The following is a 57,671-nucleotide window of genomic DNA, read 5'->3' as shown; positions in this document are numbered from 1 at the left end:
ATATAAACATTCCAAAACTGTATACTATCAGAGTTAGTGTACTAAACTCCAGATTTAATAAATTTTCATATTCGGAGATAACAGAAACCGTAGGATTGAAAATTACTAAGGTGATAGCTGCTGCTAGGATTCCATGACAAAACCTTGCAATAATAAATGGATAAAATTTGATATCTGTATTGGACAGCATACTCAATGCCTGTGCATGGATGGATAAACCTGACCAGCCTAAGATAAGACTTATACCAGCAACCTTTAGATTTAATGGAGAAGCTGATTCTGCAATTAATTTTGAACCAATAGTCATTTCAACAAAACCACTAGTTATACCCTTTGCTAATTGTAGGTCTAACATCAAGGGTTTGAAAATAAATGTTAAAGAAGTGGATAGTATTCCAATTACATTAAATAATGTAAGTAACTCAATTACAACAGAAAAAAGAATAATGAATCCACCTATTTGTGTAAGGTTGTTTATAGAATTTCTTATTGCATCACCTAGCATTTTACCCAAGGGTTTATTAGTTTTGGTGTGGCTAGCAAATAAGGTCTTTACGGCCTTTTTAAATCCCACGTTTTGTGAATTATAGTGCATTCCGTGATTTCTAGGTACCCAAAATCTTAAGCATAATCCAATACATATATTCGCTAGATAATGAGAAAGAGCAATTATAATACCAAGCTCTGGGCTTTTAAACATGCCAACAGCAACAGCTCCAAACATGAATAAAGGGCTTGCATTGTTTGTGAAACATATTAGTCTTTCAGCTTCATTTTTGGATATTATGTTTTTTCTTCTTAAGTCTGCTGTTACAATGGAACTAATTGGTGCACCGGAGGTAAATCCCACAGCAAGAACAAATGCACCAGATCCAGGCAGTCTAAACACAGGACGCATTACAGGTTCTAGTAGTACTCCTATAAACTGGACAATTCCAATTGAAACAAGAACTTCAGACATAATAAAAAAAGGTAAAAGAGCCGGGAAGACAATAGTCCACCAGGCATTTAAACCCCGTAAAGAAGCTTCGAAGGCCTGTTTAGGAAAAATCATTAAAGAAAGAAATATGATGAGGATCATTATTAATTTCAATAAATATCCTAAGATGTTCTTAGTTTGTTTTTGCATTAATTTTCTCCAATTGAAATATTAATTACTAAATATATATACTTAATAGTATCTTATATTAGACCAATTAAGGTGGGATGGCTTATGCAAAGACCTACTGTGGGCTTGGCACTTGGGGCAGGTGCTGCCAAGGGGATGGCGCACCTGGGGGTACTAATGGTTTTGGAAGAAGAAAAGATACCAGTTCATGTGATAGCAGGTACTAGTATAGGTAGCGTTTTTGGTGCTCTTTATGCCGATAATGCTGATTTAAATCTTGTTGCTAAAATGGCATGTACCATGCGGCATCAGCAGTTTGTAGATATAGTGTTGCCAAAGATGGGTTTGATAAAAGGTGAAAAGATTGAAGAATTGTTTAAAGTAATAACAAAAAACAAGAACTTTAATGAATTAGCCAAGCCATTTTTTGCAATTGCTGCAGATATAGAAACAGGTGAGGAAGTAGTGATAAATACTGGTAAGGTTGCTGATGCTTTAAGAGCTAGTGTATCGATTCCAGGAATTTTTAAACCAAAAAGAATTGCTAATAGGTTATTAGTAGATGGTGCTGTTAAAAATCATGTACCAATAAATATATTGAGGTTGCAAGGAGCCGACTATATAATAGCTGTGGATGTTAGATTTGGTGGCAGAATAGGGGGTAAGCATAATGTTCAGACTATTTTTGATGTTATTCTAATGTCATTAGAAATAACTCACTTTGAACATGTACAAAGATTGTGTCATGAATGTAATGCATTAATACAACCAGATCTTTCCCATATCAGCCCAACAAGGTTTGATAGAGCCGAGGAGTGTATAGAATTAGGTATAGGTGAAGCGAGAAGAATAATCCCGGCTATAAAAAAAGATTTACAAGCCTTAGGAGTGATATGAACGATATTTTTCAAAGACTTAATGTTAAAGGGGATAATTATCAAAATGAAAGTACTAATTGTAAACTCAGGAAGTTCATCAATCAAGTATCAAATGTTTGACATGGAAAATGAAAGTGTATTAGCGAAGGGACTAGTTGAAAGAATTGGTTTAGAAGGGGCTTTAATAACTTACCAAGCAGCAGGTCAAGACAAATATATTTTAGAAACTGAAATTCCTAACCATGAAATAGGAATAAAATTTGTAGTTGAGTCTTTAACAGATGCTCAGCATGGAGTTATCAGGAGTATGGATGAAATTAATGCAGTAGGACATCGTGCTGTTCATGGAGGAGTAATTGCCGAATCGGTTTTAATTGATGATAGGATCAAAGAAGAATTTGAAAAGCTATTTAGTCTTGCACCATTGCATAATCCTCCCGGGCTTATGGGAATGAATGCTTGCGAGAAGCTAATGCCTAATATACCTCAGGTAGCTGTATTTGATACCGCATTCCATCAGACAATGTCACCATCAGCATATACCTATGCTTTACCTAAGGGAATTTGTGAGAAGCATAAAATTCGTAGGTATGGGTTTCATGGTACCTCTCACAAATTTGTGGCCAGGCGTGCAGCAGAAATTACAGGTTTAGATTTGAATAATTCCAAAATTGTGACCTGTCACCTAGGTAACGGTGCATCAATTACTGCGGTCAAAAATGGCAAATCTGTGGATACAAGCATGGGATTAACTCCCCTAGAAGGACTAGTGATGGGAACACGCTGTGGTAATATTGACCCAGCAATAGTACCCTTCTTGATGGAAAAGGAAAACTTGAATATTGACCAAATCAATCAACTTATGAACAAAAAAAGCGGTGTATTTGGTGTTTCTGGGGTAAGTAGTGATTTTAGGGATCTCGAAGCAGCGATAGAAGAAGGAAACACAGATGCACAATTAGCTATTGATGTATATATTCATTGTGCAAAAAAAATTATTGGTGCCTATGCAGCAGTTTTAAATGGTGTTGATATTTTAGTATTTACAGCAGGATTAGGTGAAAATTCAGGAGCAATCAGGGAAAAAATATGTGAAAACATGGATTACCTTGGCATTAATATTGATTTAGAAATAAATAAGATTCGTGGAGAGGAAAAAGTAGTTTCTACTATTGATTCATCAACTAAGGTTGTTGTTGTACCAACCAATGAAGAGCTTATGATTGCTAGAGAAACTAAAGAGGTTCTTGAGTCAATTTCTTGACATATACTCCTCTGGTCCTGTATAATCTCCATTAGAGTCGTGTAAAGGATGGTTTGCTGTGTATATTGATGTTGAGAAACTTAAGATGGAAAAATTATCAACTCGACATTATGACTTTTCGTTAAATTTGCCAGAACTAATGGTGGGTCAAGAAGAAAAAGTCAGTTTTGAAGGCCCGATAAAAGTGGCCGCAACGGTAATGTTTGCTAATAAAGATATTCTAGTTGAGGGAGAAATTACTGCCAAAGCACAAATTACATGTCATTGTTGTTTAGAGCCATTTATATTTGATATAGAAGCTCCTTTTAAAGAAAGATTTGTATCTAGTGTTGAATATAACTTGCTCTCAGAAGATGAACAGCAAGGTGAGGATATGAATTGGTACAAGAATGGCAAAATTGATTTACAACCTTTTATAGAACAGGCAGTAATCTTAGCTATACCTATGAGGGCAGTATGTAAAGATAGTTGTCTAGGGTTGTGTCCGAAATGTGGTTGTAACCTTAACTTGAATAAGTGTGAGTGTAAAGAAGAAATAATTGACCCCAGATTGGCAGTTTTACAGCAACTACTTAAAAACTAATTAGAGCAAGGGAGGCTTATAGATGGGAGTACCAAAAAGAAGACATTCTAAAGCAAGAGTACGTTCTAGACGTTCACAATGGAGAAAAATCAGTTCATTACCTTTAGTAGAATGTCCACAGTGTCATCAACTGAAGGTACCACACAGAATTTGTGCTGAATGTGGTTTTTACAAAAAGGAAGTAGCCGGTGCAGAAAAAGAATAGTTTAAATAGGCAGAAAAGAGTTGTTAACATGTGTGTTGACAATTCTTTTTTACATTATTTAGAAGGATAAGCTTTTATTAATGCTTGCCAATTTAGTAAAAAATAACTATAATATATTTAATACTAGGTACTAATAACTACTAATAATTAGAGGTGCTAATATGGCTAAGGGTTCAAAAAAAGAAAGACAAGAGCAGTTAGTAAGGTTTTTAAAAGAAAACCCATTTACTACTGATGAAGATCTAGCCGAATACTTTTCTGTTAGTATACAGACAATACGTTTGGACAGAATCTCCTTAGGCATACCAGAGCTTAGAGAAAGGGTTAAAAGTGTAGCACAAGAAAAATATGCAAAGTTAAAATCTCTTTCAAAAACTGAGCTTGTAGGAGAACTTATAGACATTGTTCTAGATAAGGAAGCTTATTCATTGTTAAAGATAGAGGAGGAACATGTTTTAGAAAGAACTGGCATCGCCCGTGGGCACCACCTTTTTGCGCAGGCTAATTCATTGGCTATTGCAGTTGTAAATGCCAAGGTGGTATTGACAGGTAGTGCCAGGGTACGCTATAAAAGACCTGTAGGTATTGGTGAAAAAATTGTATGTAAAGCCGTTGTAAAGGTTAAAAGGGCCAATACATATTTAGTCTCTGTATACTCCAAAGTTGAAGGTGAAATGGTTTTTAAGGGACAGTTCATTGTTCAATCACAGGCTACATAATTTGGGGACATTCCCTTTCAAGAGGCAAGAAGCAGGAAGCAAGAGGCAATGAAAAAATCCTGCATATATCCTGCTTCTTGAACGTTGTGTTGCTGTACATTAAAGGAGGAATTTTAGATGGTAAGGATAGCCCTGGATACCATGGGAGGAGATTATGCCCCAAGTGAGATTATCAAAGGTGCCATTGAAGCAGTTAAAATGGGTTATTCTGAGGTAATCTTGGTGGGCATTGAGTTACAAATAAAGGAGGAGCTAGCTAAGTATCCTGTGATAGAAGGTATAAGTGTTCATCATGCTTCAGAGGTAATAGGCATGGATGAAGCACCTGCTAGTGCAACTAGAAAAAAAAGGGATAGTTCCATTATGGTAGCTGCTAAGCTAGTTAAAGAGAAAGTTGCTCATGGCATGGTATCAGCTGGTAGTACTGGGGCGCAAATGGCAGCTAGTGTTATGAACATTGGAAGAATTAAAGGAATTAATAGACCTGCCATAGTTACCTTAATGCCAACCTTGAGCGGTCCAAAAGTTTTATTAGATGTGGGTTCAAATGTTGATTCCAAACCTGAAAATTTGCTTCAATTTGCTCATATGGGAAGTTTGTATGCAGAAAAATTGTTAGGGTATAAAAAACCAAAAGTTGGGTTAATTAATATTGGGGCAGAAAAAACTAAGGGGAACCAGCTTACAATAGCTGCATATGAACTTCTAGAAGAAAGCAATCTGAATTTTGTTGGTAATATAGAACCAAGAGATATTCCCCAAGGACCAGTAGATGTTATGGTATGTGATGGTTTTGTGGGAAATTGTCTTTTAAAGTTTGCAGAGGGTTTAGCTGGAGGATTTAGTGTTTTATTAAAAAGAGAATTAACAAAGAACTTTGTAAGAAAAATAGGGGCTTTAGCACTACTACCTGGACTTAAAAATATAAAAAAACAATTTGATTATGCGGAATATGGTGGCGCACCTTTATTAGGCATTAATGGTGTGAGTATAATATGTCATGGAAGTTCAAAATCGGTAGCAATATCCAATGCTATTAAAGTAGCAGCACAGAGTTATGATAGCAAACTAGTGGAGGCTATTCAACGAATAAATGACATCTAAAGGTGGGATAAAAGATAAAAATGGAAAATAAATACCGTGCAAAAATCGTAGGTGTAGGTATGTATTTACCTGAAAAGATAGTAACTAATAAATGTCTAGAGACAACTGTAGATACAAATGATGAGTGGATTAAGTCTAGAACCGGAATTGAGGAAAGACGTGTAGTGGAAGATGATTTAGCATGTTCCGACTTAGGAGCAAAAGCTGCTTTAAAGGCTATGGAACGGGCAAAAGTGACCCCGGAGGATATTGATTTGATAATTGTCGCCACACTAACTGGCGATATGGTTTGGCCATCTACAGCTTGCTTGATACAAGAAAAAATAGGTGCATATAAAGCTGCAGCATATGATCTATCAGCAGGTTGTACAGGGTTTATTTATGGACTAACAACGGCAACCCAGTTTATAGAAACAGGATATTATAAGAATGTGCTAGTAATCGGGGCCGAAGTTATGTCAAAAATAGTAAACTGGGATGACAGAAATACCTGCATTTTATTTGGTGATGGAGCAGGAGCAGTTGTTTTACAACCATCCCAGGATTCATCAGGAATACTAGCAAATTATCTGGGGAGTGACGGAAGGGGAGCTCATTTGCTCAAACAACCTGCTGGAGGGTCAAGTCTTCCTCCATCGTATCAGACTATAGATGATAAAATGCATACTATACACATGAATGGAAATGAAGTGTTTAAGTTTGCTGTGCGTGTAATGGGAGAAGCTTCTTTAAAAGTTCTTGAGATGGCAGGTGTAAAAAAAGAGGAAGTGGATTTGTTCATACCCCATCAGGCAAACATACGCATAGTCGAGGCAGCTACTAAAAGGTTGAATTTGTCACCGGAAAGGGTTGTTGTAAATCTTAATAAATATGGAAATATGTCAAGTGCATCCATTCCCGTTGCATTAAATGAAGCATATGAGAATAATAGAATATGTGCTGGACAAAAAGTATTATTGGTTGGTTTCGGAGCAGGTTTAACCTGGGGAGCTACTTTAATTCAATGGTAACTTCACAATTCTACAAATCGATTAGGAGGTGTTTTTTATCAAAACACGAATTACTGAAATTCTTGGTATAAAATATCCAATTATCCAAGGTGGTATGGCTTGGATAGCTACAGGAGAATTAGCAGGTGCTGTTTCTAAAGCAGGTGGATTGGGAATAATAGGCGCAGGAAATGCTCCGCCAGAAATAGTTGAAAAAGAAATAGCCAAAGTTCGAGAAATTACAAATAAGCCTTTTGGGGTTAATGTTTATTATTTATCTCCATATGTAGAGGAAATTATTAATCTGGTAATTGATAAAAAGATATCTATAATAACTACAGGGGCAGGAAATCCAGGCAAACATTTATCTGCACTACAAGAAGCACAGGTAAAGGTTTTTCCTGTAGTGGCATCTGTTGCCCTAGCAAGAAGATTAGAGAGATTAGGCGTAGATGGACTAATAGCAGAAGGCATGGAATGTGGTGGTCACATAGGAGAAACCACGACAATGGCTCTTACACCGCAAATAGTTGATGCAGTAAATATTCCTGTAGTAGCAGCAGGTGGAATCGCAGATGGAAGAGGTATGCTAGCAGCAATGGCATTAGGAGCAGAAGGTGTACAAATTGGCACTCGTTTTATCTGCACTACTGAATGTATAGCTCACGATGCTTATAAAAAAGAAATAATTAAAGCGAAAGATAGGGATACAGTAGTTACAGGAGTACATGGTCATCATGTTAGATGTTTAAAAAATAAATTAACCAAAGAGTTTATCAAAAGGGTTGAGTCAGGAGTCTCATTAGAGGAGCTTGGAGAATTAGGAGCCGGTAAGTTGAAAATTGCTGCCATTGATGGAGATATGGATATGGGTTCTATTATGGCAGGTCAGGTTTGTGCAATGATAAATACTATAACATCTGTAGAAAACGTAATTAATGAAATAATGGAAGGTTTTAAGAATAATTTAAAAAAGTTGCAAAATTTAGGCTAAAGTGGAGGTTGATATGCAAAAACTGGCATTTTTGTTTCCAGGCCAAGGGTCTCAATATGTTGGGATGGCAAAAGATTTTAAAGAGAATTATCCCGAGGCAAGGGAATTATTGCAAAAAGCTGATGACATATTGGGTTATAAGTTAAGTGAGATAATATTAGAAGGGCCAGAGGAAACTCTTAGATCTACAGTAAATACTCAACCTGCTATTCTTACGGTAAGCACAATATGTTGGGAACTAATCAAGAAGGAAGGAATTATTCCTGATTATGCAGCAGGTCATAGCTTAGGCGAATATTCTGCTTTAGTAGCTGCTAAATGTATTGATTTTCCTGATGCCCTTAAATTGGTATCTAAAAGAGGAAAATTTATGGAAGAAGCTATACCTGCGGGTATAGGGGCAATGGCTGCAATCCTAGGTCTAGCAAATGAAAAGGTTGAAGATATATGCTCACGTATTGACGGAGTTGTGGAGACTGTCAACTATAATTGTCCAGGACAATTAGTTATTGCAGGTGAAAAAGACAAAGTTGAAGCTGCCTCACAGCTGGCAGTCGCAGAGGGAGCTAAAAGGGCAATTTTATTAAATGTAAGTGGACCTTTCCATTCAAGTTTAATGGAACCTGCAGCGGAAAAATTTGCTCATGAATTAGGAAAAGTAGACTTTAAAAGCCCAAACTTTCCAATAGTTGCAAATTTAAATGCTGAGCTTGTGGAATGTCCGGATAAAATTAAAAACAGTTTAAATGGACAGATTTACAATCCGGTGTTATGGGATATGTCAATAAGAAAACTAATAGAATTAGGCGTTGATACATTTGTTGAGGTAGGACCGTCAAAAGTGCTAAGCAGCCTAATGAAAAAAATAGATAAAAATGTAAAGGTTTATAATGTGGAAAATGTAGAAAGCCTAAACAATACCATAAAAGAATTAAAGGGGGATAAATAATGTTAACTGGAGAAATTGCCTTGGTTACAGGTGGGTCTAGGGGTATAGGAAAGGCTATTTCAATCGCTTTAGCAAAGGCAAATGCTACAGTTGTGGTAAACTCAATAGATGAAGAGGAAGCAATTGGTGTAGCTAATGAAATAAAGTCTTTAGGTACAAATGCAATGGCTATTGAAGCTGATATTTCAAATGCTACTGAAGTAGAAAATATGCTTAAACTAATCCAAGATAATCTTGGAAAAGTAACTATACTTATTAATAACGCTGGTATAACTAAAGATGGATTGTTGATGAGAATGAAAGAAGCTGACTGGGATGCAGTTCTAAATATCAATCTCAAAGGTACATTTAATTGTACTAAGGCCTGCATCAAAGACATGATTAAACAAAAAAAAGGTAATATAGTTAACATTAGTTCTGTGGTAGGAATATCAGGAAATGCTGGTCAGGCAAACTATTCAGCCTCAAAAGCAGGAGTGATAGGTTTTAGTAAAAGTATTGCCAAAGAAGTAGGAAATAGAGGTATAAGGGTAAATGCAGTTGCTCCTGGCTTTATTGATACAGTAATGACCGAGAAATTATCACAGGAAGTGGTTACTAAAATAAAGGACCAGATTCCTTTGGGAACTTTAGGTAAAGCTGAAGATGTAGCAGATTTGGTATTATTTTTAGTTTCTCCATCAGCTAAATATATTACTGGTGAAGTAATTAAGGTAGATGGAGGATTAAACTTGTAATTCAAAGATAAGCAATTTTTTATAGAGAGGAGGTGAAAAGATGTCATCTGTAATTGATAAAATCAAAAAAATTGTTGTTGAACAGTTGGATGTTGAAGAAGCAAATATTTCTCTTGAGACTTCTTTTGAAGATTTAGATGCGGATTCTCTTGACATTGTTGAACTTATTATGGCTCTTGAGGAAGAATTCGGTATCGAAATTCCTGATGAAGATGGTGAAAAGTTAACTACAGTAGGTGCTGCAGTTGAGTATATTAATAACAAAGCAAGTTAATTATCATTGTTAATAAAGTCCCGTAGGGATACTACGGGACTTTCACCAAATCAGATGACCATATACTTAATGGTTTAAAGGGGGTATAGCCCATGACTTTTCCGGCACTTACTATAGGCAATTTTACAGTTTCTTTACCTATTATTCAGGGTGGTATGGCTATAAGGATATCAACTGCTTCATTAGCTGCAGCAGTAGCTAGAGAAGGAGGAATAGGAGTTATAGCTGGTACTGGAATGAGCAGCCAGGAATTAAGGGATGAAATTAGAAAGGCCAAAGAACTAGCTGGGGATGAAGGTAAAATTGGAGTTAATGTTTTATTTGCTGCTTCTAATTTTGCCATATTAATAAAAGAAGCTATGGCAGCAGGCATTGACCTTATTATATATGGAGCAGGTTTTTCAAAGGATATTTTTAAATTGGGAAAGGAATATAATTGTCCGATAGTACCAATAGTATCAAGTGCTAGATTGGCAAAGACTGCAGAGAAACTTGGCGCTGCAGCTATTATTGTAGAAGGATGCGAAGCTGGAGGACACCTTGGAACTGATAGACCTCTAAAAGAATTAATACCTGAAATCAGGAAAGTAACTACCATTCCCATAATAGGAGCAGGGGGCATATCTTCAGGCGAGGATATGTACAATGTGATGAAATTGGGTGCTAATGGTGTTCAAATAGCTACTAAATTTGCAGCAAGCGAAGAATCTAATGCTTCACAAGAATTTAAAAACGTATATATGTCTTCTGTGGAAGGCGATTCGGTCTTAATAAATAGTCCCGTTGGATTACCAGGAAGAGCTGTAAAAACTTCCTTTTCAGAAGCAATTATAAATGGAGATAGGGTTGAAATGGGAAAGTGTACTAGTTGTCTAAAAAGATGCAATAAAGTATTTTGCATTAAAAGTGCTTTGGAAAATGCTCAGATGGGCGTTATTGATAAAGGTTTAGTATTCGCGGGCATTGATGTACACAAAATAACTGAAATATTACCAGTGAAAGAGATAATGAGCAGATTTATAAAAGAATTTGAAGAAACTAGCAAAAGACTTGGGGGGTTGTGGAATGACTAAAAGAGTAGTGATTACAGGGATGGGTGTTTTGAGTCCTGTTGGTGTCGGATTAGAAGAATTTTGGAATTCTTTAACTGAGGGTAAATCTGGAATAGGCCCAGTAACTCATTTTGACGCCTCAAATATTGCCACTTCTATTGCTGGTGAAGTGAAAGATTTTGAGCCACAAAAATACATTGATAGAAAAGAAGCAAGAAGAATGGACAGGTATACTCAATTTGCTGTAGCTGCAACAACAATGGCTATGAAGGATGCTGGTTTATCAAAGGAAAATATCGATTGTGAAAGATTTGGAGTTATTATTGGAACAGGAATAGGTGGCACTAATACTTTTGAAGAACAACATCGTGTTCTTGGTGACAAAGGACCAGGAAGGGTTAGTCCATTTTTTGTACCCATGATGATTGCCAATATGGCAGCAGGACACATTTCAATAGCTGTAGGTGCGAAAGGGGTAAACTATACTGTAATAACAGCATGTGCTTCTGGAACAAATTCAGTTGGTGAAGCATTTAAAGTCTTGCAGAGAGGCTCTGCAGATGTAATGATAACAGGGGGTACAGAAGCAGCTATCACTCCCATGGCCATGGCTGGCTTTGCTTCCATGAAAGCAATGTCAACAAGAAATGATCAACCAGAAAAAGCAAGCCGACCCTTTGATGCTGATAGAGATGGTTTTGTAATGGGAGAAGGCTCAGGTATTTTAATTTTAGAAACCTTGGAGCATGCGCAAAAAAGAGGAGCTAAAATCTATGCTGAAGTGGTTGGCTATGGATGTTCTGCCGATGCGTTTCATATAACTGCACCGGCCCCAGGAGGAGAGGGTGGAGCAAGGGCAATGAAACTAGCCATAGAAGATGCTAATATTAGACCAGAAGAAATTGATTATATCAATGCCCATGGTACATCTACAGATTTAAATGATAAGTATGAGACATTGGCTATAAAAGCTGTGTTTGGAGAGTACGCATATAAAGTAGCAGTTAGCTCAACAAAATCAATGACTGGACATTTATTAGGAGCATCTGGTTCGGTTGAAATAATAGCATGTGCATTAACAATCAATAATGGAATTATTCCTCCAACTATTAATTTGGAAAGCCCTAGTCCTGAATGTGACTTAGATTATGTACCAAATGAGGCACGTAAACAAAATGTTAATGTAGCCCTATCTAATTCTCTCGGTTTTGGTGGCCATAATGCTACGATAATTATTAAAAAATTTGTAGAATAGAGAAGGAAAATGGAGAAAAAAAGGATAAAAGAATTAGAGAACTTTGCAAGTAAAAATAGAATTATTTTTAAAGATGATAGTTTGCTGGATGTTGCTTTTACCCATCCTACCTATGTGTTTGAAAATAAAGGTAGGAGTTTTGAAAGTAATCAAAGACTAGAATTCTTAGGAGATGCTGTTCTTGGAATGGTAGTGGCACAATATCTTTATGAAACATTTGAACAGGAACCTGAAGGTACTTTAACAAAGATGAGAGCAGCAGTTGTATGTGAGGCAACCCTTGCTAGAATTGCCAGGAAATTAAAAGTAGGACAATTTCTAAGTCTTGGAAAAGGTGAGGAATTGACAGGTGGTAGGGATAGAAATTCTAGTCTTGCTGATGCTCTTGAAGCATTAATTGGTGCACTATATTTAGATCAAGGTATTGAAAAGGTTAAAGAATTTCTGCGAGATAATTTGTTAAATGAATTGGACAAATATGAATTAGGAAACTATGGTGATTACAAAACTATGGTTCAGGAATTAGCTCAGAAGGTATTTGGAGAAAATGTTTTCTATCATATTATTTCTGAAAGCGGTCCTGATCATCATAAACAATTTCAAGCAGGTATTTCTTTAAAGAGTGAATTATTAGCAGTAGGTACTGGTAATAGCAAGAAAGAAGCAGAACAAGCAGCAGCCAAAAAAGCATTTTACCAGTTAAAAGAAGAGAATAATAAATAAAATGAAAGTATAGTGGTGAGTAAATTGAAACACTATATCATTCCAATTTTTGTACCCCATATGGGCTGTCCATTTCAGTGTGTTTTTTGTGATCAGAGAAAAATAAGCTCTGAAAAAAATACTGCTGTAGTTAAAATTATTGAGAGCTACTTGAAAACCATTGAGGTAAAGCAGGTTCAGAAAAGAGTGGAAGTAGCTTTTTATGGGGGTAGTTTTACTGCTGTTGAAAAAGAGAGGCAGATCGAACTATTAGCGTTAGTGCAGCCATATTTGATGTCAGGTCGTGTTGATAATGTACGAATATCAACAAGGCCTGACTTTATTAGTGTACAAATACTAGATTATTTGAAAAAATATGGAGTAAGTGTAATTGAATTAGGTGTTCAGTCACTAGATGATAGGGTACTTAAACTATCAGGCAGAGGCCATGATTCTAGTTGCGTATATAAATCAGCCAGTTTAATAAAGGAGGCTAATATTAGACTTGGAATCCAGCTAATGCCCGGTCTGCCTGGAGATACCTTGGATAGTATACTAGCAACAATGGAAAAAACTATTGAGATTAGTCCAGATTTTGTTAGGATTTATCCTACTGTTGTTATAGAGAACACTCCTCTTCATGAACAGTTAAAAAAGAAAAAATATTTTCCTATGATTCTATCAGATGCTGTCCAAGTTTGTGCTAAAATGTATAGAGAATTCATTAATAACCGAATACAAGTTATTAGAATGGGTTTACAGGCAACAGATTTACTTGATAAACAATATGTTATTGAAGGACCATATCATCCATCCTTTGGAGAATTGGTGTTGAATCAAGTGGCATATGAATTAATGGTTGAACAAATTAACATTGTAAAGGATTCAGCTGATTACTTGAAATGCATAGTGCCACCCAAGCAATTATCAATATATCTAGGTCAAAAGAGAATTAATGTGAAAAAAATAAATTCTATTTTACCTATCAACTTTGAGATAATTGGATGTCAAGAAATACCGTTCAATCAATTTAGAGTAGCTACACAAAGTAGATTGATAACATGTTTTCAAAAGTATTTATCATAGCTGGCTTAGTATTGTGGGGGGAGAAATTTGTATCTTCAACGAGTAGAATTGCATGGTTTTAAGTCATTTGTAAATAAAGTTTCCATAAAACTTGATAGAGGAATTACAGTTATTGTAGGTCCGAATGGGAGCGGTAAAAGTAATGTTGTGGACGCATTAAGATGGGTGCTTGGTGAAACAAGCGTCAAATCACTACGTGGTAGCAGGCTTGAGGATATAATATTTTCCGGGACAAAAAATAAAAGACCCATGGGGATGGCCGAGGTTACAATAGTTCTGGATAACTCTTCTGGGATATACCCAATGGAATATAACGAAATAACTGTAACACGAAAGGTTTTCCGAGATGGCGAAAGTCAATTCTTAATAAACAAAAACTCATGTCGTTTAAAAGATGTACAGGCTCTTTTTATGGATACTGGACTTGGAAAAAATGCATTTGCAATTATTGGGCAGGGAAAGGTTGATGACATAATTAACTCGAGCCCAGAAGAACGAAGGCCTCTTTTAGAAGAGGTGGCAGGTATCACCAAATATAAATACAGAAAAAAAGAAGCTGAACAGAAGGTTGCCGTAACAGAACAAAGTTTACTAAGGATTGATGACATTGTTTATGAAATTGAGGAACAATTACCATCATTAAAAACTGAATCAGATAAAGCCAAGGAGTATTTAAGTAAAATTAAATTGCTGGAAAATATAGAGTTTCAATTTTTTAATTTTGAAAGAGAAAAGTTACAAAGAAGACTGAGTACCTTAACAGCACAATATTATCAAAATAACAAGCAGGTTATTACTTATAGCAGGTTCTTAAATGAATTGGATAAATACATATTTGATGAAAAGTTTATTCTTGATAAATGTAAAGATAAAATTTCAACCTTTGCTAATCTCATAGGTGAAATGAATTCTGAATTGGAAAGATACTTAGGTGAAGAAAAGGTTTTAAAAGAACAAGTGAAGGGATTAATGAGAGAAATTGAGGTTTTAAAGGCAGATAAAGGCGTCCATAGTTCCGAAGTTAATAATTGGACATCGAAAGTGAAAGTATTATATGAAGACATCAAAAATGTGGATAGTAAGCTTAAAAAGCTAGAAGAAAAAGTGAGTGTTATTAGTAATGAAATAAGCGATTATGAAAATAATTTAGGGCATAATGAAGGGCAAATCACAGAAGCTAATAACCTTCTAGTGGATTATCAATCTATGTTAGTGCAGTATAAAAATGATATTGCTAAATTTGAAACAAAGATTTCTTTCCTCCAAAAACAAAGTGAGAAGATTGAAGGACAATTAGAGGATAAGGTGACTAAACTTAAAGGATTAAGCCACGAACAACAAAAAACCGTAATTGAATTAAAAGATTCACAAACCGAGCATGACAAATCATTAGAAGCTGTACAAGCCAATAAAAAGAAAGCCGATGAAATTCAAATTGAAAAGGCAAAAGTTAATATGGAGATAGATTCTGCACAAAAAGATTTGTATAGAACAAACTCCAGACTTAATTTTTTAAAGGACTTAGAAGAGGATATGGAAGGCTATTTCCCTGGGGTTAAGGCTATATTACTTGCAAAGAAAAACAACCCAGGTAATTGGGATGGCATAGTAGGAAGTGTGGCAGAGCTGATAGTTGTACCGCCTGAACTTGTTGTTCCAATAGAAACGGCAATAGGATCCCAACTGCAGAATCTTATATCCATTTCACAAAAGGAAGCTGAGCAAGCTATAAGTTTTTTGAAAGCAAATAAATCAGGTAAGGTGACTTTTCTACCCTTAAATACGATTCAGACGAAAACCTTTAGTATTCCACAGAAGCATAGGAATTCTCCAGGACTAATAGGTTTAGGGTCTGACTTAATTAAATGTGACAATAGATATAGTGCTGTTATTAAATATCTCTTAGGCCGTGTATTAATTGTAGAAAACCTAAACATAGGACTAGATTTTGCTAAGGAATTCAATTACTCAGTAAAAATAGTATCTTTAGATGGTCAAGTAATTATGCCTGGAGGTTCTATTACTGGAGGCTTTATTAAAACTTCTACAAACAACTTATTATCCAGAAAGAATGAAATTGCAAGCCTTATAAAAACAATAGCGCCACTAGAAAACTCTTTAAAGATTAAGCAAGATGAATCCAATAGATTAAGAGGTTTAGAAGAAAAGCTTGCGCTTAAAGCCAAAGATCTTATAGAAATATCAACTGACTTAAAAAATGTATTATTACAAAAGAACAATACTCTTAGTAGTATTAAAGAAAAAATAGAAATAACTAAGGACGAAATTAGTATTTTTAAAAGTGAAATTAATGTAATTAAATCTAGCAAAATAGATAATGATGAAATGATAAAAAAAGCTGAAAAAAAAGTTTTAGATATTGAAAAGCAAATCTCAGATGTAACCCTTGAAGTAACAAATAAAAAACAAATAAGTAGAAGTATACGAGATCAGATTAATAAACTTGTAAATTTACAACATCAAGAACAAATTGAGAAGAGTGTTTGGGATCAAAAGCGCAACCAGTTGGAAGAAAAGGTAGAGGATTTTACTGCTAGAATATCCAACTATAAAGAAAAGATAGATATTAATCAAAAGAAACTACTTACTAACACAGAACAAATACAAACCATAGAAAATTCTATTAAGCATTACAATGTAAAGATTACTAAGATTCTTTTAGAAAAAGAAAAAGTAGATAATATGAAGAATCAGCTTATAGAAAGCAAAGAGTTTATCTTAAACACTTTTAACAAACATGAAAAACTACATTCAAAAATTAATAATATCTATCAAGAATTAACCAAGAAACAGCATCAATTAGAGTTAGAAAGGACAAGAATAGAAACAAATTTAGAAACAATTGCTTCTAAGATTGATGAAAAATTCGGAGAGGATTTTGTTTCTGTTGAAGTTGAGATAAAACAATTCAAACCTGAAATTGAAAGGCTCAAGGAAGAATTATCCGCTCTGGGGCAGGTTAATACGGGCGCAATTGAGCATTATGAAAAACTGAGTGAAAGAACATTATTTCTTCAAGACCAGAAAGCAGATCTTTTAAGGGCCAAACAATCCTTGGAAAAAGTAATTAAAGAAATAGATAGCATAATCGAGGAAAGGTTCAGTCAAACCTTTGCGAAGGTAAGTCATGAGTTTTCATCTATTTTTAAATACTTGTTTGGCGGAGGAAGTGCCAGTATATACGTTACAAACGAAGAAGATTTGTTAAATACTGGGGTTGATATTGAAGCGCAACCACCAGGGAAAAAGCTACAAAACATAAGTTTATTATCTGGGGGCGAAAAAGCTTTAACAGCAATTGCCTTACTTTTTGCTTTTTTAAAAATTAAACCAAGTCCATTTTGTGTATTAGATGAAATAGAATCTTCACTAGATGAAGCTAATGAACAAAGGTTTTCAAAGTTTTTACGTGAATTATCAAACAGTACACAATTTTTAGTAGTTTCCCACAGGCAAAACACAATGCTGGTAGCGGATAATTTGTATGGAATAACTACGGAAGAACCTGGTGTTTCCAAAGTAGTTTCAGTAAAACTATCTGATAACCTGGCAGTTGTTTAACATTTTAAAGAATATACATTGGTTTCCGAGGAAAACTAAATTAAACCAAGAATAGACTAAAAATGTTACTTCGGGAGTGATATTATGAATCAAAAAATTAGTGGTATTTCAGAGCAATTAGTAAAAATGTTGGTAGATAGAACAATGCAACTTAGTCAAGGAAGAAATGCTGGATGCTTTGGTTTTGTTAACGAAGATGGGATTATTGATGAGTGCACCGAAATTGTTAGTGGAGGTCTAAGTGGATTACCCTTAAGAATATTGCTTAATAAAATCAGTACCATGAAGGACAAATCTTTAATTGAAGGCTTAAATTTGCTTCCAGACAATACAGTATTTGTGGTTACAAGACCAGGCAAGACAGGTTTAGCTACTGATGTATCAGGTGTTGATTTTTTTAACTGTCCTATAATATCAATTGGAGTTAAAAATGAAGGAGCTGCAGGAATAAGTGTTGTTTACCCCAAACCAGAGTATTTCGATCTATCTACAAAATCGGAAGAAATGAATATAGAAACTCTAGCGAGCAATACCATGGATGAAGAAAAAGAAGTGCTAAAGACAAATCATGAGTTAAGCTTAAAATACTTAGAGGTTTCTGAGGAGTTACCTCAGGTTAAATTTGACTTGAAGAATGTGGATAGCCACAAAGGTAATGGGAAAAAATGGAAGCTACCAAGATTGGCTGTTAGATCTATTGATAAAAGTTTAGCGAAGTCCCTAGTGGATGAATCTATGAAAGTGGGACAGGGCAGAGAGGTTGCAGCTATAGGAGTTATTGATGAAAAGGGTCATGTTACTGGGCAAGGTAAATTAGTAGCAGGTGGAATTGGTTATGTCCCATCAAGATTGCTTGCATCAAGTTTTACAGACATCTCTGGTAAATCTCTTAAAGTAATCTATAGTGGCATAATACCTGACAATGCAATTATCATCCATACTCATCCTGGAGGTACTGGAGTCATGCATATTGGAGATGCTAATGCTGGTCCTGGTACGTGGGGAAGGCCAATTATCGCAATTGGTCATGATAAAGATGGTAAGATTAGGGGAGCTACAGTAATTGAGAAGGCAGATAGAATATTTGAGCTTACGGATGAAGATGAAGTTTTAAACAGCAAATTTTTTGGAGCTGAGACAACAGAAGAAGAAACTCAAATTCGCAACAGAAAGTTTGCTATAGCGCAAGAATTTACTGACCTTTGTAAACCTATTGAGCTTAATTAGGAAAACATGATAGAATATATCTGAGGTTAAGGTTAAGCCTTAGCCTTATTTTCATATTGGAGGAAAATAGCATGGGATTGTTTGACAAAATTAAAGGCGGGTTACAAAAAACAAAACAGGGATTTGTGGATAAGGTTACTGAATTGGTTACAGGATATAAGAAAATTGATGATGAGTTTTTTGAAAAACTCGAGGAAATCTTAATTGAGGCAGATATTGGGGTTAACACGTCGCTGAAATTAGCAAAAAACTTAAAGCAAAGAATTTATGATGAAAAAGTATCTGATATGGATAGAGTAAATGAAATAATACAAGAAGAATTAGTAGCTTTGTTGGAAGATGACATTAAAACTATAAACCTTTCAGAACAAAAACCAACTGTAATCATGGTTGTTGGAGTAAATGGTGTGGGAAAAACAACAACTATAGGTAAATTAGCATATAACTTTAAGGAACAAGGTAAAAAGGTAATACTTGCAGCTGGGGATACTTTTAGGGCTGCTGCTAGTGAACAGCTTAGTATATGGGCTGAGAGGGCTAATGCAGATATTGTGAAGCATCAAGAAGGTTCAGATTCTGCTGCAGTTGCTTATGACGCGGTCCAAGCTGCTATATCAAGAAAAGCGGATGTTGTTTTAATTGATACAGCAGGTAGGTTACATAACAAAATAAATTTGATGAATGAAATTGGAAAAGTAAAAAAAGTTATCAGTAAAGCCAAAGTGGATGCTCCAAATGAAGTCTTACTTGTACTTGATGCTACAACAGGCCAAAATGCGATTTCACAAGCTAAAAATTTCAAAGAAGTGGTAGACGTGACAGGAATTGTTTTAACTAAGTTGGATGGTACTGCAAAGGGTGGAGTAATATTTGGTATTAAGGAGGAATTGGGGCTACCCATTAAATACATAGGTGTTGGGGAAAAGATTGAAGATTTAAAACCATTTAATCCAAATGACTTTGTAAAAGCACTATTTGCTAGTGATTAGGGTATTGGAAAACGGCATTATTTTGCTCACCCGGAAATTAAGTTTTAGCAATTCTAAGGTTTATTCCAGCAAAAAAGCCTATGCTTTGCAAACTCGCTTCGCTCAAACAAGCAAATCATAACGTCTTTTTGCTTTCATAAACCAATAATTACACAAACTCAATTTATGGCTCGCTTCATTATACCATTTTCTTATAAGTGTATTTATAGGTAGGGTAGGAGTCAGAATAAGATCTGATTCTACTTATGCCTTTTGAAAGGAGGGGGAATTTGAAAAAAGTAGATTTTGCTATTATTGGAGGAACTGGAGCATTTACAACTACCCGGGCGGGTGGTGAAAATACAAATCAGAAGGAAAAAGTTGAAGTTGACACCAAATATGGAAAAGTAATTGTTGAAATTATAGAATTGAATGGAACAAGGGTAGCTTTGTTAAAAAGGCATGGCCTAAATCATTCAATTCCTCCCCACAGAATTAACTACCGGGCAAATATTATGGCTTTAAAGATGTTGGGAATAAAAAGAATATTTGCAACTGCGGCAGTTGGTTCACTTAATAGGAAGTATAGGCCAGGTGATTTGGTGCTTTTAAGTGATTTTATTGATTTTACATGGGGAAGAGATATCACCTTTTTTGATGAAGTTGGACAAGAAGTTATTCATGTAGATATGACCCATCCATATTGCCTATCCCTTAGAGAAAGATTATTTGAAGCATCTCAAACCGTTGGAATAGCATTGCAAAGTAAAGGGGCTACTTATGTATGCACACAGGGGCCACGCTTTGAAACTCCAGCTGAAATTCTTATGTACAAGCATTTGGGTGCTGATCTTGTGGGTATGACTTCTGTTCCAGAGGTTGTTTTGGCCAGAGAAGCAGAACTATGCTATGCTACTGTAGCAATTGTCACAAACTATGCTGCGGGTATATCTGATAATCCTTTGACCCATCAAGAGGTTTTAGAAAGAATGGAAATGGCTTCAGCAAAACTTAAAACATTAGTTGCCAAAGCCATAGAAATTACAGATGGAAATAGATCTTGTTCTTGTCAGGTAGCAGTTTCAGGCCAGAAAAGCTTAGGAGGGTAATGTGTGAATAGTATTATTTGGGAGAAGAAATTTCTTAAGTTATTAGACCAAACAAAATTACCATTAAAAATCGAATATGTTAAATGCCAAACCTACCCTGAAGTTGTTGAGGCCATCAAAAACATGGTGGTAAGAGGTGCTCCTGCCATTGGTGTGGCAGCTGCCTATGGAATGGTTTTAGCAGCTAAGGAATTTGCAAGTGAATCCAAAGAAGTATTCATGAAGAACTTATGCAGAGCAGGGGAACTGCTTAAATGCTCCAGACCTACTGCAGTTAACCTTTTTTGGGCAGTAGATAGGATGTATCAGACAGCAAAAAGCAATCAAGACAAATCTACTGTGGAACTTATTATAATAATCGAAGAAGCTGCTATGAATATTCATGAAGAGGATATAGCATTAAATAAACGAATTGGTTTGTTTGGAGTTGAAGTTGTTCCTAAAAATGCGGTTATTTTAACTCATTGCAATGCTGGCGCTCTAGCTACAGCAGGTTATGGTACTGCCTTAGGGGTAGTTAGAGCTACTCATGAAAAAGATAATTTAAAAAGAGTTTTCGCTTGTGAGACACGTCCGTTGTTGCAAGGAGCTAGATTAACTGCGTGGGAACTTCATCAGGACAAAATTCCTGTAACACTTATAACTGATAGTATGGCTGGTTATTTAATGGGACAGGGAACTATAGATATGGTCATTGTAGGAGCAGACAGAATTGCTAAAAATGGAGACGTTGCTAATAAAATTGGCACCTACTCACTAGCTATTCTTGCAAAATATCATAAAATTCCTTTCTATGTTGCAGCACCATATTCAACAATGGATCTGAATATATCAAGCGGCAATCAAATAATAGTGGAGGAAAGAAATTGTAATGAAATTAGGCATATTCACGGACATAAGATTATACCTGACGATATATTGGTATATAATCCAGCCTTCGACATAACCCCTAACGAACTTATCACAGGCATTATTACTGATAAAGGCATTGTAAATGCACCATATGAAGAAGAGATTGGGAGATTGTTTGAAAAAGAGGTGAAAGCATGAAAAAAATAGTGATAAAAAATGGATATATTCTAAATATGGAAAAAAATATTCAGGACCCCGGAGATATCTGTTTTCAGGGAGACATAATCATCGCTGGGGAGAAAATTGATTCTGTAAAAAGTGGATATCAAGAATATGACAGTAATGATTGTACTATTATAGATGCTACTGGTATGGCAGTAATGCCTGGCTTAGTTAATTGTCATACTCATACTGCTATGACTCTTTTAAGAGGTTATGCAGATGACCTTCCTCTGATGGAATGGCTAGAAAATAGAATTTGGCCACTAGAAGCTAAATTAAAACCTGAGTATGTTTATTGGGGAACTAAACTAGCAGTTCTAGAAATGATTAAAGGTGGTACTACTTGTTTTAGCGATATGTACTTTATGATGGAGCAGGTGGCAGAGGTTGTTAAGGAGACGGGTATAAGGGCTTCACTAAGTAGGGGATTAATATCCTTTAATAATGGAGATAAGTCTCTTGAGGAAGGAATTAATCTTGTTAAAAGTTATCATAATAGCGCAGATAAGAGGATTACCACTATGCTTGGTCCACACGCCCCCTACACATGCTCACCAGAATATTTACAAGAAGTATCCTCTGAGGCAAAAAAACTTGGAGTAGGCATACATATTCACATAGCAGAAACTCTGTCTGAAATCAACCAAATTAAGGAGAAGTATAATAAAACTCCAGTTGAAATGGTCCACCAGGCGGGAGTGTTTACCGCTAATCCTGTTTTAGCAGCCCATTGTGTACATCTAACCGATAATGATTTAAAGATATTGCTTCAAGAAAAAGTTAGTGTTGCTCATAATCCAGAAAGCAATATGAAGCTTGCAAGTGGAATAGCCCCAATTACCAAAATGATTGAAATGGGAGTAAATGTAGGACTGGGAACTGATGGTGCTGCAAGCAACAATAATCTAGATATGTTTCAGGAAATGAGAAGTGCATCTTTACTTCAAAAAGTACATACTTATGATCCTACTGTTATGTCCTCCTATCAGGCACTTTCTATGGCTACTAGTAATGGAGCAAAAGCACTTGGATTAGGACAAGAAATTGGAAAAATTAAGCCAGGTATGAAAGCAGATATCATTTTAGTAGATTTAAGTGGACCACATCTGCAACCTTTACATGATATAAATGCCCATTTAGTCTATTCAGCAGGAGCATCAGACGTGGATACTGTAATAGTAAATGGTAAGGTTATAATGAAGAGTAAAGAAGTAAGTACAATCGATGAGGAAAAGGTAATCTATGAAATTAAAGAGATAATTAAAAAGCTAGTTTAAAAATTCATTTAACCTTGACAAATGGAACTAATTATATTAATATTCCTCTGTGAAGTAAAAATACTTTACAGCAAATGTTTGGATGTGACTGAGGTTGAGTATAATTATTCCGAAGTTAAATGAATCAGCACGGCTATTTGATTTTTATGGAAGTCTACTTACGGACAAACAACAACAAGTCTTTAGCTTATACTATTATGATGATTTATCATTAGGTGAGATTGCACAAGAACTTAGTATTAGCAGACAAGCAGTTTATGATATTATAAAGCGTACAGAAAATTTATTAAAGAACTATGAGCAGGGTTTGAAACTATGGGGAAAATATCAAAAAGCTGAAGAAAATATTAACAATATAAAATCAGTACTAATGAATAGTAAGATTGATGATGAAGAAAAACAGCGTATTAATTTATTGTTGGAAAATTTCTTGGTATAAACTAAGCAGATTTTAAGAATTAGGAATACAGAATGAATTATTGACCAAATTCTGACTCCTGAATTCTGATTTCTGACTTCTGACTTAGGAGGGGAAAGCATGGCTCTATTTTCTGGCTTGAGCGAAAAACTTCAGGATACTTTTAAACGGCTCAAAGGAAAAGGAAAACTTTCTGAAGCAGATATTGATGTGGCAATGCGGGAAGTAAGAATCGCTCTTCTAGAAGCCGATGTAAACTTTAAGGTAGTTAAAAAGTTTATTAATAAAGTTAAAGAAAGAGCCATCGGCAAAGAAGTTTTAGAAAGCCTTACTCCTGGACAACAGGTTATTAAAATAGTAAATGATGAATTGGTTAACTTAATGGGAGAAAAAGAGGCTAATATAGCTTTTTCGTCCAAGAGTCCAACAGTAATAATGATGGTGGGTTTACAGGGTTCTGGTAAAACCACATCATCTGCAAAATTAGCAAGGACGTTTAAAAAGAAGGGACGTAGTCCTTTACTAGCAGCTTGTGATATTTATCGTCCAGCAGCTATTAAACAGTTAGAAGTGCTAGGTGAGCAACTTGATATACCTGTATTTTCAAAGGGACAAGAAAATGCTGTTTTAATAGCTAAGGAAGCCATAGAGTTCGCAAAAAATAAGGGTAATGACATTGTAATCATAGATACAGCAGGAAGACTGCATATAGATGAAGATCTAATGACAGAGCTTGATAAAATTAAAGAAAACGTAGTTCCATCTGAAATACTACTTGTAGTAGATGCTATGACAGGACAGGATGCAGTAAATGTAGCAGAGACCTTTGATCAAAAGTTTGGTATTACAGGTATAATTCTTACAAAGTTAGATGGTGATACACGTGGTGGTGCAGCCCTTTCAATTAGGGAAGTTACAGGAAAACCTATTAAGTTTGTGGGTATTGGAGAAAAGCTAGATGCATTAGAAACATTTCATCCAGATAGGATGGCCTCTCGTATCCTGGGAATGGGTGATGTGATGACATTTATTGAAAAGGCCCAGGAAAATTTTGATCTCAATAAGGCAAAAGAGATGGAAGCTAAGATTAGGACACAACAATTTACACTGGAAGATTTTCTTGATCAATTGCAGCAAATGAAAAGCATGGGCCCAATAGAGGATTTGCTTGGTATGATTCCAGGAATGGGAAAACAATTAAAGAATATGCAGGTTGATGAAAAGGAATTAGTAAAAACAGAAGCTATAATTCAATCTATGACACTCAATGAAAGAGCAAAACCTGAAATAATCAATGCCAGCAGGAAAAAAAGAATTGCCTTAGGTAGTGGTACCAAGGTTCAGGATGTAAACAAACTACTTAAACAATTTCTTGAGGCCAGAAAAATGATGAAACAATTTTCTGGCGCTCAAAGCAATAAGAAAGTCAAGAAGAAATCAAAAGGCCTATTTAACTTACCAATGTTTAAATAAATACTAAAACATCTTAGATTTGTGAAGGGGGTGAGATAATGGCAACAAGAATTAGACTAAAAAGAATGGGAAGTAAAAAAGCACCTTTTTATAGATTGGTAGTAGCTGATTCACGTTCTCCAAGAGATGGTAGATTCATTGAAGAAGTTGGATACTACAATCCTATTAAGGAAGATTTAAATATTAATGAAGAAAGAGCTGTGAAGTGGCTTGAAGATGGCGCACAGCCTTCTGAAACAGTAAGAGCCCTTTTTAGAAAAACTGGTGTTATTCAAAAGTTTTATGATAACAAAAACATCAGGTAGTAATAGGGAGGATGTTTTGCCATGAAAGAATTAGTAGAATTCATCGCAAAATCTTTGGTGGATGATCCTGATCATGTGTCAATTACACAAGTAGATGGTGAAAAGTCAATAGTATTAGAGTTAAGAGTTGCACCAGAAGACATGGGTAAAGTCATTGGGAAACAGGGTAGAATTGCCAAAGCAATAAGAACTGTATTAAAGGCAGCAGCAGCAAAAGAAGGAAAGCGAGTTGTTGTTGAAATTGTACAATAAAAAGGGTCTTTATTGACCCTTTTTATCTAAAATTGGAGCAGGTGAGTTTGTGGAAGAACTTAAAGTTATACAGTCTGTTACGGTCAAAACAATTGTTACAGAGGGTCTAAAGAATAGTCTCTTAAAAGAGTTAGAAACACTTTTAAAGCAAATTGAAACTGAACTGCAGTATTTAAGCTTTAAAATTAAAAGGACTACATTAGAAATTGAAAAAAGGCATAATGAAGAGCTTGCTATTATGAGAAATGAATTGGAAAATGAAAAGAACAAAAATTATGAAAAAATAAGAAAAATAAAAGAAAATATGGATGCAATTAGTGCTTTGTCACTAGGTGAAGAAATCATCAAAGGGTCTGTCGATAGGATAGTGAACATTAAAATTGGGGATAATTGGAGTGAAATAGAAAAGTGTGAAATCCTTTTAAAGGACAATGAAATTATGGAAATACGGAAGGTTGGAGACTAGTGGTCACAAAACCAGTTTTGATAACAGTTGGGATGATTAATAAAACCCATAATTTAAGTGGTTCATTGAGAGTTTTTCCAATTACTGATTTTCCCGAGAGATTTTTAGACAGACAGGAAATTTTAGTGGAGACAAAAGGCAAAATAGAATTAATGAAAATTGATAGTATATCCTTACATAATGGATATCTAATAATGAATCTTGCAGGTGTTGATACTATTGAAAAGGCAGAAGAGTTAAAAGGAGCGTATTTAAAGATATCTGAAGCCCAATTAGAACCCCTACAAGAAGATGAATACTATATATATCAGTTGCTTAACTTAGATGTTAAGGATATAAATGGAAGCTATATTGGTCAATTAGTAGATATATTGAAAACAGGAGCTAATGATGTATATGTTGTAAAAAATAAAGCCAATGAAGAAATTCTGGTGCCAGCACTCAAAAAGGTTGTAAAAAAAATCAATCTAGCTGCTAATGAGATGATTGTAGAGTTGCTACCGGAATAGATGATACCGGGGGATAAATATGAGAATAGATGTTATTACCATTTTTCCGGAGATGGTGGACTTCCCATTAAATATGAGTATCATTGGAAAAGCTCGTGAAAAAGGTGTACTTGATTTATTTGTACATAATCTTAGAGAGTATTCAGGAAACAAGCATTACTCTGTTGATGACACTCCATATGGTGGCGGTCCTGGAATGGTTATGAAGGCAGAACCATTTTTTAATGCTATTAATAGTTTAGATATAGATAAAGCCGACAGTAGAGTTATTCTTATGTCTCCACAGGGAACAACTTTTAATCAAGATAAAGCAAAAAAGCTATCAAGGCTCAATCGTATCACAATATTATGTGGTCATTATGAAGGTATTGATGAAAGGGTTAGAGAACTACTAGTGGACGAAGAAATATCAATTGGGGATTATATTTTAACAGGGGGAGAACTAGGTGCTATGGTATTAATAGATGCTGTTACAAGATTATTACCAGATGTATTAGGTCATGAAGAATCTATCATAGAAGAAAGTTTCTCGGATGGACTTTTAGAATATCCCCACTATACAAAGCCAAGAGAATTTCAAGGTTTAAAGGTGCCTGAAGTGTTGCTTTCTGGAAATCACGCAAAGATAGATCTTTGGAGAAGGAAACAGTCTATCTTGCGAACTCTTCGCAAAAGACCCGACTTGTTAAATAATGCCAGTTTCAGTAAAGCTGATCAGGAGTTATTAGCGAAGTTACGTAAGGATGAAGAATAGATGGTATCTGTTTATATTTGTTTAGTTCATCACCCAGTTAATAACCAGAATAACCAAGTAATAACTACTTCAATAACAAATTTGGATGTCCATGATATAGCTCGTTTGACGTCTACTTATGATTTGGCAGGCTACTATATAGTACAACCTCTCAATAGGCAGAGAGAGCTATTTCAGGAGCTAATAGATTATTGGAAACAAGGTTTGGGTGCACAGTATAATTCATCAAGGGCCGAGGCTTTTCAAAAGGTTAAAGTAGTAGCTACCATTGAAGAATGTTTGAATGATGTAACACATGACAAAAAACCAATAGTTGTAGCTACTGGAGCAAATTTATGCGAAGACATTGATTTTATACAACTACGGCAATTAATGAAGGATAATGACATAGTTATTTTATTTGGAACAGGCTGGGGACTAACTGATGAGGTTACTAATAAGGCTCATTTTAGATTAACACCTATTAAGAGCATTGATAAGTACAACCATTTATCAGTCCGGAGTGCAGCATCAATAATAATTGATCGTTTATGTTGTAAAAAGTGGTGGTGAATTCTTGTAAATAAATAAATACTTTGTTATAATCATAGTTGTGCAAATTTTAATTAATAAATAATCCGCCATAAAGGAAGGAGGCACATAAATATGGATGTATTAAAGGTAGTAGAAACTGAACAACTAAAAAAGGATCTTCCAAGGTTTAATGCTGGGGATACTGTAAAAGTACACGTTAAGGTTGTTGAAGGTACTAGAGAAAGAATTCAGATTTTCGAAGGAGCTATTTTAAAGAGACAAGGAACAGGATTGCGAGAAACTTTTACAGTAAGAAGGATGTCTTATGGAGTAGCTGTTGAAAGAACATTTCCACTACATTCACCTAAAATAGAAAAAATTGAGGTGATTAGAAGGGGTAAGGTTCGCAGAGCTAAGCTATATTATTTGAGAGATAGAGTAGGTAAGAGAGCTAAAATTAAAGAAAAAAGATAAAGGGCTGATATATCAGTCCTTTTTTGAGCAATGACAATAAACATTATATTGTAATAATATAAAAAAAGTCTAAAAAAGTGCTATTTTCTATATATAAGCACTTTTGTTATTATTTTAGCATCAAATAGTTGCAAAAAAACATAAAAGTCTGTATTCTTGTATTAATAATATAATTAAATGATTTATATAAAAACAACTTATACACAGGTCGAACCTATTAAATAAATAGTTAAGCATAATTAAGTTAATACTAATTACCATACACAGGTAAAGCAGGTGATTAATTGATTGTACAATGGTATCCGGGTCATATGACGAAGGCGAAAAAAATCTTGCAAGAAAATATGAAGATGGTAGATATTGTAGTTGAACTCTTAGATGCTAGGATACCTATTTCTAGTCAAAATCCTATGCTGGGTGAACTTATAGGCAACAAACACAAAATAATTGTATTAAACAAGGAAGACCTTGCTAATCAAAATATAACTAAAAAATGGATTGAAAACTTCAAGGATAATGGAATCAAGGCCGCAGCAGTAGACTCCCTGTCAAAAAAAGGAATTACACATATCTTAAGTCTCATTGAACAAACTCCTATAACAGATAGTGTTGCAAGAAGACTCAATATTAAGAGACCCGTTAGGGCAATGGTTGTTGGAATACCCAATGTTGGTAAGTCTATGTTTATTAATACCCTTGTAGGAAGAAGTACAGCAAAAACAGGTAATAAACCGGGTGTGACAAAGGGCAACCAATGGATAAAAATAAGGGCAAATATACAACTCCTTGATACACCAGGTATACTATGGCCAAAATTTGATGATGAAGAAACTGGGTTGCATTTAGCATATGTAAATTCTATAGGGCCAAAAGCTTTTGACGTTGAGGATGTTGTCTATTCTTTAACAAAATTCCTTGCTGTCAATTATCCTAAGGCTTTAATGGTAAGGTACAATCTGGAAGAACTGCCCGTTGATCCATTTAAAATTATTGAGCAGATAGGTAAGGTTAGAGGATTTTTACTTAGAGGTGGTGATGTGGATCTACGTCAAGCTAGTGAAACTATTATAAAAGACTTTAGAGGTGGAAGACTAGGCAGAATTAGCTTAGAAGCACCTGAGGAGCTGAGAAATAGTGGCGGAGATGAAGTGCAATAAAAAAATGTTTAAGTTTGATAAAACTTATTATAGGGAAAAGGTAGATCTTCTTGGTGGAATAGATGAAGCTGGAAGGGGTCCTCTGGCAGGTCCTGTAGCTGCTGCTTGTGTCATTCTACCTAAGGGTTACGAACTTGATGGTTTAAATGACTCCAAAAAGCTAACAGCCAACCAAAGAGAAAAGCTTGAACCAGAGATTAAGAAGGCTGCCATTGATTGGTCAGTAGCCTTTTGTCCCCCCCAGTTAATTGACAGAATAAACATATTAGAAGCTACTAAAATGGCAATGATTATTTCTTATCAATTGCTAAAAATTAAACCACAACTTCTGCTGATTGATGCATTAAAAATTAATTATTTCTCAGTAGAGCATTACGGAATTATAAAAGGAGATGCGACTAGTGCAGCGATAGCGGCTGCTAGTATTTTGGCTAAACAAGCCAGGGATAAATATATGGTTAACCTTCATGAATTATATCCGGTTTATGGGTTTTCTAAAAATAAAGGATACCCAACTAGGTGCCATTATGAATGTTTGAATATTCATGGGCCTTGTGATGAACATCGTTTTTCTTTTCGAGGGGTTTCATAATATCTTGATACGCGAAGGATAGTAAAAACTGCTAGAAAAATTTGGGTATAAAGTTGCTAATTTCAAGGAGGAATCTAGGTATTTTTATAGAAATGAAAAGATTGTGCCTATTTTTACATTATTACTGGAAGGAGGTTATCTATTGATTCAGGAATTTTACTCAGTTCTTGTTTTCTTGGTATTAGGTGGGGGATTTGCAATTGTAGTACTTTCTACTGCCTGGCTGGTAAGGCCCAAAAACCCTTCACCTGAAAAGTTGTGCACTTATGAATGTGGTGTTGATACGCAAGGGCCTACTTGGGTCCAGTTTAAGATTAGCTATTTTTTATATGCCCTTGTATTTTTAGTATTTGATGTGGAAACAGTTTTCCTATACCCATTTGCTGTAATGTTTAAAGAATTTGGAGCTCCAGCCCTAATAGCAGTGGGGATCTTTCTGATTATTTTAGTGGTAGGTCTTTGGTATGAATGGAAGGAAGGAGCGTTAGAATGGAAATAAATAATAATAAAACGAAAGAAGAGTCTCCTGAAGAGTTTATAAAAAAGAATATTATATTAACTTCTGTTGATAAGGTTCTTGATTATGCTAGAGCACATTCTTTTTGGCCAGTAACTATGGGATTAGCATGTTGTGCTATTGAGATGATGGCTGCTGGTGGAGCTAGATATGATATTGCTAGATTTGGGTATGAAGTTTTTAGGCCATCCCCAAGGCATGCAGATTTAATGATTGTTGCAGGAACCATTACTAAAAAGATGGAACCATTAGTAAAAAGAATATATGATCAAATGCCTGAGCCTAAATACGTAATAGCAATGGGAAGCTGTGCTATCTCTGGAGGACCTTTTGCAGGCTCATATAATGTGGTTGATGGTGCAGATACTTTTTTGCCTGTCGATGTTTATGTGCCAGGATGTCCTCCAAGACCTGAGGCACTTTTCCACGGTCTGTTAGAGCTTAGGAGAAAAGTCATACATCCTGAAGTAGTGAAGGGGAAGTAATATGGAGATTTTAAATAGTATTAGTCAAAAGTTTGCTGACAAGGTAGAAGTAGTTGAGGGTTTAGATTACCATACATTTATGGTAGAAAAAGACAACCTTCTAGATATAGTTTCTGATTTAAAAGCTGTATTTGGTTTTAACTTTATGATAGACATTACAGCAGTAGAATATGATGAATATATCCAAGCCGTATATCATTTTATGAATTTAGATGAAAAACTTATTATTAGGATCAAGGTTAATTTAGAAAAGGACAAACCAGTAATACCGTCTCTTGTTAATATCTATAAGGGTGCAGATTTGCAAGAAAGGGAATCATTTGACTTAATGGGAGTAAAATATGAAGGACATCCAAATTTAAAGAGAGTTTTGTGTCCTGATGAATTTGAAGGACATCCATTAAGGAAGGATTTTTCAATGAGAGACAGGGGTTTAAAATAAAGTGAGGTATCAATTATGTTAAAAGAAGAATGTAATATAACCACACAAGAGTTTACGTTAAACATGGGACCCCAACACCCGAGTACCCATGGTGTTTATCGGGCTATTTTGACACTTGATGGCGAGACAGTTACAGATGTAGAAAATGTAATGGGCTATTTGCACAGGGGTGTAGAAAAAATTGCTGAGAACAGGACCTATACCCAGTTCATCCCTTATACAGATAGATTGGACTATCTTGCTCCAGCTTTAAACAATTGGGCATATGTTGGGGTTGTTGAAAAGCTGATGGAGCTTGAAGTTCCTAAACGAGCAGAGTATATGAGAGTTATACTTGGTGAGTTACAAAGAATTGCCAATCACCTTGTTTATGTTGCTAGCTTTGCTCTTGATTTAAATGGTTTCTCTGCCTGGATGTATATGTTTAGGGATAGGGAAAGGATACTTGATCTATTCGAGATGTATACAGGTTCTAGAATGACCTTGAACTCAATGAGAATTGGTGGAATGCCTAGTGAGTTTCCACCTGAGTTTTTACCAGCTTTAGAAAAGCTACTAGAAGATTTACCAAGGTGTTTTCATGAGTATGATGGCATAGTAACAGGCAATGAGATTTTTCAAGCCAGGGCAAAGAATGTAGGTAAAATGGATATCGAAACTACAATCAATTATGGTTTAGGTGGTGCAAATTTAAGGGCTGCTGGATTAAAGTATGATTTGCGCAAAGAGATACCATATAGCGTTTACGATCAATTTGATTTTGAAATTCCTGTTGGTAAGCAGGGAGATTGTTATGATCGGTATATAGTGAGAATGGAAGAAATGAGAGAGTCCGTGAAGATTATAAAGCAGGCTATTGCTCAAATGCCGGATGGTCCTATAATGACAAAGGTCCCAAAAGTTATCAAACCTCCAAAAGGAGAAGTATATTCTCATATAGAAGGTGCAAAGGGTTGGTTAGGTTTCTATTTGATAAGTGACGGCTCAGCTAGTCCTTACAGATTGCATATTCATGCACCATCCTTTGTTTCGCTCGGGGCTTTTCCTGAAATGGCAAAGGGAGGTTATCTACAGGATTTAATTGCTATCCTTGCCTCCATAGATATTGTTCTTGGAGAGGTGGATAGGTAAATCTTTAATGCAGGGGAGATTAAATATGGAAAATATATTTGTTAATTTAGCTTCAATAATTAGGGACTTTTTAGCAGGATTAGGCTTAAGTCCACTAGCAGTTGATATGATTATGGTTAGTATCCAGGCCATTAGTATATTAACATTTTTACTGTTAAATGTTTTATATCTGGTTTATCTTGAAAGAAAACTTAGTGCCTATATTCAACAAAGACTTGGACCAAATAGGGTTGGCCCGAGAGGTTTTTTTCAAACAACATTGGATGTAATAAAGCTTCTTGGAAAGGAAGATATTGTTCCAGACTGTGCTGATAAATGGCTATTTCGTTTAGCTCCAGTTGCTATATTTATTCCAACTATGATGATATTTGCTGTTGTACCTTTTGGTGAAAATATGATAGCTGTAGACTTAAACATTGGTATATTTTATTTTATCGCGATTGCTTCTACTAGTGTGATGGCATTTGTTATGGCAGGATGGGGATCTAACAATAAATACTCACTACTTGGTGGGATGAGGACCGTAGCACAGATGATTAGCTATGAAATACCTTTAGTTTTTTCACTTCTAGGTGTTGTTATGATAACCGGGTCCTTAAGGATGTCAGAAATCGTAGTTGCACAGCAAAATGCGTGGTTTATAGTTCTGCAACCACTTGCATTTTTAATATTCTTTATAGCAGCTTTAGCCGAACTAAATCGGGCACCCTTTGATTTACCAGAGGGTGAGCAGGAGATAGTAGCTGGGCCATATACTGAGTTTAGTGGTATGAGATTTGCATTATTTTTTCTAGCTGAATATGCTAATATGGTTGCTATGTCGGTTGTTATAGTAACAGTTTTCTTAGGCGGCTGGCAAGGTCCTCTGCTTCCATCATGGCTGTGGGTATTTATAAAAATGTATTTAGTAATAACTGTAATTATGTGGCTAAGATGGACATTTCCAAGAATTAGAGTGGATCATTTGATGAATTTTAACTGGAAAGTGCTCTTGCCATTATCAATTATAAATATCGTGATTACTGGAGTAGTAATCAAGGTTATCCAGTGGTTTTAGGGGGTGATTAGGTGTACGGTAAAGGTTTATTAACAGGACTTTCAATTACATTAAAACATCTTTTTGGTAAAGCTATAACGCAACAATATCCAGAGGTAAAACCGAATTTGCCTCCTAGATCTCATGGATTTTTTAATTTTTCTATGGACAAATGTATAGCCTGTGGTATGTGTGCTAAATCTTGTCCCAACCAAGTAATTGAAATTAATAGTGAACGGGGAGAAGATAAGAAAAAGCATGTAACAGAGTTTAAAATGGAGTTAGGTTATTGTCTTTTTTGTGGTTTATGTATAGAAGCATGCCCCACAGATGCATTGAATTCTTCTTCTGATTTTGAGTTGTCATGTTACAAAAGAGAAGCTACAGTATATGACTTCTTAAACAAAAGCGGAGAAGGTCATTCTAAGGTGTAAGGGAGTGAGGTAAATGTTGGAAGTTTCACCAGCGATTTTTTGGCTTATTTCGGCAGTTGTTATTGGTTCAGCTCTAGCCGTTGTTCTTTCTAAAAATATTGTTCATAGTGCCTTGTTTTTAGTAGTTAGCTTCATTGCTGTAGCTGGCGTATATGCACTATTAGGGGTAGACTTTATTGCTGCTGTGCAGATTTTAGTCTATGCTGGAGCAATTGCTATCCTGTTAGTATTTGGTATCATGCTTACAAAAAGAGGAGATATGAGGGATACTAACTTATTTAACCAGTATAAGTATCTAGGCTTGTTTGTAAGCGTTGCATTTTTAGCAGTTACAGTATACATGATTTCTTTGAGTGATTTGCCTGCAGTTACAGGAGAAATGGGAAGTGTTATAAGGCTTATAGCCATAGATTTGTTCGGAAATTTTGTTATTCCCTTTGAAAGTGCTGCAATTCTGCTTTTAGTTGCTATGGTAGGAGCAGTAATGTTAGCGAGAGGAGGGAATAAAGAACAGTGACAGGTATAGGTTTAGAGCACTACTTAATTCTTGCTGCTTTGGTTTTTACAATCGGGTTTTATGGAGCAGTTGCTAAAAAAAATGCTATTGCTGTTTTAATGGGTGTTGAGCTAATGTTAAATGCTGTCAACATTAACATGGTTGCCTTCAATAGGTTTTTAAACGCCGATGTAGCTATGGGTTTTGTATTCGCTATTTTTGTTATTGTTGTAGCTGCCTCTGAGGTTGCAGTAGGTTTAGCAATTATAATGAAGATTTACAGAGAACGTCTGGTTACTAATGTAGACGATATTGATTGGTTGAAATGGTAGATGTTAACTGAAAGGTAGGTGAGAAGGTTGATAGAAATAGCTTGGCTTTTGCCAATATTGCCTTTACTAGGCTTTGTTGTCATATCATTTCTTACAAAAAGATTTAAAATGTTAAGTGCTCTTGTAGCTACAGGCATAATGGCTACCTGTCTAATTATATCTATAGGAATAGCAATAGAAGTATTGCGACTTGGAGTAACCATGGAAAACCCTGTGGAGTATGCAGTAAACTGGTTATCACTTCCAGGAGTTACCATAGAGGCAGGAATACTTGTAGACCCACTTACAGCTGTTATGTTGATTGTGGTTTGTACTATAGCTCTACTGGTGGATATATATTCTATTGGCTATATGGAAGGAGATCCGGGGTATTCAAGGTATTTTAGTTACCTTTCCTTTTTTGCAGCATCAATGTTAGGACTAGTAGTAGCAAACAACTATTTCCAGATATTCTTTTTCTGGGAACTGGTGGGTCTAAGTTCATACTTGTTAATTGGATACTATTTTGGAAGGCATTCCGCAGTCCAAGCAAACAAAAAAGCATTTGTTGCAAATAGAGTGGGGGATTTTGGTTTTCTACTAGGTTTCTTTTATCTATTTTTAATGTTTGGAACCTTTAACTTTGGAGAGCTTGCGAGTGCAATACCAGCTCAAGCTAATACTGTAATGCTAACTGTTGCAGCAATACTGGTATTCATTGGACCAGTTGGGAAATCTGCTCAGTTTCCATTACATGTTTGGCTACCTGATGCAATGGAAGGTCCAACTCCAGTAAGTGCCTTAATCCATGCAGCTACAATGGTTGCTGCTGGTGTTTATCTGATCTCTCGTCAGTTTGTCTTATTTGCACACTCTGATCTTACACTATTAATTATAGCTTATGTTGGTGGTTTTACTGCCATATTCGCAGCTTCTATAGCTTTAGTAAATTCAGATATAAAAAGGATACTAGCCTTTTCAACTCTAAGCCAGTTGGGTTATATGGTAATGGTCTTAGGTGTTGGAAGTGTTACTGCAGGTATGTTCCACCTTACTACACACGCTTTCTTTAAAGCCTTACTGTTCTTGGGTGCTGGTAGCGTAATTCATGCTGTTCATACCAATAGTATATGGAAAATGGGTGGACTGAGTAAGAAGATGCCAATTACTACCTGGACTTTTGTAATAGGTGCTTTATCATTAGCTGGTATTTTTCCGCTAGCAGGCTTTTGGAGTAAGGACGAGATATTACTTGTTACAAGAGATGCTGGTTTTACAGGTCTCTATATAATGGCTACATTTGTCGCATTTTTAACAGCATTTTATATGTTTAGATTAATATTTGTAGCTTTTTTTGGAGAATCGAATGCGGAACATGAAGCCCATGAGTCTCCCGCAACAATGACAGTTCCTCTAATTATTTTAGCAGTACTCTCAGTTGTGGCTGGATTTATCGGTGCACCATTCTTAGAAAAAGCATTCTGGGCTTTTGTATATTATGGAGAGTTGCATCATCCAGTACCAGATTTAATGGTAATGGTTGTATCTACAAGTGTTGCTTTATCAGGAATATTATTGGCTTGGCTTATCTACTACAAAAAGGTTATATCAGCAGAAAAAATCAAAGAAACATTCAAGCCTATTTATATATTACTTGAAAACAAATACTACATTGATGAGATATATCAATGGTTCTTTGATAAAGTTGTATTAGTAATCTCAAGTGCCTTTAACTGGAGTGACAGAAATTTAGTCGACGGTACAGCCCATGGCATATCAGATAGTATTAGAGCTGCAGGGGCTAAAATGAGGTTTATACAAACTGGTAGCATGCAAAACTATGCTTTAGTAATATTTATTGCTGTAATATTGCTGGTAATATGGATGGCAATACCAGTGCTAGGGGGGATATAAATGAACTTTCCAGTTTTGTCTGTGATAATGCTAGCACCGGTAATTGGAGCTTTAGTAATCCTCTTGATACCTGAAAAAGAAGAGAAACTTATAAAAATTACAGCTGCAGTTTCAGCTGCAGTATCATTAATTCTTGCTATTTCATTGTTTGTTTTGTACGACAAAGATCTAGGAGGAATGCAATTTGTTCAGAGTATTCCGTGGGTTGATTACCTTGGAATAAGCTATACTGTCGGTGTCGATGGTTTAAGTTTGCCAATGGTACTATTAACAAGTTTAGTTATATTCACCGGTGTTTTTGCTTCATGGGATATGCATAGTAGAATTAAAGAGTTCTTTATATTTCTCTTAATTCTAACTACTGGTGTATTTGGTGTATTTATTTCAATGGATTTGTTCTTCTTCTATTTCTTCTTTGAAGTAGCTTTAATTCCTATGTACGTGCTTATTGGACTTTGGGGAAGTACAAGAAAAGAATATGCTGCAATGAAGTTGACTTTGTATCTGTTAATTGGTAGCGTTTTTGCCTTGATAGCTATAATAGCAACCTTCTTATATGCTTCAGCTCCTGAACATCTTGGGTTCATTACTTTAGATATGGTAGCACTAGGAACTGTAACATATGACATTGCTTTTCAGAAGTTTGCGTTTTTACTAATGCTCGTTGGTTTCGGGTTTCTGGTTCCCATGTGGCCTTTTCACACATGGTCACCAGATGGTCACGTTGCAGCACCGACCGCAGTAAGTATGCTTCACGCGGGTGTTATTATGAAACTTGGTGGGTATGGTTTAATAAGGATAGGACTATTCTATTATCCTGAAGGAGCCAAGTACTGGGCCCCGGTGATAGCCTTATTGTGTATAGTTAACGTTGTCTATGGTGCTCTGGTTGCCATGGTACAGAAGGATTTGAAGTTTGTTATAGGATATTCAAGTGTTAGCCACATGGGTTATGTTTTATTAGGTATAGCCTCACTAAATACTTTAAGCCTAGATGGTGCTGTAACACAAATGTTTGCACATGGTATAATGACAGCTCTCTTCTTTGCATTGGTGGGTCATATTTATCATGGGGCTCATACCAGGGAAATTGCACGCTTTGGTGGTTTAGCACATCAAATGCCAAGGATTGCTGCTGGTTTTGTGATAGCCGGTTTGGCATCGTTAGGACTCCCTGGGTTAAATAACTTTGTGGCAGAATTCTTAATATTCCTTGGTGCTTTTTCTGTTGATCAGGTTATTCTAGGATTTATTCCTTTTAGGTTCCTTGCGATACTAGGTATTTTAGGAATTGTAATTACAGCTACGTATGTTTTACGGGTTGTTCAATTCACCTTCTTTGGACCAAGAAAAGAAGAATGGGATCATCTAGATGATGCAAAGGGTATTCAATTGGTTCCAATGGTTGTATTAATTGGTACTCTTATCTTGTTTGGTCTATATCCTGCTCCCCTAGTTGACTTGATCAATACTGGAGTCGAACCCCTGGTAGAAAAAATTCAAGCCGCGGCTGCTATAAGGGGGATATTCTAATGGGAATGAATGTTTATCTATTAACACCTGAATTGATTGCAGGAGCTGTTGGGTTACTACTTTTGGTCTTAGGTCTGTTAGTGCCGAAAACTGAAACAAAGGGTTTTGGCTATATTGCGTTAGCTGGTTTAATAATGGTATTGCTTTCAACAATTATGTTTCAAGGAACAAATGAAAGAGTTTTAGAAGGAATGTACATTATTGATTCTTATGCAACCTTCTTTAAACAATTAGTACTAAGCGCTGCTATTCTTGTAGTGTTAGTCTCCTTTGAATACGTTGGAAAGTTAGGTTATTACCAGTCAGAGTATTATTCTCTAATAGTATTCATCACTCTTGGTATGATGACGATGGTTTCTGCTGGTGATCTTGTTACCTTTTATGTAGGATTAGAATTGATGACAATCTCCTTTATTGTTCTTACAGCCTTTTTAAAGAACAAACCAACAAGCACAGAGGCTGGTTTGAAGTACTTGATATTAGGTGCCATGTCATCTGGTGTATTGTTATATGGTATGAGTTTACTTTACGGTGCGACAGGCACCACTCTTATCGAGGATATGGTAGGAGCTATAGCAACTAATGGAGTTCAACCATTATTAGTATTGGGAATGATCTTTACCCTTTCTGGGTTGGCATTTAAGATTTCAGCCGTTCCCTTTCATATGTGGTCGCCAGATATTTATGAAGGAGCGCCTACACCTGTTACAGCATTCCTAGCAGTAGCATCTAAGGCAGCTGCGTTTGCAGTATTAGTTAGGATATTTGTAATAGCTCTACCAGACTTAGCAGGCCTTTGGATTGTAGTAATTACAGCTTTAGCAGTACTGACTATGGTTTTTGGTAACCTAGTAGCAATCCCGCAGACAAATATTAAGCGAATGTTAGCATACTCAAGTATTGCTCAAGCTGGTTATATTTTGCTTGGTTTAGTGGCCTTTAGTGAGCTAGGTATTGCAGCACTATCGTTCTATGCAATGACCTATGTTTTTGCTAATGTTGGTGCATTTGCCGTAGTAACAGCCTTTTACAATAAAATGGGATCCCATGAGATTAAGGATTATTCGGGCTTGGCTACTAGATCTCCTCTGTTGGCTGCAGCCATGTTCGTATGTCTAATATCCTTGGCAGGATTACCACCTTTAGCGGGGTTTGTAGGGAAACTACTTCTCTTCACTGCTATTATTGATGCTGGATATGTATGGCTGGCTTTCATAGGCATTATCATGAGTATGGTTTCAGTTTATTACTACTTGATTGTGGTCAAGGTTATGTATATTGGTAAGGCAGAGGAAAATGCAGAAGCTATAAAAGTATCATCTGGCTTAAAAACAGCTTTGGTTATTTGTATGGCAGTAAGCCTGTTTCTAGGAATTTACTTTACACCGCTTCTTGATTTAGCTGTACAAGCTGCAAATTCCTTGTTTATTAATTAAAAACAAGATTAGTTATGCCAAAGTCCTAGGAGTGTTATATAATTCTCCTAGGACTTTTTCTTTCTTACATACTTTTAGTATTGAAGGCTAAATATGTTATGGGAGTGGTAGAATGAATAACTATGAAACAGGTAGAAGAGGTGAACTTGCTGCACAAAAATTTTTAGAAAATATGGGTTATGAAATTATCACATTAAATTATCGTTGTAAGATGGGTGAAATAGATATTATTGCACAAAAGGATAACTATATTGTGTTTGTTGAGGTGAAAACAAGACGAAATTTTAAATATGGATTACCCTATGAGAGCGTGTCTACCCAGAAGCAAAAGAAAATCAGAAGAGTTGCAACCTATTATTTACAGGCAAATAGAATTTTTAACAAAGACTGTAGATTTGACGTCGTATCTATAAAAAAAAATAGCGATCAATATGTTTGTGAGATAATCCAAGATGCATTTTAAATTAATTAATATAAGTACTTATTCACATAATATCAGTAACAATTTTAATTGGAGTGATCTATGTGAAAAAAAATTCAGCTACAGAAATAGAAAGCTTATATAAGCTGCTTGGATTAGGAACTATGGGTATTATAGTGGCGGGTATAGGTGCAGTTTGGTTAGGGAGATATGGCATAAAACGGACCATTAATAATATTACTAAAATCCTAATGGCAGAACCCTATGATAGAAATTTAATGGAGTTTTTTTCAGCAACTAAAAGGGTTGGTTTTCAAAATATAGTTGAAAATAGCATGAGGGCGGAGGAGGGCAAGCTGATTAAAAGACCCTTAGGAAGTCCTAGAAAATTTCTACATTTTGATGAATTAATGTTTAATATAGCACAATTAGATCAGCTACCTACTGAAAAAAATATTAATATAGATACTACTGTTATGGTTGGTCCAAAAGCTGCAAAACCTTTAGTAATTGATATTCCAATAATTGTAGACGGCATGGCATTTGGAACAGCTTTATCTGAAAAGACAAAGGTTGCTATTGCAAAAGGTACAGCAATGGCAGGTACTGCAACTAATACTGGAGAAGCAGGCATGCTTTTATCAGAAAGAAAAGCAGCTAAATACTTAATTTTACAATACCCCAGGGGAAACTGGGCAAAGGATAAGAAAACGTTGAAGATGGCTGATATGATCGAAATACAAATTGGGCAAGGAGCCTTAGCCGGAACATCCCATTCAGTAAAGTCAAAGGACTTGGATAAAAAATCGCGTCAAGTCATGGGTTTAAAGAAAAATGAGGATGCTACTATAAATGCTATACTACCAGAAATAAAAAATGGCAGTACGTTAAAAAGCGTAGTTGATGCAATAAAGGAGGTAACCGGTGGTATTCCTGTAGGGTGCAAAATTGGGGCTGGTAAGTATTTAGAAAAAGATATAGAAGTAGCGATAAATGCTGGAGTAGATTTTATAAACGTAAATGGAGCTCAGTCTGGAACAAATGGTGGACCACCCATTCTACAGGATGATTTTGGACTGCCCACCCTATATGCACTCAGCAGGGCTGCACAGTTAATAGAAAAGAGTGGGCTTAAAGGCCAAGTAAGCTTGCTTATTTCTGGAGGACTAAATACCCCTGGGGATTATTTAAAGGCACTTGCCCTAGGGGCAAGTGCAATTTGCATAGGAACATCAGCTTTGTTTGCGGTATCACACAACCAAGTGTTTCAAGCAATGCCCTTTGAACCTCCAACCCAGGTAGTTTGGAATACAGGAGTATTTAAAAAACAGCTAAGTATAAACAAGGGGGCAAAAAGCTTGTTTAAATTTTTAATATCTTGCACCTTAGAAATGGAAGAAGGGGTTAGAGCACTAGGTAAAACAGCAATAAAAGAAATAGACAAAAAAGACTTAATTGCCCTTACAAAAGAAACATCAGAAATAACCGGAGTAGAATTAGCTTACTAAAAAGGCTTAATTGTCAAGTTAACCCAGATGTTTTCAGGATTATTATGTTAATAAGGGTGTGGAACAATGTATTTTTTGGGATTAGATTTAGGTGGAACAAAGATTGAAGCTGCAGTTGTAGATAAAAAAGGAAATATATTAAGTTCTAGCCGTGTTTTGACAAAAGCAGAAGATGGATCAAATAAGGTTTTGAAAAGAATGTGTGATCTCTTAGATGAAGTACTAAGTACAGCGGGTCTAAGAAGTAAGGAAATTTCAGGATTAGGTATTGGTGTTCCTGGGGCAGTTGATCAATCTCATGGAATGATATACTTTCTTACCAATTTACCAGGATGGACCAATTTTCCTGTTAGAGATTACTTTCAATCATATTATAATATCCCGGTAGCCATAAATAATGATGCAAATGCTGCAGCATTAGGAGAACACTTTTTTGGAAGTGGCATGGGTGTTAAGCATATGATTTATATAACAGTAAGTACTGGTATAGGTGGGGGGATTATTGTGAATGGTAATATCTTAAATGGGGTATGGGGATCTGCAGGTGAAATAGGGCATATGGTTCTTGAATTTAATGGGAGGAAGTGTAATTGTGGTAGTAAAGGTTGCTGGGAAACTATAAGTTCGGGTAGTGCAATCGCTCAGGCTCTTATTGATCGAATTTCCTTGGGGGAAAAAAGCTTTGTTACAGAACTGGTTAATCTAAATGACATTAAGGCTGAACATGTGTTTAAGGCTAGACAAATGGGTGATAAAATCTCAATTGAAATTACAGATAAAGCCATGGATTATTTAGGCCTTGGAATCGCAAATCTTGTAAATATTATTAACCCCGAAAGAATAATCATTGGCGGAGGAGTATCAAAAGTGGGTGATTTGCTTTTTGAAAGGGTTCGAAATAAGGTCCAAGAATTGGCTTATGGTCCTGCAGGCAATGTAAGGATACAACGAGCATCTTTAGACGATAAAACTGGAGTGATTGGGGCAGCTGCGTTAGCTATGGGAGATTTCCATCAATAATTTTCCATCTTTTAGCAGGAAAAATATAGAAATAGGCAGAATTAGACTATAATCGATATTTTCCTATATTTTTCTAAAGGAGTATATATTATGCTTGCAGTTGTAAATAGCTGTTCCTTGTTAGGTTTAGAGAGTTATCCTATACAGGTAGAAGTGGATGTTTCATCAGGTTTACCAGTTTTTGAGGTAGTGGGAAAGACGGCCAACCATTAAATACACTATATTTTACCGAACATTTCTATAGCGAGATGGAAGATCTTAAATATCAAACAGGATATGGCCTTACTGAAAAGCACTATAATTTACTAAAAGACGAGGCCAAAAAAAACAATATTAAAATCGCTGTCCTTGTTAGGAAAATTTTAACACAAATGTTGAACAAAAAGCAATGGCTTGATACTTTAATAATAACTTCTAAACTGGAAGAAATACTAAAGAAAAAGACAGTAATTAGTCTCAATAAAGATATTTTCGATAAAATATGCTTACTGGTAAAAGAATTTAATATTTCAAGGTCGGCTATCATCAGAAGAGCAATAGAAGATTATTTTGAAGGATAACTGGATTTTAATTGTCATGCTCCATCTAGGCAGCATGACTTTTTTATTGGGGTGATTTTATGATCTACGTTATTTTAGAAGCGGAATCGCAAAGTTTATTAAAAGAATTTCATGAAACAGATTTTCAGGTTGAATTGGTGAATTCTGGTCAGGGCCCAAATTTAATAACAGAAGCAAGTAGGGTTCCAATAGATGTTTTGATACTAGATATAAACACAGGTCCAGGTTTAGGGGCAGCAGTATTAAGATACCGATTAAACAGGCCTGATACCAGAATAATACTATTAGCAGAAGATACTTTTCCTGGGAATGCTGAAGTTGCAAGAGTGGTACAGGCAGGCGTATATGATGTTATAACTGATATTAAGAAACTACCTGAAGTACTAAAAGAGGAACCTGCCAGATTGGATGTTGCAGCAAAGTGGTTAGATCCTGAATTATCTCCAGACACTAAAGAATTAAAAGAGAATAAAGTTATTGAAAAGATTATTGAAAGGAAAGTAGCTATCTGCCAGAGGCCAGTATATATAGGTGTTTGTGGTACTGCTCCAGGTGTAGGAACAACTATGGCAGCCTGTATCATTTCATGTTTTTTAGCCAATCAAAAATATAAAACAATCCTTATAGAAAATGGAGAGCCCAGCCTGGATATTATTACAGGTTTAGATTTATCGGAACCTAAACCATGGTTTCCATATTTAGACGTATGTAGAAATGAAACTCCAAGAGAATTTATTAAGGCTAGAAAATGGCAATATGTTGTGGTTGATCTGAGCGAAAAAAAACCTCAAGAAATAGTAGATGATTTTGATTTATTATTTGCAGTAATTCCACCCTTATCAAGATTTTCAAGAGCAAGAAGCTGGTTTAATATAAATAGAGACAATATAACTTATATAGTAGTGGGAAAGAAAAGAGAAACTAACGACATTTCAAAAGCTTGGATATACACCAACGACGATATGTCAAAAAAAATGAAAATAGAAATAGTTAATAAGGAAAATAGTGAATCATGGCCTCCATATTCAGATATTATGATGGGTCAATGCAGTAAATTATTAGCTGAAGTTCTTCCTGACAAGCCAAGAAGCAGCTTCAGATTTAAGTTACCCTTTGTTTCTTGCAAATCAGAGTATAAGTGATCTGGATAAAAACATGCGTTAACAGAGGCAGGTGATACTTAGCAATATATGGTATAATATTGAATTGTTAATAGCAAAAGATTCAAAAGGAGTGTTTTATAATGATGAAAAAGTTCTTTGTTATTTTATTAGTGATATTTATTTTCTTATCTTTTAATATTGTCGCACTTGCTGATGATTTAAAGCTTACAGATATAAATAATCATTGGGGTAAAGGGGTAATAGAAAAACTTATTTCAATTGGTTCTATATCTGGTTATCCAGACGGTACATTTAAACCAAATAACTCTATGACTGTCGGTGAATTTACAAAGGTGCTTATTACATCATTAGAAATAGACCCAGGTAATGCCGAAGGTGAGCATTGGAGTATGAATTATATTCGTGAAGCTGAAAGTAAGGATATTATAAAAAACGCTGAATTTAGCAACTACAATAAAAATATTACTCGTGGAGAAATAGCCAGGATGATAGTACGAACCATGACCGAGAGCTATCCTTCTAACATGGAGAAATATGCAGGACAGATAGCAGACTATAATCAAATATCTTCTGGTATGAAAGACTATGTCCTTAAAGCCTATGTAATGGGTATTATAACAGGTTATGAAGATGGGACTTTTAGACATAACGGAGAAGCTACTAGAGCAGAAGCTTCAGCAATGGTTATGAGAATGTTAGATGAAAGTGAAAGGCAAATACCTGGGTTAAAGGAAGAAGAACCTCAAGATGATAAAAACCAAGATAATGCAATTAAAGACATGACAGACTTTCCAAGCAAACCAGTAATAGAATTTGCAACCGAAAATATCCCTAAAATGTTTAGGTCAGATATAAAAGTAGAAAAGGCTTATATTGCTAGTTATGAAGATTTTCCTATAAAAATTGGTCATTATGAGCTACTTGATTTAGATATAATTATATCCGACATTAAAATAGAACCTGATACTGAAAGAAGTAACGTATTATTTGCTAAATTACTTGAGGGTAATTTATCTTCCATGGATTTAGGGTTTATTACAAATAATGATGATTTTTTTAGGCAAAGACGTTCATTTGGTTTTATTGATGAAGATTACAATACCATTTCTGAGGAAAATGGATATATGTTTTACCCAATCGCAAACAGCAGGGACAGTAATTTTGACAGTAACTTTAGAAATTTAGAATTATCAGATATAGATTATATTTACTTTCATGCCCATCAAGAAACCAAAGATATTTTAGTTATTCCAAATCCATTTTAGGCAAACTAAGGCCCTTCTTGAAAATAAATCGAGAAGGGCTTTTATTTATAAGGAAGGAGAGATAAAAACTTGTTTTTTAAAAATTACAGAAAAGAAATAGTTTGGCTCTTGCTATTATTTATGGTCTTTTCAATAATACTGCCATTGAGACCTCAACCAGTAAAAGCAGCAGTTGATGTACAATACTCTTTACATAATACAGCATATGACATATGGAAAAATACAGCAGGGGAGTGGGTACAGGGAAGTGGCTCAATAACAAGGCCAAACCAACCTGGAACACACATATTTAACAGTAACGTGCCTGGTGCATTATCAGATTATACCTTAGTTGATGTAATTAATATAGATGCTGGTTATGTTGATGATCCAAGGGTAATAAGTGCCTATAACCCAAATGTAAGAGATAATTTACAAGGCTTAAGTAGATGGATAGCAGTAAATAATACAGTAACAAATTTCTCTGCTTCAGGAACAAATGTATATATAACAGCTAATATAACTACTTTACCTAATGAGCAAGGGAGAGATATATCTCAAGAATGGCAGGGTGAACAAGTCGAAGGTGAAAGGACATACTTTTTCTACCTTTCTAAATGGGAAAAGGATGTAGAATTAGAAACTGGTGTAATAGCAGATTTTGACTTAAACCCAAAGGCATATGAATATCAAGACGTAGGATATGCTGACAGGGCAACATCTATCAATTCCCCGATAGAGTATAGAAAATTAACTATTTCGGGGGATAATGGATATTATAATGAAATTGAGAATAATACAAGTCCACTAATTAGGTTAAGAGAAGGTAATTATGCTTTTGAGCTTTTTGTAAGAAATGATGCAGGGGATACAGATACTAAAACAAAAAATATAGAAATTATTAAGGAAGGTGCAGTAGATAGCGAACCTATAGCTGTAATAAACGCCCCTGACACAGCAGCTATTAATGAAACATTTACTGTTAGTGCTAAAGGCAGTATAGCTTCAGCAGGAGCAAAAATAGTTAATTATAAATGGTATCTCGGAAGTAGTATTAACAACCTAACGCATAACAGTAGTTTTGATGGGTTGGAAGAAATATCGGCAAGCTATCCTTCTGAGGGTGATAGATTTTTTCGAGTAGAAATAACAGATACAGCTAGTAAACAAGCGGTTTCTAATGTAGCTGTAACAGAAGTTACAGATAACACACCAGTAGGATTATTTGCTGATTTAGAAATTCCTAATACCGTATGGGAAGGTGTTCCTTTTAAAGTATCTACGGATGAAAGTTATATAGAATATGGGGACGATATATTAACATTAAAAGAAGCCAGAGAAATGGGGTTGGTAAGGCATAGTTATGATTTTTCAACCAACTACACAGGGGATCTAGATTATTCTGGTGGAGAAATATATGTTGAAGAATTAGGTATGCAAAGCGGAACATTTACACTTAGATCAAGAGGTGAAAAGGATTTAGATACTGAAGCATTTGAGGTTCTACAAACTCCAGATACTTTTTTTACTATAAGCGGAGTCAGAAAAGAAAATAGAAGGTTGGTATTAAGTACCCATGCCACGAAAGCACATATAGATTATCCTATTAATCAATCAAAAACAGTTATTAAAATACAAAACACCACAACTAGTGAATTAAAAACACTAACGTCTACTCAAGGCTCTAGTGCAGGTAATATAAGAGCTAAAAGACTAATTGATAAAAGAGTGGAGTTTACAATCAAACAACCTGGTATTTATAGCGTTGAAGTCTATCAAGAAGATACCAGGGGTAAAAGCAGCACAAAAAGTGAAACACTTACAATTTTAGAGGACAAGCCACCAAAGGCAGATTTTATAGTGCCCGAAGTGAATTACAGAGATAGCAGTACTGGTAATGCTAAGATAAATATAACTAAAAAACATAGTTCTCCTGATGGGGATATAATAGAAGTGAAAAACTTAAGGTATAGGTATGATACTAAAAATGATGGTAGATTAGACAATGAAAGTTGGATAGCATTACCAGAGGATCAAGATGAACATGAAATTAATTTAGCAAATCGAGTAGGACAGGTGGAAATAGATTATTATGTAGAAGAAACATTTGATCATATTCCAGACCATGTAATAGGTAGTGATTTCTTAAGTAACAGGCAAACAAAGGTAGTAGAGATAGCCAATATTGCACCAGTTACTTCTTTTAATCTAATTAAAAGAGAAAAAGTTGATGCTGTTTTTTATACAGGCGAAAACGACATTCAGGGAGCTACTACTCAATCAATAGCACTAAGAGAAAGATTAAATAACAGAGAAGATATTATTGTAGATTTTTTAGCAGAAGCCAAAGAAGCTAACATGGGTAAAGCAGGGGTAGAATGGATAAATAAAAGCTCTATAACAAATAAAGAATTATGGGTTGATGGAAATATAGAAATAACTGAATTTAGCACAGATGAATATATGGTAATACGAGTTACACAAAGTAGGGGCATACCAGCAGATCCAGAAGCTTTAGGTTATTGGGCGGTATCTTGGGAAGATTTAGTACCTCTGTTTAAAATATCTCAGGAAATAGAAGGTTTACCGATAGGCTATAATAATAATGCTAATTATATAAGTGTGCTTGAGTATGAAAAAAATGGGCTACCAGAAACTATGTTTATTCTACAAGAGGGTTATAACAGATTTCATATTGTTGATTTTATAAATTCTAGAATCATTAAGTCATTTGAAACTGAGTTTAATATTGACTTTAATAATGATTTAAAACTAAACTCAGACGGAACAGCATTTGAAATAGTAAAAGATAATACCTATAATCAAATAAACATTAAAACTGGTAATACTACTTCACTAGAATTTCAAGGAGAATATATAACCCAAAAAGACGGTTGGGTATATTCTTATGTAACGGAAGGTTTTTATTATAATTATCGTGATTATTCTGATCCGTGGTATGTGTCTAATGCAAAAATAACATTAAGTATATTAAAAACTAGAATATCTGACAGTAAAGAAGAATTAGTACGCAAAAAAACTTTTCTAGGAGAGGAAGTTTTAACATCAGAACAACAACAACATCAAGAAGATTTAGTTGAAGAGTCTTGGGCTGCTTTTGCTGACTCATTTAGTGGTGATATATCATTAGATATTACAGCGTTTGAAGATAAAATAATTGTCGTTTATACCCCATATATTAGTAAATTATTAACATATAGGGATAATAGAGAAAGAGATGAAACTTTTCGTGCAGCTAGGACAAGGGTATTAACGTTAAATTATGCAGGAAATGTAGCTAATGATTATCAATTAAGAGAATGGGACAGTTATAGCTCAAGAAGCTATACACATTATGTTGAAAAGATGGCTTCTATAGGTGGAAAAGTACTGCATATGAGAGTTAGAATAAGGAATAATTATAATGGCAACATAATTGAACGACAAGGTTTTATTATAAATGAAGATGGCAGTTCATTTGGGGTGCATTATGATGTTGATAGTTATGCGTTTGGTGAAATAGACGGTATTCTGCAAGGCTCAGTTTATTATGGCGATACCGGAAATACTAATGATAGATATTGGGCTGAATATATAGGTGCTAAATTTCCAAGCGGAGAGAGCTTTTCATATTATTTAAGAGGTTCTTCAAGTAAACGACCATTACGTTTAAATACCATCCCTTTTAAGAGTAATAACGAAAAATATGTTGGTTTGGTAAGGACTGATCGTATTTCGGCCACTATATATGACCTTGTAACCCATGATTCTATGGAAATTGAGTTGAATCATGAAATGCAACAAAGAAGCGGTAGAATAATTCCCATTAATGATGATATGTTTTATGTGTTTGGACAAAAAGGATCAGCAGAAGTGAATTTTGCTACTAAAGAATATATATCTCCAGGAGCAGGGGACACACCTTGGATTGGTGAAGATGGGGACTCACCATCTGTTGCAGACTTTCCTGTTTATTCACCTGGGGGCAAGTATTGGGGCTTTAGATATTCTGACTGGTATACTGATAAAGGATTACTGAGCACATATAAACCAAATATAGGTTTTTACCATGATATTAAAAATAAATTAGTCACTACAATATTTAGAAGCGAAACTCTAAATAATTATATTGTGACAATAACAAAAGAGCCAATAATCTTATACCAATATCAGATAGATGAACTTTCTAATTTAGCAAATAATAGAAACGCTAAATTTATTTTTATGGGTAGTGAAGCTAATCGAATTGCAGGAGAGAGCTTAGCAAATGCAACTGGTGGTATATTTATGACATACAGTACCATTAATAATGCTTTTAATAGCGTAGAAAACTTTATATCAGGAGAACTTGAGGATATTGGTAATGAATTAACAATATACGCAAAAAAAGGTGAAAATATTGTTTATAATAAATTTTATAGTGATTTAGAAGGTGATAGTCATTTAATATCTGGCAGCAAACCTTGGGAAAGATGGAGGTATAACCATGTAGTATATCCTGAAGGAAGAATAGCACAACATAATACTTCAAATAATATTGCCACCTGGTTATCAAAACCTTTAGAGACAATTAACAGAAATGGAGAGTTTCTTGTAGATTTTGTTAGGATGGACAATCCTCCCCCTTCTACTAGTTCATATGTTGATTATAGAAAGGTATCTAAGACTACACCTGTCCGTATAATAGTAACTGGTGAAGAAAATATACCTGAAACAACAATAGAACCAACTGTAGAAGTAGATATTTCAGGGGTTACTAGTACTAATGGAGACTTTTTAATTAACAATAGGGTTGATTTCAATATAACTATTATCGAAGGTACGCATAAAATAAATCCATCGTCTTTAAATATTAGTCTTAATACCAACAAATTTAGACCAACTGTTAATGAACACGCCTTGCCTGTTATATCAAGTACAAATGATAGTGGTGTATATAATTTGAAGTTTTCTAGATTATTTACACATGAAGAAAGTCCAAGGCTTACTGTTAGTGTCGAAGATGCCAATGGAAATGAATACACCAAACAAAGTCAAATATTTAGCATAAAGGATTATGCTGGTCCAACAGCTAAATTTAGCCTAGAGCAGATTAGAGAAACTAATGAAAATAGGATGACAACATTCCGACTAATTGACAATTCTACGAAAGGATTTCATGACATTGGTGATAGAAAACACCTTCAAGTAATTGAAGAAACAGATGCCCTATTATATGCAAATGAAGATGGAGAACTAGAGATTTTCGGCTACGGAGAATTTATTTTTAAACAAAAAGTAACAGATTCTTATTCTATAGGTATGGGGCTAAATGGTGAGTATTTAGACGATTACAGAGTATTTAAAGAGGATACAGAGCTTATTGTTTTGAATATACCTAAGCCTATGCCAGAAATAGAATATGCTGTTTTGCCTAATATAATATTAGTTGGGGAAACAATAGGACACAACATTAATATTATTGAAGGAGAATATGCTGAATACTCCTTTGTACACCATTATAACTATTATCAAAATGGACATGGAATATATAGTGGCTACAATCATCCAGTAGATCCCAATAATCCAACTGGTGCTGAATTAGAGGCTAATAAATCATTAGTACCTTTGTCTGAGCTTACTAAAAAAGGACAATATGATTTTTATGTTAGAGCTGTTGATTTTGAAGGAGATACTTCAGATTGGGTTTATGGAGGCACGGTATATGCATCTAGTGAGCCTGTTTCAGATTTTACCTTAGCTTCATCAGCACAAGTAGATACAGATAATGGTGAATATATCTTCATAGATGGAAGACCTATAACAGTTAATAACTTATCTTATAATGAAGATTATGAAGATACCATAACAAACCATGGGATCAGTAATTACAAGCTCGAATATAAAAATGTTACTGATAGTGATAATGAGTGGAATATAATTAAAGACTTTCAAGATACAGTTCAATGGGTATCATCTTCAAACTTGCCTGTTATAAGTGAAAACGGAGTATATGAGGTAAGGCAAACAATAGGAAGTCCTGAAGGTTTCTTTCATTCCACTACAAAAGAATTTGTAGTATTAGATTTTCGGTTAGAAGCAGAGCTTGATCCAGGAGAAATACATTCAGGACAAGAATATACAATTAAAGCTACAGTATCTAAAGATGCAAATGGAGTAGTAGCTAAAAACCACCTAGAAGAATGGGTAACATTAACTAAAACTGGTGAAGATGCGGATAACTTTTACTATGAAATTAAAATAACAACCTTGGAGACATTACCAGATGGTATATATCCAATTGAAGTTTATGGTATGTATCCTTATGGACTAGAATTAAAAGAAGTTCTTGAATTAACAGTAGATACCCCATTAGAGCTAAGCAGTAATATTGTTGGTGTAGGAAATCAGGAATATATCGACAATAATCTAAGTGGATCACAACAAGACAGTAGATATATAAAAGTTCCTTCAAGTGAGAAAATTGAGATTGCTGCAGAGGTTACTTCTCCTATACCAATTTCAGAAGTTACAGCTAAGCTGGAAGGTGATACTGAAATAATCTTAACATATGATTCTGAAACAGAATTATATGTAGGGGAAATGCAGGTGTCAAAATCAGATAAGGATTATTATGAGCTAAATATTACAGCTACTATAGTAAATGGGAGTACCGCTACTCATATTCACAAAGTTATGGTGAATACACCTATAGATTTAACTCCAAAAATAGTAGACAAGACCAGCAATATTGTATTAACTATGGATAGTGATTTTAATGTATCTACTTCTAATAGTCCATACGCACAAAGCGTTAGCGTAAGATTTCCTTTTGAAGTAAAAAACACAGCACAATCAATAACCTATCCAGCTAATACCTGGATTTTGCTAAATGGGAGTATAGGAGATGTAGAATATAATAACTCATTTTATTTACCATCTGTAAAAAATGATGGAACAGTTAATGTAATAGAAAATCAAACACATATAGTGCAGTTTAGGGCATATGCAATAAACCATACCCCTAGTAATCCTAATATGGAAATTAGACAGTTAACTGTAACAACTATAGGTATGAAGGTAGAAGATTTAAGAATGATTTTTACAGGAGATATAAGCTGGTACGATTATTATTTTGATAGCAATAACAATTTCAAAGATGGAACAAATATATATATCAACACTATGCCAGTAAATAACATTAAAGCAGGATATAACGTATATTACATGCTAAAATCCAAAGGTTTAGAAAATCCTGATGATATTGTGGAGTATGTGGATGTTGATATAAGTTATAATAATGCCATTTCTGACTTAAAACCTATGCATCAATACAAAAGATTTATCAACATTAATACTTTATCTAAAGCGAGAGAGTATCAATTAGAAGGGGAATTTAACAGTCTAGATAGCAATGAGCAGCTATGGGTTCTAGAGTACACTACCCCAATTAATGCACCGTCAGGCACCAGGGTATATTTTAATATAACTGCCTATAAAGATAGTGCAGCATACAACCTAAATGAAAACACAACATCTTCTGATTGGGGCGGTAATATAGGAAATGTATTGTTGCTGCAAGGTAATATTAGAGAGGATATAGGTTCTAGTGTCAGCCATTAAATTTAAGAAACTAATATTATCGGTCGGTATTCTATAAAGATATCGACCCATATTGTATTTTTAGGGAGGTTAACACATGCACAGAAGAATGTATTTGTATTTAGCAATTTTCTTTTTGGTTATTTTTGGGTTATTTTTCTTTTACGAAAAATATCGGATACCTGAAATATCTGCCAGCTTGACAGAAAGAGAAATGACTAAGGTTGCTTTTGTTGTTTCAGATATTCCTAAAGGAACGATTATTACAGAAGAGATGCTATATGACAAAGACACAATAATTTACAAGAAAGTGGATATTGATAATATATATAATGAACCTTTGGTTGAAATAGAGAAATTGCTGGGAAGAAAGGTAACCATGGATATACCTGCAGGGGTATATTTAATTGACGATTTTTTTGTCGGGGATGAGAAAAAAATTAATAAGGGTAAAGTATTATATGCTTTTCCGGTATCTAACCATAATTCTGTAGCCAGGAAGGTTAGGCCAGGAGATGTTGTAGCTGTAAGGGTTAGATACTCAGATCCTTCCCCGAGTGAAGTTGTTGTACCTTCTATTGTTATTGAAGATATTACTGACTCGGCAGGGGTTTCAGTTTTAGAGTCTGAAAGCCAAAGCTTAGATTGGGCTGTGGTCTGGGTTACAGAGGAAGAACTGGCTCTTTTAGAAGAAGCCAGAAAAAATGAATTATTTATGACTTTGTATTAAGGAGGGTTTCTATGGGTAAAATCGTATCTTTTTGGAGTATGAAATCAGGATGGGGAGCATCTAGTTTATTAGCTTTATTAGCTCATCTCTTGTCTGACTCAAATGAAGGAAAAATATTATGCGTTAATGCTAACTATAGTAATAAATATCTTGATAAAATTCTTAATTCAAACAATAAAAATACAATAGATGATTTATTGGTGTTATTAAAATCAGGAGACTTAAATAGAGGTCTCCTGAAGTCTTTTACATCAAGGGTAAAAGGTACAAATATAGATTTTATTTCAGGAAGTGAGGTTGAAAGTCATTTAAATAACCACTTAAAAAATAAGGTATTAGTAAGCAGTTTCTTTGATTTATTGAGGGCTGAATATAGCTTAGTTTTATTAGATCTAAATTCGGATATCTCTAATTCTATTTTAAATTCATGTTTAGATTGTTCGGATGTTAACATAGCTGTGATCAAACAGGATAAGCATTCTATATTGGATAGAATTATGTATCTTAATAGAACAGATCTAAGATTCGATTATGGATTAATCAATTGTTATGATACTTCTCTTGGTTTATTAAAAAATGAGTTTAATGCTTTAAAGCTATGGAAAATGTCTTTTGAACTACCATATTGTAGTGATTTTTTAGAAGCAATTAATGTGGGTAATCTTAAAGCTTATGCGAATAAGACAACGGATTTAGACATGGAATTACTTAAGCTGATGGAGGATTTAATAGATAAATATTCTTTAAGAAAGTCAAATAGAGCTCAGGTTTTTAAGGGGTTTAAATTATTTAAGTTTTAAGTAAAGGAGGAATCATATGGATGCCTTTTATAATATAGTAGATTTTGTTAAAGAAGAATTACAGAAAAATGAAGGTATGCTGGGAGAGGTATTAAATAAATTAACAACCAAAGCTGTTCAGGGGGACATTAAGGCCAGGGAAGTAATTAAAGAAAAAATTAAGCTTTGTTTATTGAAGAATAGTATGGACGAAGCTAGAACATCTGATATTGTGAAAAAGTATTGCAGATTAACTAATTTTACTTTTCAAGATAAAAATCTTCATTTCGTAGACATGTTAACACAAATTATTTATCAGGAAGCTTATGGGCTTTCTGTTATTGATGAGTTAGCTACTTCCGAATTAAATGAAATAGGGACTACGAGATTTGATTATATATGGGTGCAAAAGTCAGGTGTAAAGTACAAGATGCCTTTTAGATTTATTGATGAGAAGCATTATGAGAATATTATTGTGAACAGGTTGTCAGCTTATAAAAAAAAGCATGATCTAAATTCAATTAATCCGTATTATCTTGGGGAGCGAATAAATGGTAGCCGGATAACAATAACAGTACCACCTTTTAGTGGTCATGTTGCAGGTAATATTCGTAATTTTGATTTAAAAAATCTTAAGGATGAGGATCTTATTACCGGAGGTGCTGGATGGGATTTTATAGAGTTTCTTGAAAATATATATCCGGGTAGACCAAATTTTTTAATTATAGGAGGACAGGGGGTAGGAAAGTCTACTTTGCTTCGTTATATGGCCCGTTTTATTACAGATAATCTTGGGATAGGTACCATAGAGAATTCTTTTGAGCTTAATTTGGATAATTACTATCCTTTAAAGAATATTATTAAACTTTGCGTAACAGATAGCCTTGATATTCATGAGTGTTTCAGGATCATGCTCAAGCAAAATCGAGACATAATTTTTAATGGAGAAATTTCTCATCCTGGGGAGGCTATTGAAACTTTAAATGCCATGTCTAGGATGGCTAAGGGTAGTGGAGGGACCTTTCATTCTTCAAGCCCATTGAATGCAATCTATGATTTTAAAAATCTATTAATGAGTAGTGGTTATTATTCTAGTGACAATGCTGCACTTTTTGATGTTGTTAGGGCTGTTGATTTGATTATTGAGCCAAGAATAGACTTTAAAACGGGTAAACGATTTCTAAATAAGGTGACGGAGGTTAAAGAGTATCCAAGGGAAAACAACTTTGAGTTAATTGATATATGGAGTTGGGATAAAACTGCAGCTAGGCTGGTGCCTGCAAGTGAAAAGCTGTCAAATGATTTACAGCATAAGTTACTAGATTTTGATTGTTGCTCAGAAAACATTAAACGAATTAATGATATTTTGAGAGGCAAAAGGGGTGTGAAAGGTGATGTATCATAATTATATTTATATACCCTTAGTCTTGTGTTTGGTGTATGTGGTATTTTATTTGAATAGTAATTTCCTGTTTAATGGATTTCCTTACAAACGCTTAACCAGGCTTGATATACTTTTTAACAGGTTTTTATTTATTAGGAGGCTTAGAGTTTATATAGCTAATAAGCTGTTGTTAATTAATCTAGATATGAATAAAACCAACTTTTTGCCTTCGATGCTTTTACTTTTATATTTTATGTTAATAGCTGCAGGTATTGGAGCAGCCTTTTTTTATGGGGCAACATGGTATGTGTCTATTTTGATTATATGTTGTTTTTGTACGGTGCCCGTTCTCACGTTCAATTTATTTGTTGATTATTTTCTTAAAAAAATTACCAATGAGTTACCTCTGGCAGTAGAAGAAATATCTGAGGGGTTTAAGGTGACTGATACATTAAATGGGGCTATTAGATATGCTTTACCTACTATGGATAAGCACAGCTTTGCTTTATTTAAAAAACTTTCTTATTATATGGAGCATGAAGATCCGGAAAGATGTATCAATAAATTTTTAATAAAGACTAATAATAGATGGTTAAATATGTTGGGTGTGATTTTTTTGACTTATTCTCAAAAGGGCGGTGATCTGTCTCGACATTTAGATTATTTTGTGGATGTTATTTCCTGCTTTTTTATAAACAGGGAAAAAAATAAATACGCTCTTTTTATGGCCAAGGCATTACTTGTTGTTTTTATATTGAATATTCCAGTAGCAATGAGTATGATGTCGTCCTTATTTCCGGCTGCTAGCATTATTTATACAACAGATACCAGAGCAATTAATCTCATTGCTCTCTGTATAGTACTTTCTTTTGTTAGTTTTATAGCCTTACTGTTTATTGAAAGGAGGTAGGTCCCATTATTAATAAATTATTATTTATCCCCATGTTACTTGCATTGATATTTTGGAGCTTGTATTTGTATAGAGCTGTTACTCAAAGATTTTTTAGGATATCATTTAGAAGATTTATTTTATTACTGTTTAGGAGGTTTTATGGTAGCAAATATTTTGACTATAAGGAAATAAAGCTAAAGAAAGAATTTTTTAATGCAAGGCTAGATTACAAAAAAAGAGATTTATATTACTATCTTCCAAAATTAATATTACCAATAATTATAGCTGTATTAATGTTTGGAATCTTAACTACAAATTTAAATTTGAGGAGAGCTGAAGTTCTGGCTGATTTTAATTTTGGTGTGGATAGTAATTCTAAGGTATCTTTGTTTGGTATAACTTCTGATGAGTCTCAAGCGTTAAAATCAAAGGAAACCTACTTGATGAAGTATATTTTTAATAATATTGACTCTTCTCAATATAATAACCTTAATCATTCGGATAGAATTGAGTATGTTTCCGATATTATTGCCTTGCAATATGATTTAGATGATGATACTGAGCTTTATCTTACAGCTGAGAAAGCTATAGCTAAATATTATGTTTTAAATAGTATTGGATATGGTGTGAACCATATCTTTTCT

Annotated in this window: 56 protein-coding genes (2 of these 56 only partly in view); 55 read left to right on the top strand and 1 reads right to left on the bottom strand. The window is 34.8% G+C overall.

Annotation, left to right across the window (positions count from 1 at the left end; genetic code table 11):
• Window positions 1–1,129: the 5' portion of a hypothetical protein gene (locus APF76_05120; GenBank protein ID KUO52417.1), read on the bottom strand. The gene continues 86 nt to the left of window position 1, outside the view; the window shows 1,129 of its 1,215 coding nt (coding positions 1–1,129); its start codon is at window positions 1,127–1,129; its stop codon lies beyond the left edge, outside the window.
• Window positions 1,130–1,213: 84 nt separating this feature from the next.
• On the opposite strand from APF76_05120, the gene APF76_05115 reads away from it, so the two are divergent.
• The 55 genes from APF76_05115 to APF76_04845 form a co-directional block, all read left to right on the top strand.
• Window positions 1,214–2,005, top strand: a complete 792-nt coding sequence (locus APF76_05115; protein KUO52416.1) for a hypothetical protein — start codon at window positions 1,214–1,216, stop codon at window positions 2,003–2,005.
• Between the two features lie 45 nt (window positions 2,006–2,050).
• Entirely contained in the window at window positions 2,051–3,250 is a 1,200-nt protein-coding gene (locus tag APF76_05110) for an acetate kinase (protein ID KUO52415.1), read from the top strand.
• Window positions 3,251–3,308: 58 nt separating this feature from the next.
• Complete coding sequence (locus tag APF76_05105; GenBank protein KUO52414.1) at window positions 3,309–3,833, top strand: hypothetical protein; 525 nt, start codon at window positions 3,309–3,311, stop codon at window positions 3,831–3,833.
• Window positions 3,834–3,855: 22 nt separating this feature from the next.
• A complete protein-coding gene (locus APF76_05100) occupies window positions 3,856–4,038 on the top strand; it encodes a 50S ribosomal protein L32 (protein KUO52413.1) in 183 nt (60 codons plus the stop codon).
• Window positions 4,039–4,199: 161 nt separating this feature from the next.
• Window positions 4,200–4,757 (top strand): fatty acid biosynthesis transcriptional regulator, encoded by a 558-nt coding sequence (locus APF76_05095; GenBank protein ID KUO52412.1) that lies wholly within the window; start codon window positions 4,200–4,202, stop codon window positions 4,755–4,757.
• A 117-nt stretch (window positions 4,758–4,874) separates the two neighbouring features.
• Entirely contained in the window at window positions 4,875–5,861 is a 987-nt protein-coding gene (locus APF76_05090; protein KUO52411.1) for a phosphate acyltransferase, read from the top strand.
• Between the two features lie 20 nt (window positions 5,862–5,881).
• The gene (locus tag APF76_05085) at window positions 5,882–6,871 is read left to right on the top strand and encodes a 3-oxoacyl-ACP synthase (protein KUO52410.1); all 990 of its coding nucleotides are present in this window, start codon (window positions 5,882–5,884) and stop codon (window positions 6,869–6,871) included.
• Between the two features lie 94 nt (window positions 6,872–6,965).
• Window positions 6,966–7,844 carry a 2-nitropropane dioxygenase gene (locus APF76_05080; GenBank protein ID KUO52409.1) on the top strand — a complete coding sequence of 293 codons (879 nt, stop codon included), beginning with the start codon at window positions 6,966–6,968 and terminating at the stop codon, window positions 7,842–7,844.
• A gap of 13 nt (window positions 7,845–7,857) precedes the next feature.
• Window positions 7,858–8,793, top strand: coding sequence for a hypothetical protein (locus APF76_05075; protein KUO52408.1), 936 nt, complete (start codon window positions 7,858–7,860; stop codon window positions 8,791–8,793).
• Entirely contained in the window at window positions 8,793–9,530 is a 738-nt protein-coding gene (locus APF76_05070; protein KUO52407.1) for a beta-ketoacyl-ACP reductase, read from the top strand. Before APF76_05075 ends, APF76_05070 begins: the two co-directional genes overlap by 1 nt.
• Window positions 9,531–9,570: 40 nt before the next feature.
• Window positions 9,571–9,804, top strand: a complete 234-nt coding sequence (locus tag APF76_05065) for an acyl carrier protein (GenBank protein ID KUO52406.1) — start codon at window positions 9,571–9,573, stop codon at window positions 9,802–9,804.
• Between the two features lie 92 nt (window positions 9,805–9,896).
• Complete coding sequence (locus APF76_05060) at window positions 9,897–10,877, top strand: 2-nitropropane dioxygenase (GenBank protein KUO52405.1); 981 nt, start codon at window positions 9,897–9,899, stop codon at window positions 10,875–10,877.
• A complete protein-coding gene (locus APF76_05055; protein ID KUO52404.1) occupies window positions 10,870–12,111 on the top strand; it encodes a beta-ketoacyl-[acyl-carrier-protein] synthase II in 1,242 nt (413 codons plus the stop codon). The genes APF76_05060 and APF76_05055 overlap by 8 nt, the downstream gene beginning before the upstream one ends.
• A 9-nt stretch (window positions 12,112–12,120) precedes the next feature.
• On the top strand, window positions 12,121–12,834 hold the full coding sequence (locus tag APF76_05050) for a hypothetical protein (GenBank protein ID KUO52403.1): 714 nt from the start codon (window positions 12,121–12,123) through the stop codon (window positions 12,832–12,834).
• Between the two features lie 24 nt (window positions 12,835–12,858).
• The gene (locus APF76_05045) at window positions 12,859–13,899 is read left to right on the top strand and encodes a hypothetical protein (GenBank protein ID KUO52402.1); all 1,041 of its coding nucleotides are present in this window, start codon (window positions 12,859–12,861) and stop codon (window positions 13,897–13,899) included.
• 27 nt (window positions 13,900–13,926) lie between these two features.
• On the top strand, window positions 13,927–17,481 hold the full coding sequence (locus APF76_05040) for a hypothetical protein (GenBank protein KUO52401.1): 3,555 nt from the start codon (window positions 13,927–13,929) through the stop codon (window positions 17,479–17,481).
• Between the two features lie 84 nt (window positions 17,482–17,565).
• Window positions 17,566–18,708: a peptidase S7 gene (locus tag APF76_05035; protein KUO52400.1), complete on the top strand. Its 1,143-nt coding sequence runs from the start codon at window positions 17,566–17,568 to the stop codon at window positions 18,706–18,708.
• A gap of 71 nt (window positions 18,709–18,779) precedes the next feature.
• Window positions 18,780–19,697 (top strand): signal recognition particle-docking protein FtsY, encoded by a 918-nt coding sequence (locus APF76_05030; GenBank protein KUO52399.1) that lies wholly within the window; start codon window positions 18,780–18,782, stop codon window positions 19,695–19,697.
• A gap of 245 nt (window positions 19,698–19,942) precedes the next feature.
• Window positions 19,943–20,785, top strand: coding sequence for a 5'-methylthioadenosine phosphorylase (locus APF76_05025; protein KUO52398.1), 843 nt, complete (start codon window positions 19,943–19,945; stop codon window positions 20,783–20,785).
• Window positions 20,786–20,788: 3 nt separating this feature from the next.
• Window positions 20,789–21,835, top strand: coding sequence for a methylthioribose-1-phosphate isomerase (locus APF76_05020; GenBank protein KUO52397.1), 1,047 nt, complete (start codon window positions 20,789–20,791; stop codon window positions 21,833–21,835).
• The gene (locus APF76_05015) at window positions 21,832–23,136 is read left to right on the top strand and encodes an N-ethylammeline chlorohydrolase (protein KUO52396.1); all 1,305 of its coding nucleotides are present in this window, start codon (window positions 21,832–21,834) and stop codon (window positions 23,134–23,136) included. Before APF76_05020 ends, APF76_05015 begins: the two co-directional genes overlap by 4 nt.
• 103 nt (window positions 23,137–23,239) lie before the next feature.
• Entirely contained in the window at window positions 23,240–23,575 is a 336-nt protein-coding gene (locus APF76_05010) for a hypothetical protein (protein KUO52551.1), read from the top strand.
• Window positions 23,576–23,674: 99 nt separating this feature from the next.
• Complete coding sequence (locus APF76_05005) at window positions 23,675–25,027, top strand: signal recognition particle (protein ID KUO52395.1); 1,353 nt, start codon at window positions 23,675–23,677, stop codon at window positions 25,025–25,027.
• 38 nt (window positions 25,028–25,065) lie between these two features.
• Window positions 25,066–25,332, top strand: a complete 267-nt coding sequence (rpsP, locus tag APF76_05000) for a 30S ribosomal protein S16 (GenBank protein KUO52394.1) — start codon at window positions 25,066–25,068, stop codon at window positions 25,330–25,332.
• Window positions 25,333–25,353: 21 nt separating this feature from the next.
• A complete protein-coding gene (locus tag APF76_04995; GenBank protein ID KUO52393.1) occupies window positions 25,354–25,584 on the top strand; it encodes a hypothetical protein in 231 nt (76 codons plus the stop codon).
• Between the two features lie 49 nt (window positions 25,585–25,633).
• On the top strand, window positions 25,634–26,050 hold the full coding sequence (locus APF76_04990; GenBank protein KUO52392.1) for a hypothetical protein: 417 nt from the start codon (window positions 25,634–25,636) through the stop codon (window positions 26,048–26,050).
• 32 nt (window positions 26,051–26,082) lie between these two features.
• Window positions 26,083–26,559, top strand: coding sequence for a hypothetical protein (locus APF76_04985; protein KUO52550.1), 477 nt, complete (start codon window positions 26,083–26,085; stop codon window positions 26,557–26,559).
• A 19-nt stretch (window positions 26,560–26,578) separates the two neighbouring features.
• Window positions 26,579–27,313, top strand: a complete 735-nt coding sequence (locus APF76_04980) for a tRNA (guanine-N1)-methyltransferase (protein KUO52391.1) — start codon at window positions 26,579–26,581, stop codon at window positions 27,311–27,313.
• Window positions 27,314–27,865 carry a hypothetical protein gene (locus tag APF76_04975; protein KUO52390.1) on the top strand — a complete coding sequence of 184 codons (552 nt, stop codon included), beginning with the start codon at window positions 27,314–27,316 and terminating at the stop codon, window positions 27,863–27,865.
• A 93-nt stretch (window positions 27,866–27,958) separates the two neighbouring features.
• Window positions 27,959–28,300 (top strand): 50S ribosomal protein L19, encoded by a 342-nt coding sequence (rplS, locus tag APF76_04970; protein ID KUO52389.1) that lies wholly within the window; start codon window positions 27,959–27,961, stop codon window positions 28,298–28,300.
• Between the two features lie 284 nt (window positions 28,301–28,584).
• Window positions 28,585–29,457 (top strand): ribosome biogenesis GTPase YlqF, encoded by an 873-nt coding sequence (locus tag APF76_04965; protein ID KUO52388.1) that lies wholly within the window; start codon window positions 28,585–28,587, stop codon window positions 29,455–29,457.
• Window positions 29,435–30,049, top strand: a complete 615-nt coding sequence (locus APF76_04960; protein ID KUO52387.1) for a hypothetical protein — start codon at window positions 29,435–29,437, stop codon at window positions 30,047–30,049. Before APF76_04965 ends, APF76_04960 begins: the two co-directional genes overlap by 23 nt.
• A 142-nt stretch (window positions 30,050–30,191) precedes the next feature.
• Window positions 30,192–30,548, top strand: coding sequence for a hypothetical protein (locus tag APF76_04955; protein KUO52386.1), 357 nt, complete (start codon window positions 30,192–30,194; stop codon window positions 30,546–30,548).
• On the top strand, window positions 30,539–31,051 hold the full coding sequence (locus APF76_04950) for an NADH dehydrogenase (GenBank protein ID KUO52385.1): 513 nt from the start codon (window positions 30,539–30,541) through the stop codon (window positions 31,049–31,051). The genes APF76_04955 and APF76_04950 overlap by 10 nt, the downstream gene beginning before the upstream one ends.
• A gap of 1 nt (window position 31,052) precedes the next feature.
• Entirely contained in the window at window positions 31,053–31,493 is a 441-nt protein-coding gene (locus APF76_04945) for a hypothetical protein (protein KUO52384.1), read from the top strand.
• A 15-nt stretch (window positions 31,494–31,508) separates the two neighbouring features.
• Entirely contained in the window at window positions 31,509–32,624 is a 1,116-nt protein-coding gene (locus APF76_04940; GenBank protein KUO52383.1) for an NADH dehydrogenase, read from the top strand.
• 25 nt (window positions 32,625–32,649) lie between these two features.
• Window positions 32,650–33,681, top strand: coding sequence for an NADH:ubiquinone oxidoreductase subunit H (locus tag APF76_04935; GenBank protein ID KUO52382.1), 1,032 nt, complete (start codon window positions 32,650–32,652; stop codon window positions 33,679–33,681).
• A gap of 11 nt (window positions 33,682–33,692) precedes the next feature.
• Window positions 33,693–34,094 carry an NADH-quinone oxidoreductase subunit I gene (locus tag APF76_04930; GenBank protein ID KUO52381.1) on the top strand — a complete coding sequence of 134 codons (402 nt, stop codon included), beginning with the start codon at window positions 33,693–33,695 and terminating at the stop codon, window positions 34,092–34,094.
• A 13-nt stretch (window positions 34,095–34,107) separates the two neighbouring features.
• The gene (locus APF76_04925; GenBank protein ID KUO52380.1) at window positions 34,108–34,611 is read left to right on the top strand and encodes an NADH-ubiquinone oxidoreductase; all 504 of its coding nucleotides are present in this window, start codon (window positions 34,108–34,110) and stop codon (window positions 34,609–34,611) included.
• 5 nt (window positions 34,612–34,616) lie between these two features.
• Entirely contained in the window at window positions 34,617–34,922 is a 306-nt protein-coding gene (locus APF76_04920; GenBank protein ID KUO52549.1) for an NADH dehydrogenase, read from the top strand.
• A gap of 18 nt (window positions 34,923–34,940) precedes the next feature.
• Window positions 34,941–36,815 carry an NADH dehydrogenase gene (locus tag APF76_04915; GenBank protein ID KUO52379.1) on the top strand — a complete coding sequence of 625 codons (1,875 nt, stop codon included), beginning with the start codon at window positions 34,941–34,943 and terminating at the stop codon, window positions 36,813–36,815.
• Complete coding sequence (locus APF76_04910) at window positions 36,816–38,348, top strand: NADH dehydrogenase (protein ID KUO52378.1); 1,533 nt, start codon at window positions 36,816–36,818, stop codon at window positions 38,346–38,348.
• The gene (locus APF76_04905; GenBank protein ID KUO52377.1) at window positions 38,348–39,784 is read left to right on the top strand and encodes an NADH-quinone oxidoreductase subunit N; all 1,437 of its coding nucleotides are present in this window, start codon (window positions 38,348–38,350) and stop codon (window positions 39,782–39,784) included. The genes APF76_04910 and APF76_04905 overlap by 1 nt, the downstream gene beginning before the upstream one ends.
• A 112-nt stretch (window positions 39,785–39,896) precedes the next feature.
• Window positions 39,897–40,247, top strand: coding sequence for a hypothetical protein (locus APF76_04900; GenBank protein ID KUO52376.1), 351 nt, complete (start codon window positions 39,897–39,899; stop codon window positions 40,245–40,247).
• Between the two features lie 122 nt (window positions 40,248–40,369).
• The gene (locus APF76_04895; protein KUO52548.1) at window positions 40,370–41,713 is read left to right on the top strand and encodes a hypothetical protein; all 1,344 of its coding nucleotides are present in this window, start codon (window positions 40,370–40,372) and stop codon (window positions 41,711–41,713) included.
• Between the two features lie 66 nt (window positions 41,714–41,779).
• Entirely contained in the window at window positions 41,780–42,733 is a 954-nt protein-coding gene (locus APF76_04890; GenBank protein ID KUO52375.1) for a hypothetical protein, read from the top strand.
• 248 nt (window positions 42,734–42,981) lie between these two features.
• Complete coding sequence (locus APF76_04885) at window positions 42,982–43,293, top strand: hypothetical protein (GenBank protein KUO52374.1); 312 nt, start codon at window positions 42,982–42,984, stop codon at window positions 43,291–43,293.
• Between the two features lie 59 nt (window positions 43,294–43,352).
• The gene (locus APF76_04880) at window positions 43,353–44,435 is read left to right on the top strand and encodes a hypothetical protein (protein KUO52373.1); all 1,083 of its coding nucleotides are present in this window, start codon (window positions 43,353–43,355) and stop codon (window positions 44,433–44,435) included.
• Window positions 44,436–44,536: 101 nt separating this feature from the next.
• Entirely contained in the window at window positions 44,537–45,682 is a 1,146-nt protein-coding gene (locus APF76_04875) for a hypothetical protein (GenBank protein KUO52372.1), read from the top strand.
• Between the two features lie 69 nt (window positions 45,683–45,751).
• Complete coding sequence (locus APF76_04870; GenBank protein ID KUO52371.1) at window positions 45,752–53,263, top strand: hypothetical protein; 7,512 nt, start codon at window positions 45,752–45,754, stop codon at window positions 53,261–53,263.
• 76 nt (window positions 53,264–53,339) lie between these two features.
• On the top strand, window positions 53,340–53,972 hold the full coding sequence (locus APF76_04865) for a hypothetical protein (protein KUO52370.1): 633 nt from the start codon (window positions 53,340–53,342) through the stop codon (window positions 53,970–53,972).
• 11 nt (window positions 53,973–53,983) lie between these two features.
• Window positions 53,984–54,772, top strand: a complete 789-nt coding sequence (locus tag APF76_04860) for a hypothetical protein (GenBank protein ID KUO52369.1) — start codon at window positions 53,984–53,986, stop codon at window positions 54,770–54,772.
• A gap of 16 nt (window positions 54,773–54,788) precedes the next feature.
• Window positions 54,789–56,156 carry a hypothetical protein gene (locus APF76_04855; GenBank protein ID KUO52368.1) on the top strand — a complete coding sequence of 456 codons (1,368 nt, stop codon included), beginning with the start codon at window positions 54,789–54,791 and terminating at the stop codon, window positions 56,154–56,156.
• The gene (locus tag APF76_04850; protein KUO52367.1) at window positions 56,146–57,045 is read left to right on the top strand and encodes a hypothetical protein; all 900 of its coding nucleotides are present in this window, start codon (window positions 56,146–56,148) and stop codon (window positions 57,043–57,045) included. Before APF76_04855 ends, APF76_04850 begins: the two co-directional genes overlap by 11 nt.
• Before the next feature lie 65 nt (window positions 57,046–57,110).
• A protein-coding gene (locus APF76_04845) for a hypothetical protein (GenBank protein ID KUO52366.1) crosses the window boundary here: on the top strand, window positions 57,111–57,671 show its 5' portion. The gene runs 510 nt beyond the window's last position; the window shows 561 of its 1,071 coding nt (coding positions 1–561); its start codon is at window positions 57,111–57,113; its stop codon lies off the right edge, out of view.

Origin of the sequence: Desulfitibacter sp. BRH_c19, from assembly GCA_001515945.1 — a bacterium.
Taxonomy (GTDB): Bacteria; Bacillota; DSM-16504; order Desulfitibacterales; family Desulfitibacteraceae; genus Desulfitibacter.
This window is presented reverse-complemented; position numbering and strand designations above follow the sequence as displayed.

Coding starts and splice junctions, on each gene's coding strand:
- APF76_05115 (KUO52416.1), top strand. CDS start 1,214: ATGCAAAGACCTACTGTGGGCTTGGCACTTGGGGCAGGTGCTGCCAAG.
- APF76_05110 (KUO52415.1), top strand. CDS start 2,051: ATGAAAGTACTAATTGTAAACTCAGGAAGTTCATCAATCAAGTATCAA.
- APF76_05100 (KUO52413.1), top strand. CDS start 3,856: ATGGGAGTACCAAAAAGAAGACATTCTAAAGCAAGAGTACGTTCTAGA.
- APF76_05095 (KUO52412.1), top strand. CDS start 4,200: ATGGCTAAGGGTTCAAAAAAAGAAAGACAAGAGCAGTTAGTAAGGTTT.
- APF76_05090 (KUO52411.1), top strand. CDS start 4,875: ATGGTAAGGATAGCCCTGGATACCATGGGAGGAGATTATGCCCCAAGT.
- APF76_05085 (KUO52410.1), top strand. CDS start 5,882: ATGGAAAATAAATACCGTGCAAAAATCGTAGGTGTAGGTATGTATTTA.
- APF76_05080 (KUO52409.1), top strand. CDS start 6,966: ATGGCTTGGATAGCTACAGGAGAATTAGCAGGTGCTGTTTCTAAAGCA.
- APF76_05075 (KUO52408.1), top strand. CDS start 7,858: ATGCAAAAACTGGCATTTTTGTTTCCAGGCCAAGGGTCTCAATATGTT.
- APF76_05070 (KUO52407.1), top strand. CDS start 8,793: ATGTTAACTGGAGAAATTGCCTTGGTTACAGGTGGGTCTAGGGGTATA.
- APF76_05065 (KUO52406.1), top strand. CDS start 9,571: ATGTCATCTGTAATTGATAAAATCAAAAAAATTGTTGTTGAACAGTTG.
- APF76_05060 (KUO52405.1), top strand. CDS start 9,897: ATGACTTTTCCGGCACTTACTATAGGCAATTTTACAGTTTCTTTACCT.
- APF76_05055 (KUO52404.1), top strand. CDS start 10,870: ATGACTAAAAGAGTAGTGATTACAGGGATGGGTGTTTTGAGTCCTGTT.
- APF76_05050 (KUO52403.1), top strand. CDS start 12,121: ATGGAGAAAAAAAGGATAAAAGAATTAGAGAACTTTGCAAGTAAAAAT.
- APF76_05035 (KUO52400.1), top strand. CDS start 17,566: ATGAATCAAAAAATTAGTGGTATTTCAGAGCAATTAGTAAAAATGTTG.
- APF76_05030 (KUO52399.1), top strand. CDS start 18,780: ATGGGATTGTTTGACAAAATTAAAGGCGGGTTACAAAAAACAAAACAG.
- APF76_05025 (KUO52398.1), top strand. CDS start 19,943: ATGCCTTTTGAAAGGAGGGGGAATTTGAAAAAAGTAGATTTTGCTATT.
- APF76_05015 (KUO52396.1), top strand. CDS start 21,832: ATGAAAAAAATAGTGATAAAAAATGGATATATTCTAAATATGGAAAAA.
- APF76_05005 (KUO52395.1), top strand. CDS start 23,675: ATGGCTCTATTTTCTGGCTTGAGCGAAAAACTTCAGGATACTTTTAAA.
- rpsP (KUO52394.1), top strand. CDS start 25,066: ATGGCAACAAGAATTAGACTAAAAAGAATGGGAAGTAAAAAAGCACCT.
- APF76_04995 (KUO52393.1), top strand. CDS start 25,354: ATGAAAGAATTAGTAGAATTCATCGCAAAATCTTTGGTGGATGATCCT.
- APF76_04985 (KUO52550.1), top strand. CDS start 26,083: ATGATTAATAAAACCCATAATTTAAGTGGTTCATTGAGAGTTTTTCCA.
- APF76_04980 (KUO52391.1), top strand. CDS start 26,579: ATGAGAATAGATGTTATTACCATTTTTCCGGAGATGGTGGACTTCCCA.
- APF76_04975 (KUO52390.1), top strand. CDS start 27,314: ATGGTATCTGTTTATATTTGTTTAGTTCATCACCCAGTTAATAACCAG.
- rplS (KUO52389.1), top strand. CDS start 27,959: ATGGATGTATTAAAGGTAGTAGAAACTGAACAACTAAAAAAGGATCTT.
- APF76_04950 (KUO52385.1), top strand. CDS start 30,539: ATGGAAATAAATAATAATAAAACGAAAGAAGAGTCTCCTGAAGAGTTT.
- APF76_04945 (KUO52384.1), top strand. CDS start 31,053: ATGGAGATTTTAAATAGTATTAGTCAAAAGTTTGCTGACAAGGTAGAA.
- APF76_04940 (KUO52383.1), top strand. CDS start 31,509: ATGTTAAAAGAAGAATGTAATATAACCACACAAGAGTTTACGTTAAAC.
- APF76_04935 (KUO52382.1), top strand. CDS start 32,650: ATGGAAAATATATTTGTTAATTTAGCTTCAATAATTAGGGACTTTTTA.
- APF76_04925 (KUO52380.1), top strand. CDS start 34,108: ATGTTGGAAGTTTCACCAGCGATTTTTTGGCTTATTTCGGCAGTTGTT.
- APF76_04910 (KUO52378.1), top strand. CDS start 36,816: ATGAACTTTCCAGTTTTGTCTGTGATAATGCTAGCACCGGTAATTGGA.
- APF76_04905 (KUO52377.1), top strand. CDS start 38,348: ATGGGAATGAATGTTTATCTATTAACACCTGAATTGATTGCAGGAGCT.
- APF76_04900 (KUO52376.1), top strand. CDS start 39,897: ATGAATAACTATGAAACAGGTAGAAGAGGTGAACTTGCTGCACAAAAA.
- APF76_04895 (KUO52548.1), top strand. CDS start 40,370: ATGGGTATTATAGTGGCGGGTATAGGTGCAGTTTGGTTAGGGAGATAT.
- APF76_04890 (KUO52375.1), top strand. CDS start 41,780: ATGTATTTTTTGGGATTAGATTTAGGTGGAACAAAGATTGAAGCTGCA.
- APF76_04885 (KUO52374.1), top strand. CDS start 42,982: ATGGAAGATCTTAAATATCAAACAGGATATGGCCTTACTGAAAAGCAC.
- APF76_04880 (KUO52373.1), top strand. CDS start 43,353: ATGATCTACGTTATTTTAGAAGCGGAATCGCAAAGTTTATTAAAAGAA.
- APF76_04875 (KUO52372.1), top strand. CDS start 44,537: ATGATGAAAAAGTTCTTTGTTATTTTATTAGTGATATTTATTTTCTTA.
- APF76_04865 (KUO52370.1), top strand. CDS start 53,340: ATGCACAGAAGAATGTATTTGTATTTAGCAATTTTCTTTTTGGTTATT.
- APF76_04860 (KUO52369.1), top strand. CDS start 53,984: ATGGGTAAAATCGTATCTTTTTGGAGTATGAAATCAGGATGGGGAGCA.
- APF76_04855 (KUO52368.1), top strand. CDS start 54,789: ATGGATGCCTTTTATAATATAGTAGATTTTGTTAAAGAAGAATTACAG.
- APF76_04850 (KUO52367.1), top strand. CDS start 56,146: ATGTATCATAATTATATTTATATACCCTTAGTCTTGTGTTTGGTGTAT.